The 57,671-nt window shown below is 60.0% G+C and carries 44 protein-coding genes and 1 pseudogene (2 of these 45 only partly in view); 22 read left to right on the top strand and 23 right to left on the bottom strand.

All coding sequences use genetic code 11. The features are described 5' to 3' along the window. Nucleotides 1–582, bottom strand: partial view of a lipid A export permease/ATP-binding protein MsbA gene (gene msbA / locus F2P67_RS06535; protein ID WP_166218705.1) — the 5' end (the start) only. The gene continues 1,245 nt to the left of window position 1, outside the view; only the first 582 of its 1,827 coding nucleotides appear in the window; its start codon is at nt 580–582; the stop codon falls past the left edge of the window. 125 nt (nt 583–707) lie between these two features. Here msbA and F2P67_RS06530 point away from each other — a divergent pair, with 125 nt between their 5' ends. Then, entirely contained in the window at nt 708–1,361 is a 654-nt protein-coding gene (locus F2P67_RS06530; protein WP_166218703.1) for a lipopolysaccharide kinase InaA family protein, read from the top strand. 3 nt (nt 1,362–1,364) lie between these two features. Here F2P67_RS06530 and F2P67_RS06525 read toward each other — a convergent pair whose 3' ends face one another. The 12 genes from F2P67_RS06525 to glnE form a co-directional block, all read right to left on the bottom strand. Next, entirely contained in the window at nt 1,365–2,801 is a 1,437-nt protein-coding gene (locus tag F2P67_RS06525) for a hypothetical protein (protein WP_343045147.1), read from the bottom strand. Between the two features lie 76 nt (nt 2,802–2,877). Beyond that, a complete protein-coding gene (locus tag F2P67_RS06520; RefSeq protein ID WP_166218699.1) occupies nt 2,878–3,786 on the bottom strand; it encodes a glycosyltransferase family 2 protein in 909 nt (302 codons plus the stop codon). Continuing rightward, nucleotides 3,779–5,533, bottom strand: a complete 1,755-nt coding sequence (locus tag F2P67_RS06515) for a carbamoyltransferase C-terminal domain-containing protein (protein WP_166218697.1) — start codon at nt 5,531–5,533, stop codon at nt 3,779–3,781. Before F2P67_RS06515 ends, F2P67_RS06520 begins: the two co-directional genes overlap by 8 nt. 171 nt (nt 5,534–5,704) lie before the next feature. Further along, entirely contained in the window at nt 5,705–6,037 is a 333-nt protein-coding gene (locus F2P67_RS06510) for a YceK/YidQ family lipoprotein (RefSeq protein ID WP_166218695.1), read from the bottom strand. Nucleotides 6,038–6,171: 134 nt separating this feature from the next. Beyond that, nucleotides 6,172–7,626, bottom strand: a complete 1,455-nt coding sequence (locus F2P67_RS06505; protein ID WP_166218693.1) for a lipopolysaccharide kinase InaA family protein — start codon at nt 7,624–7,626, stop codon at nt 6,172–6,174. Beyond that, the gene (locus tag F2P67_RS06500) at nt 7,626–8,378 is read right to left on the bottom strand and encodes a lipopolysaccharide kinase InaA family protein (RefSeq protein WP_166218691.1); all 753 of its coding nucleotides are present in this window, start codon (nt 8,376–8,378) and stop codon (nt 7,626–7,628) included. The genes F2P67_RS06505 and F2P67_RS06500 overlap by 1 nt, the downstream gene beginning before the upstream one ends. Then, a complete protein-coding gene (locus F2P67_RS06495; RefSeq protein WP_166218689.1) occupies nt 8,375–9,109 on the bottom strand; it encodes a lipopolysaccharide kinase InaA family protein in 735 nt (244 codons plus the stop codon). Before F2P67_RS06495 ends, F2P67_RS06500 begins: the two co-directional genes overlap by 4 nt. Next, nucleotides 9,109–9,915 carry a lipopolysaccharide core heptose(I) kinase RfaP gene (gene rfaP / locus F2P67_RS06490; RefSeq protein ID WP_166218687.1) on the bottom strand — a complete coding sequence of 269 codons (807 nt, stop codon included), beginning with the start codon at nt 9,913–9,915 and terminating at the stop codon, nt 9,109–9,111. Before rfaP ends, F2P67_RS06495 begins: the two co-directional genes overlap by 1 nt. Further along, on the bottom strand, nt 9,915–11,036 hold the full coding sequence (locus tag F2P67_RS06485) for a glycosyltransferase family 4 protein (protein ID WP_166218685.1): 1,122 nt from the start codon (nt 11,034–11,036) through the stop codon (nt 9,915–9,917). The genes rfaP and F2P67_RS06485 overlap by 1 nt, the downstream gene beginning before the upstream one ends. Further along, nucleotides 11,036–12,097, bottom strand: a complete 1,062-nt coding sequence (gene waaC, locus F2P67_RS06480; RefSeq protein ID WP_166218683.1) for a lipopolysaccharide heptosyltransferase I — start codon at nt 12,095–12,097, stop codon at nt 11,036–11,038. The genes F2P67_RS06485 and waaC overlap by 1 nt, the downstream gene beginning before the upstream one ends. Before the next feature lies 1 nt (nt 12,098). Next, nucleotides 12,099–13,133, bottom strand: coding sequence for a lipopolysaccharide heptosyltransferase II (gene waaF / locus F2P67_RS06475; RefSeq protein ID WP_166218681.1), 1,035 nt, complete (start codon nt 13,131–13,133; stop codon nt 12,099–12,101). Between the two features lie 51 nt (nt 13,134–13,184). Further along, nucleotides 13,185–16,124: a bifunctional [glutamate--ammonia ligase]-adenylyl-L-tyrosine phosphorylase/[glutamate--ammonia-ligase] adenylyltransferase gene (glnE, locus tag F2P67_RS06470; protein WP_166218679.1), complete on the bottom strand. Its 2,940-nt coding sequence runs from the start codon at nt 16,122–16,124 to the stop codon at nt 13,185–13,187. A 384-nt stretch (nt 16,125–16,508) separates the two neighbouring features. Between glnE and aceE the strand changes: the two genes are divergently transcribed. The 5 genes from aceE (at nt 16,509) to msrA (ending at nt 26,494) form a co-directional block, all read left to right on the top strand. Continuing rightward, nucleotides 16,509–19,154, top strand: coding sequence for a pyruvate dehydrogenase (acetyl-transferring), homodimeric type (aceE, locus tag F2P67_RS06465; protein WP_166218677.1), 2,646 nt, complete (start codon nt 16,509–16,511; stop codon nt 19,152–19,154). A gap of 11 nt (nt 19,155–19,165) precedes the next feature. After that, nucleotides 19,166–21,115, top strand: a complete 1,950-nt coding sequence (gene aceF / locus F2P67_RS06460; RefSeq protein ID WP_166218675.1) for a dihydrolipoyllysine-residue acetyltransferase — start codon at nt 19,166–19,168, stop codon at nt 21,113–21,115. A 264-nt stretch (nt 21,116–21,379) separates the two neighbouring features. Beyond that, nucleotides 21,380–22,777, top strand: coding sequence for an alkaline phosphatase D family protein (locus F2P67_RS06455; RefSeq protein ID WP_166218673.1), 1,398 nt, complete (start codon nt 21,380–21,382; stop codon nt 22,775–22,777). A gap of 241 nt (nt 22,778–23,018) precedes the next feature. Then, the gene (locus F2P67_RS06450) at nt 23,019–25,715 is read left to right on the top strand and encodes a putative bifunctional diguanylate cyclase/phosphodiesterase (protein ID WP_166218671.1); all 2,697 of its coding nucleotides are present in this window, start codon (nt 23,019–23,021) and stop codon (nt 25,713–25,715) included. Between the two features lie 113 nt (nt 25,716–25,828). Then, nucleotides 25,829–26,494 carry a peptide-methionine (S)-S-oxide reductase MsrA gene (msrA, locus tag F2P67_RS06445; protein WP_166218669.1) on the top strand — a complete coding sequence of 222 codons (666 nt, stop codon included), beginning with the start codon at nt 25,829–25,831 and terminating at the stop codon, nt 26,492–26,494. A 110-nt stretch (nt 26,495–26,604) separates the two neighbouring features. Here the strand turns inward: msrA and F2P67_RS06440 are convergent, their stop codons facing one another. From F2P67_RS06440 to putP, 4 genes are all read right to left on the bottom strand, one after another. Beyond that, a complete protein-coding gene (locus F2P67_RS06440) occupies nt 26,605–27,444 on the bottom strand; it encodes a 23S rRNA (adenine(2030)-N(6))-methyltransferase RlmJ (RefSeq protein WP_166218667.1) in 840 nt (279 codons plus the stop codon). 241 nt (nt 27,445–27,685) lie between these two features. Then, complete coding sequence (locus tag F2P67_RS06435; RefSeq protein ID WP_166218795.1) at nt 27,686–28,390, bottom strand: DUF4123 domain-containing protein; 705 nt, start codon at nt 28,388–28,390, stop codon at nt 27,686–27,688. Continuing rightward, nucleotides 28,380–30,395 (bottom strand): type VI secretion system Vgr family protein, encoded by a 2,016-nt coding sequence (locus tag F2P67_RS06430; RefSeq protein WP_166218665.1) that lies wholly within the window; start codon nt 30,393–30,395, stop codon nt 28,380–28,382. Before F2P67_RS06430 ends, F2P67_RS06435 begins: the two co-directional genes overlap by 11 nt. 350 nt (nt 30,396–30,745) lie before the next feature. Continuing rightward, nucleotides 30,746–32,230, bottom strand: a complete 1,485-nt coding sequence (putP, locus tag F2P67_RS06425) for a sodium/proline symporter PutP (RefSeq protein WP_166218663.1) — start codon at nt 32,228–32,230, stop codon at nt 30,746–30,748. Nucleotides 32,231–32,687: 457 nt separating this feature from the next. Here putP and putA point away from each other — a divergent pair, with 457 nt between their 5' ends. Next, a complete protein-coding gene (putA, locus tag F2P67_RS06420) occupies nt 32,688–36,641 on the top strand; it encodes a trifunctional transcriptional regulator/proline dehydrogenase/L-glutamate gamma-semialdehyde dehydrogenase (RefSeq protein WP_166218661.1) in 3,954 nt (1,317 codons plus the stop codon). A gap of 266 nt (nt 36,642–36,907) precedes the next feature. Continuing rightward, nucleotides 36,908–38,710: an acyl-CoA dehydrogenase gene (locus F2P67_RS06415; RefSeq protein WP_166218659.1), complete on the top strand. Its 1,803-nt coding sequence runs from the start codon at nt 36,908–36,910 to the stop codon at nt 38,708–38,710. A gap of 71 nt (nt 38,711–38,781) precedes the next feature. Here F2P67_RS06415 and F2P67_RS06410 read toward each other — a convergent pair whose 3' ends face one another. The 3 genes from F2P67_RS06410 to F2P67_RS06400 all read right to left on the bottom strand — a co-directional run bounded on the left by F2P67_RS06410 (nt 38,782) and on the right by F2P67_RS06400 (nt 41,348). Further along, nucleotides 38,782–40,719: a methyl-accepting chemotaxis protein gene (locus F2P67_RS06410; RefSeq protein WP_166218657.1), complete on the bottom strand. Its 1,938-nt coding sequence runs from the start codon at nt 40,717–40,719 to the stop codon at nt 38,782–38,784. A gap of 99 nt (nt 40,720–40,818) precedes the next feature. Next, nucleotides 40,819–41,121: a cell division protein ZapA gene (locus F2P67_RS06405; protein WP_016987569.1), complete on the bottom strand. Its 303-nt coding sequence runs from the start codon at nt 41,119–41,121 to the stop codon at nt 40,819–40,821. Further along, on the bottom strand, nt 41,118–41,348 hold the full coding sequence (locus F2P67_RS06400; RefSeq protein ID WP_166218655.1) for a hypothetical protein: 231 nt from the start codon (nt 41,346–41,348) through the stop codon (nt 41,118–41,120). Before F2P67_RS06400 ends, F2P67_RS06405 begins: the two co-directional genes overlap by 4 nt. A gap of 251 nt (nt 41,349–41,599) precedes the next feature. Here F2P67_RS06400 and F2P67_RS28030 point away from each other — a divergent pair. The 5 genes and pseudogenes from F2P67_RS28030 to selO all read left to right on the top strand — a co-directional run. Next, a pseudogene (locus F2P67_RS28030) lies at nt 41,600–42,349 on the top strand (MCP four helix bundle domain-containing protein); the annotation flags it as partial. Between the two features lie 30 nt (nt 42,350–42,379). Continuing rightward, nucleotides 42,380–43,252, top strand: a complete 873-nt coding sequence (locus F2P67_RS28025) for a methyl-accepting chemotaxis protein (protein WP_371850982.1) — start codon at nt 42,380–42,382, stop codon at nt 43,250–43,252. 324 nt (nt 43,253–43,576) lie between these two features. Continuing rightward, the gene (locus tag F2P67_RS06390; RefSeq protein WP_166218651.1) at nt 43,577–45,319 is read left to right on the top strand and encodes a potassium/proton antiporter; all 1,743 of its coding nucleotides are present in this window, start codon (nt 43,577–43,579) and stop codon (nt 45,317–45,319) included. A 34-nt stretch (nt 45,320–45,353) separates the two neighbouring features. Further along, complete coding sequence (gene mscK, locus F2P67_RS06385) at nt 45,354–48,707, top strand: mechanosensitive channel MscK (protein WP_166218649.1); 3,354 nt, start codon at nt 45,354–45,356, stop codon at nt 48,705–48,707. A 48-nt stretch (nt 48,708–48,755) separates the two neighbouring features. Then, the gene (gene selO / locus F2P67_RS06380) at nt 48,756–50,219 is read left to right on the top strand and encodes a protein adenylyltransferase SelO (RefSeq protein WP_166218647.1); all 1,464 of its coding nucleotides are present in this window, start codon (nt 48,756–48,758) and stop codon (nt 50,217–50,219) included. Nucleotides 50,220–50,225: 6 nt separating this feature from the next. On the opposite strand, the gene mazF is transcribed toward selO, so the two are convergent. Then, the gene (gene mazF / locus F2P67_RS06375) at nt 50,226–50,588 is read right to left on the bottom strand and encodes a type II toxin-antitoxin system toxin MazF (RefSeq protein ID WP_166218645.1); all 363 of its coding nucleotides are present in this window, start codon (nt 50,586–50,588) and stop codon (nt 50,226–50,228) included. Further along, on the bottom strand, nt 50,588–50,857 hold the full coding sequence (gene mazE, locus F2P67_RS06370; RefSeq protein WP_166218643.1) for a type II toxin-antitoxin system antitoxin MazE: 270 nt from the start codon (nt 50,855–50,857) through the stop codon (nt 50,588–50,590). Before mazE ends, mazF begins: the two co-directional genes overlap by 1 nt. A 236-nt stretch (nt 50,858–51,093) precedes the next feature. On the opposite strand from mazE, the gene trxC reads away from it, so the two are divergent. After that, complete coding sequence (gene trxC / locus F2P67_RS06365; protein WP_166218641.1) at nt 51,094–51,528, top strand: thioredoxin TrxC; 435 nt, start codon at nt 51,094–51,096, stop codon at nt 51,526–51,528. Nucleotides 51,529–51,568: 40 nt separating this feature from the next. Here the strand turns inward: trxC and F2P67_RS06360 are convergent, their stop codons facing one another. After that, nucleotides 51,569–52,339: a ParA family protein gene (locus F2P67_RS06360; protein ID WP_166218639.1), complete on the bottom strand. Its 771-nt coding sequence runs from the start codon at nt 52,337–52,339 to the stop codon at nt 51,569–51,571. Between the two features lie 356 nt (nt 52,340–52,695). Between F2P67_RS06360 and F2P67_RS06355 the strand changes: the two genes are divergently transcribed. The 8 genes in view from F2P67_RS06355 to F2P67_RS06320 are tightly spaced (at most 9 nt apart) and all read left to right on the top strand, a layout consistent with a single transcriptional unit that may run on beyond the window. Beyond that, the gene (locus F2P67_RS06355) at nt 52,696–53,421 is read left to right on the top strand and encodes a beta-ketoacyl synthase chain length factor (protein WP_166218637.1); all 726 of its coding nucleotides are present in this window, start codon (nt 52,696–52,698) and stop codon (nt 53,419–53,421) included. Further along, a complete protein-coding gene (locus tag F2P67_RS06350) occupies nt 53,397–54,206 on the top strand; it encodes a lysophospholipid acyltransferase family protein (RefSeq protein WP_166218635.1) in 810 nt (269 codons plus the stop codon). Before F2P67_RS06355 ends, F2P67_RS06350 begins: the two co-directional genes overlap by 25 nt. Continuing rightward, nucleotides 54,187–54,447, top strand: a complete 261-nt coding sequence (locus F2P67_RS06345) for a phosphopantetheine-binding protein (RefSeq protein WP_166218633.1) — start codon at nt 54,187–54,189, stop codon at nt 54,445–54,447. Before F2P67_RS06350 ends, F2P67_RS06345 begins: the two co-directional genes overlap by 20 nt. A gap of 9 nt (nt 54,448–54,456) precedes the next feature. Further along, a complete protein-coding gene (locus F2P67_RS06340) occupies nt 54,457–54,711 on the top strand; it encodes an acyl carrier protein (protein ID WP_007909503.1) in 255 nt (84 codons plus the stop codon). Then, entirely contained in the window at nt 54,708–55,253 is a 546-nt protein-coding gene (locus F2P67_RS06335) for a COG4648 family protein (RefSeq protein ID WP_166218631.1), read from the top strand. Before F2P67_RS06340 ends, F2P67_RS06335 begins: the two co-directional genes overlap by 4 nt. Further along, the gene (locus F2P67_RS06330; protein ID WP_166218629.1) at nt 55,250–56,929 is read left to right on the top strand and encodes an acyl-CoA synthetase family protein; all 1,680 of its coding nucleotides are present in this window, start codon (nt 55,250–55,252) and stop codon (nt 56,927–56,929) included. Before F2P67_RS06335 ends, F2P67_RS06330 begins: the two co-directional genes overlap by 4 nt. After that, entirely contained in the window at nt 56,922–57,656 is a 735-nt protein-coding gene (locus F2P67_RS06325; RefSeq protein WP_166218627.1) for a glycosyltransferase family 2 protein, read from the top strand. Before F2P67_RS06330 ends, F2P67_RS06325 begins: the two co-directional genes overlap by 8 nt. Further along, nucleotides 57,653–57,671 carry the 5' portion of a lysophospholipid acyltransferase family protein gene (locus F2P67_RS06320; RefSeq protein ID WP_166218625.1) on the top strand. The gene runs 929 nt beyond the window's last position, so 19 of the gene's 948 nt are visible here — the first part of the coding sequence; the start codon lies at nt 57,653–57,655; its stop codon lies off the right edge, out of view. Before F2P67_RS06325 ends, F2P67_RS06320 begins: the two co-directional genes overlap by 4 nt.

The raw sequence follows: 57,671 nt of genomic DNA, 5'->3' as shown, positions 1-57,671 counted from the left end.
CATCAAGCCGATCAACGGCAGAATGGCGACCATCACCAGCGTAAGCTTCCAGTTCATCCACAACAGCGTGCAGAACAGGAAAATCACGGTCATGCCTTCACGGATGACCACTTTGATGGCGTCCGTAGCCGCACCGGTGACCATGGTCACGTTGAAGGTGATGCGGGAAATCAGGTGGCCGGAGTTGTTCTTGTCGAAGAAGCGATTGGGCAACTCCAGCAATTTGTTGAACAACACCACCCGCAGGTCATGCACCAGTCCCAGCGAAACCCTTGCGAGGAAATAATTGCCCAGATAAGAGCCGACGCCCTGCCAGACCGCAATAAGCACGATCAACAGCGGCACGCTTTCCAGCAACTGCAATTTGCCCAGATAAGGGTTGCCCGGGAACAGGCTGGCTTCCGGATTGGCCAGACCGTCAACGAAATACTTGAGGATGTAGGCGAGCATCGGTTGGGTCGATGCAAAGATCAGGAACCCGACGATGCTGAGAATGAACAAGCCGGCGTAAGGCCGCACGTAAGCCAGGAGGCGGAAATAGATCGCCAGCGTTGACTGGGCTTTTGGTTCAGGACTGCTCATGGTAATCCGCGCAAATCAGTGAGGCGGGGATGATATCACAGGCCCTTTTACACCTATCAACATGACTGGACACCCGCTTTTGGCCAAGTCGGTTAAGATAGCCGGCTCACGATGGGGAGTCAGGCATGCAATCGATTGATCACAGCACTTACGAGGCACTGCGCAAGGGTGCACACGTACTGGAAGCCGACGGCTCCGGTGACAAAGTGCTCAGGTTGGCCGACGGTCGCATGCTCAAACTGTTTCGCCGCAAGCGGTTGCTCAGCTCGGCACTGTTCTTCCCTTACGCCCAACGCTTCGCCAACAACACCAGAGCTTTGGAGCAACGCGGAATCCTTTGCCCGAAGGTGATTGCGGTCTACCGCATTCCCAGCATCCAGCGCGACGGCGTGTATTACGCGCCCCTGGCTGGCGAAACCGTGCGTCAGTTGCAGGGCAATCGCGAGCAAACCAAGGCATTGCGAGCTCAGCTGGGTGGTTTCATCGCGCAGTTGCATGAGAAAGGTGTGTATTTCCGGTCGTTGCACTTCGGCAACGTGGTGCAGACTCCGGACAACCATCTGGGACTGATCGACATCGCCGACCTGCGCTGCCAGAAGCGCGCCTTGAGCGACAGCAAACGTCTGCGCAACTTCGCCCACCTGCTGCGCTACAAGGAAGACCGCCAGTGGCTGCTGGGCGATGACGCTGGTGAAACCTTTCTGGAAGGTTATCGCCAGGCCCTGCCGCGCAATCGGCAGGCGCCGTTCATCGAACGCCTGCGCCCGCTGCTGGGCTGAGTTTTACTGGCCGATCACCAGAATGGTGGCGCCTTTACGATTGGCGAAGCGCTCGATAATCCGCAGCTTGTGCGCGGCCAGCCACTCATTCAACCCCGGTTCCTTGCCCGTCCCTTCGATCAGGAAATACCGGTAATCTGCTACGTGCGCCGGGGACATTGCCTGCTCCTGGGTTAAATCAGGTACCACGTACCCACGACCCGCGTAATAGCTGATGCGACCGTCCTCGAAATACGTGGGGGCACCTGGCTCGACGTGCGCGGCAACCCAGCGACCGGCTGCGACGTAATGAGTTTTCCCTGCGCCGGTGGAAATCACGTTGGACAACATCACCAGCAGCGCCAGCACCACCAACACTTTGCCCCATCGAGGACATTGACGGGCAAAAGCTGCCAGGCCCATGGCCAGCACCGGCACGAACAACAGGTTCAGAAAGCTCAGGTAGCGAGTGTTCATGAACTGCTGCTTGATGAAGAACAGCACCAGCACCAGCAGATACAGCACCGCCGCCCAGGCGAATGGGCGGTAGTCTCGCCAGTAAGCCCCCAGCACACCCCAATTGCGGCGCAACACGAACGGCACAGCGAAGGGCCCCATCAGCTTCACGAAGCTGATCGCCATTGCCGCCAGCATGCCAAAGAAGACAATGCGCCCGGCCTCGTCCTGAGAGTATTTGTTGATCAACGAGTTGCCGAATTGCTCGGAAAGCATCTGGAACGAAGCATACACGCTGTGTGGCGCGATCATGTCCAGGTAAATCAGGAAGCGCGCCGATGTGAAGATGCCAGAGGCAGATGCGGCCAGGAGCCCCAGCACCGGCAACAGGGCGAACTGCAGGAATCGCGTACGCCGGGTAGCCGCCCAGAGATTGGGCAACTGCCACAGTCCCAAGGCGGGCAAAAGCAGCAACGCCTCAAGACGAAACAGAGCGGCGCCGACAATCGCCAGATGAATTAAAACAGCCCTGAGCCAACCACCACGGGCATGCCAACGGAACGCCAGCCACAAAGTCAGAGAGCAAAAAAACCAGAAGCCGCATTCACGAATGATGTCATTTCGAAAGGCATTGACCGCCGGCATCGCCAAAACGACCAGACAAGCCCAACCGGCGATTTCAGGCGTGCGCTGACGGACGCAGTCGACAATCAACGCGCAGGTGCCGGCGAAAAACAGACCACACCAAAGGTAGGCGCTCAGTTCCAGCGGCAAGTGCAGGATTTGATGGGTTGATGCGAGGAGAAACGAAAACCACGGCCAGTCGAAGTATTGCCAGGCAACGCTGGGTCCATGCTCCGTGACTTGTTGAGCGATATCAATATAAAGCGCAGCGTCACGCCCGACCGTCGCGGTACCAAGGACGGCGATCAGCGACAGCAGGATACTTGCCCAAAACGCCAAACTCACCGGGTGTTCATTGACCACTCGGGCAGCCTTGGCCACCCATTCACCGTCCGTACCTTTCACCCAGCCCCCTCAACCACACGCGCCACAGGTACGCAAACAAGTCATCGAAACATTATCGGAAAAGCAGCCGCAGGGCTTTACGCATGTACGACCAACGCCCCAGCGTGCGCCAGTCGGCACGCAGCGCCTGAACGTAAAACGTCTTGGCGAGCTTGTATTCGCCATGCGAGTAACAATCGCGGAACAGCGACAGGCAACGCTGCGCCAGAAACGCCTGACGCAAATCGTGAAACTCCAGCGGCATGCGCCGGCTGGAGAAAACCTCGCTGACCACCTGTTCCGTGCCCGCCGCAAGGCTCTGGCGCAGATCATGGCGCATGCTGTCAGCGTGCTTGTAAATGAGTGCCAATGGCTGATCCATCACACTGCAAGGGAAACGCGCCAATACCTGCGCGAATACCGGCAAATCTTCAACGTTGCGCAGATGCTCGGGGTAATTGCCTGGCGCAAATACATCGCGATGCATCGCACAGGCGCCATTGGAGATAGAGACGGTCTTGTCCAGCAAGTAGCCCCTTACGCGCAGGCGCACCGATTCCGGCAACGGCTTGGCATTTTGCAGGCTGCGCTTGCCGCCAGTGAAAACCGACCAGTGCGCACCAATGATCATCTGACTCTTCGGATTGCAGGCAATGTGCTTCGACAGCGCCGCCAATGCACCCGGGGCCATTTCATCATCCGCATCGAGGAAGACCAGATAACGCCCGGCCGTCTCCTCGATCCCGCGATTGCGGACTGAGGACAGTCCGCCATTGCTCTTGCGTATCGCGCGAAAGCGCCCGGCGTGTTCGGCCAGGAGCGCTTTCAACACTTCAGGCGTCGTGTCGGTCGAACCATCATCGATAACCAACAGATCCGCCGTCGCCTCATGCAACTGCGCCAACACCGACTCCACTGCTCGCCGCAGGGATTGAGCGTAGTTGTAGGCCGGGATCACAACGCTGATCTGTGTTTCAGTCAAGACCGTTTCCTTGCACACCCTCTTTGACGACAAGAATATCTTCCATGATCAGATATTGCAGGTCGGAACCGAAAAACATGTTCAACGCGTCTGTCGGCGAGCAGATCATCGGTTCGCCACGACGGTTCAGCGAGGTGTTCAACGAGACCCCGTTACCGGTCAGGTCTTCCAGCGCTTTCATCATGTCGTAGTAGCGCGGGTTGTATTCGCGCTTGAGTACCTGGGCGCGGGACGTACCGTCTTCATGGACGACTTCCGGCACGCGGGTCTTCCACTCTTCAGCCACTTCAAAGGTGAAGGTCATGAACGGCGCCGGGTGATCGATCTTGATCATCTGTGGCGCAACGGTGTCGAGCATCGACGGGCAGAAAGGCCTCCAGCGCTCGCGGAACTTGATTTGATGGTTGATGCGATCGGCAACGCCGGCAACGCTCGGGCAACCAATGATCGAACGACCGCCGAGGGCGCGCGGGCCGAACTCCATGCGCCCCTGGAACCAGGCCACCGGATTGCCTTCAACCATGATTTTGGCGATCTGCTCCGGCATATTGTCGAGCTTGCGCCAGGTCGGCTTGTTCTCGTGACGGGCGCATGCGGCGATCACGTCTTCGTTGCTGTACGACGGGCCGAGGTAGACGTGCTCCATCTTCTCGACCGGCACGCCACGGGCGTGAGAAACATAGGCCGCCGCGCCAACCGCAGTGCCGGCATCGCCGGACGCCGGTTGCACGAACAACTCCTTGATGTCGTCGCGGGCAATGATCTTCTGATTGAGCTTGACGTTCAGCGCGCAACCGCCGGCGAAGGCCAGTTTGCCGGTTTCCTTGAGCACGTCGCCCAGGTAGTAGTCGATCATCTGCAGCGCCAGCTTCTCGAACAGCGCTTGCATGCTCGCGGCGTAGTGGATGTACGGCTCGTCAGCGATATCGCCTTCACGTTTCGGGCCGAGCCATTCGATCAGCTTCGGCGAGAAGTAGAAACCCTTGCCCTTCTCTTTGTAACGACGCAGACCGATCACGTTGGCGTAGTCGGTGTTGATCACCAGTTCGCCGTTCTCGAACGAGGCCAGACGCGAGAAATCGTATTTGCTGGCATCGCCGTACGGCGCCATGCCCATCACCTTGAACTCGCCGTCGAGCATCTCGAAACCGAGGAACTCGGTGATCGCGCCGTACAGGCCGCCGAGGGAGTCCGGATCGAAGAATTCCTTGATCTTGTGGATCTTGCCGTTCTCGCCATAACCGAAGAAAGTCGTGGCGTACTCACCTTTGCCGTCGATACCGAGGATCGCGGTTTTCTCTTTGAACCCGGAGCAGTGGTAGGCGCTGGAGGCGTGAGCCAGGTGGTGCTCGACCGGCTCGATCTTGATCTTTTTCGGATCGAAGCCCAGTTGTTCGAGGCACCAGACAATCTTGTTGCGATAACGCTTGTAGCGACGGTTGCCCATCAGGATCGCATCGAGGGCGCGATCCGGGGCGTACCAGTAACGCTTGGCGTAGTGCCAGCGGGCCTTGCCGAACAGGCTGATCGGGGCGAACGGAATGGCCACGACGTCAACGTCGGACGGTTTGATGCCGGCCTGCTCGAGGCAGAACTTCGCCGATTCGTAAGGCATGCGGTTCTTTGCATGTTTATCGCGTACGAAGCGCTCTTCTTCAGCCGCCGCCACCAGCTTGCCGTCGATGTACAAGGCTGCTGAAGGGTCATGGCTAAGGGCGCCGGACAGGCCAAGAATCGTCAATGCCACAGGGTCTAGCCTCTTTAGTCTGCATTCAGGCGCGAGGCGCCTTGAAAATTGAAGTGCCCTCGCAACGGGCGAGAGACAGCTAAAGGGCGGGATTATAGCGTAAACGTGACGGGAATTACCCTGTACGAATTGCTCCAGGATGATCGGCCTGAAGAAACCTTGTCCCGCTGCTCAATACCGGCCTGTTCGCCAGTAAATCGACAGATTGCCATCGGAAACCTGGCGATAAATCGTGTAAGGCAGCGAAAGCGTGTCTACCGCCCCGGACAGTGGCAAGTCGAGCAAGACGAAAGGCACCAGAACACCGCTGGGATCAGGCGGCGCGTGCAAGACACAAAAGTCATAGGCCAGACCGCTGTAGATGCGCGGAATGGACTGGCAATAGGTTTTGCGCTTGCGCAGTTCGCGCGAGGCGTCGGCATCGTCCTGCAAGACAGTCAGGGCACTGCCGCAGCCCGATAACATCCATGAACAAGCACCCAGCGCCACAGCTTTTTTGAACATCAGATTTTGCCTTTCCGGTTGGTCAGGCAAATTAGCATCGGGGCTGAGCGCGGCACAGTTCATGACTTCTGGAGAAGCTGTAGGACAAGTCAGAAGAGCTTGTCCGTTTTGTTTAGCCAAGTATTGGCAGCGCTTTAAGCGGATTCACTGAACAACTGTTTGGGCAAGCGCTGATCAATCAACTGATACAACGCGCTGCTCTCGGGCCAATTGCGCATGAACCGTGCGCGATCCCGGGCATACGCCGGGGCGAAGCTACCGGCAGAGGTGTGCTGACACATTGAGTCCAGATCGATCAGTGCCCAGCGGTCTTCCTGCCAGAACAGGTTATGCCCCTTGAAATCACCATGACTGATGCGCTCGGCGATCAATCGGGCGAACAACTGATCCAGCGCCTGTAGCTCCGGCTCGGGTGCGTCGCCACTTTCGACGTACGGGGCGAAGCGTTCGATGATGTCCGGGCCCGGCAAGAACTCGGTGACCAGATAAGCGCGACTGCGCAGCCACAAAAAGCGCTTCTCCAGCACCGCCAGCGGTTTGGGCGTGGCGATGCCGAGAAATGCCAGTCGGTTGCCCTCGCGCCAGGAGTGCCACGCACGGCTTGGGCGCCAGAAACGCTTGAGCCAGTGAGCAAAGCCCTTGATGTTGTAACGTTTGATTACCAATGTGCGCCCGGCCGAATCAACTTTGCCAACGCTGGCCGCACCACCGGTCTTGTACAGATGCCCGCGATCAAGCAGCGCATCGGCCTGCTCCAGCACCGGCACCATCGCGGCTTCTTCCTCGCGGCGAATCGCCTGCAGACCGAACGCACCACGGCGCACACTGAACAGCGTGCACTCGCGCCCGACCTTGATCAGGAAATCCCTCAACCGCCAGCTGCGCACCTTGTCGATCTGCTTTTGCAGGGCTTCCAGCGGCAACGCGTGCTCGCTGTTGCTCAACAGGTAATACACCAGCAATTCTTCGGTGAAAGGCTCGAGCGATTTGGGCAACTGGGCGAAAAACACCCCGAGGTTTTCCAGTACCTTTTGACGCGACAGGGGCTGGCCAGCAGTTTCTGCGCGGATGCCGGCACCGTCGATCCAGTACAACTGCCCGTCGTGACGCAGCAGGTTGTCCAGGTGCAGGTCTTCTTGCCACAAGCCTTTGCGGTGCATCTGCCCCATGGCCCCGAGGGCCTCGGCCAGCACCGCCGACTGCGCGTCAGCCAGTACCGGCAACGATTCGACCTGCTGCCACGCATCGCCCAGGCTTTCAGCACCTTGAAGAAAATCAAACAGCAGCCAGCCGCCTTCGCCGTCCTGCAAGCCATCGGCCAGCAGCAAAGGCGTGGTCAACCCTTGAGCTGCAAGCAGGCGCACGCCGTCGAGTTCACGCTGAAAATGCCGCGCCGCTTTACCGCCGACGAGCAATTTGGCCAGCACCGGGCGCCCGCGCCAGACGCCGGCGCCCACGTAACGCTGGCCCGGTAATACACGCAACAAGCTCAACAACTGCAAGTCAGCGCTGCCCGCCGCATCAGCCAGAGTCACCGTCAATGGCAGGCTCGGCGTGCGTCCGCTGTTTTTCAGCTCGGACAACTGCATCAGCGCGTCTCCTTGTGACTGCGCCGTGCGATCAGTCGCGCCACCCAACTGTCGACCAGCGAACTGTCGACCGGTTGATCCAGATACGCGGCCAGTAACTCGCGCAGTTGTGCAGCCCCCCACTGCGGGGCGCGACGCACGAGTGGCTCGAGATCTCGAACGCGATCACGCTGACCGAACAGCAATGGCCGGTTTTTTTCCAGGTCGATCAGTTGCGCGTCGTAGGCATCGCCATGGGCTTGCAGAAAAATATGCTTGGGATAAAAACAGCCGTGCACCTGACGCACGCCGTGCAGCAGCCGCGCAAGTTGCCCGCAGGCCTTGAGAATCGCTGATTGCTGCGGTGCCGTCAGGCTCGACCAGCGCTGCAACAGCGAATCGAGATCGTCCCAGCCGTCCAGTGCACGGGTCAGCAGGATCGCGCGAACTTCGCCATTGACCTTTCGCTCACCGAAAAACGCCGCCTGCATCGCCGGGATACCGAGCTTGCGGTAACGGCTGATGTTGCGAAACTCCCGAGCGAACGTCGGCTCCCCGAAGGGCGCGTGCAACGTCCGCGTCATGTAATTGCTCTGCCGTTTGACGTAAAAACCGCGCCCCTCCAGGTCCAGGCGATACACGCTGCTCCAGCCGCCACCGTCGGTGTTCGGCTCGTCCACGGCATCAAGCTGCTTGGCCCACAGTGCGTCAAATGTGCCGAGGCCATGGCGCTCGAGCAGCGCACGGTCTTCAGCGGCCAGAAAATCGGTCATTCTCGTCCCTCGAAAAATCTCACCACGTGGCGAATCCGTTTCTTGTCGGCTGCATTGAGCCGGTCACGCTGGCGATATTGCATGTAGAAACGCAGACGCTGGGTATTGGACAAGTGATATTTGGCGACCTTGTCGAGACAAGCCAGATCTTTGGTGATTCGATATTTGAGCCAGAAACCGCGCCAGAAATCGCCGTTGGGGCAGTCGATCAGGTACAGCTGCGCCTGATCGTCGATCAACAGGTTGCGCCATTTCAAGTCGTTGTGGGTGAAACGATGTTCATGCATCGTCCGGGTATAACCCGCCAACTGCCGACTGACCGCATCGACCCAGGCACGATCCTTGAGTTTCGCATCCTTGCGCTCAGCCAGCGCTGAAAGGTCTTCGGTGCGCGGCAGTTCGCGGGTAATCATCGCCCCACGATCGTAAGCGGCGCCCCGACGCTCCAGCCCCCAGGCCACCACTTCGGCGGTGGGGATACCCCACTTGGCGAAGCGCTTGAGGTTCTGCCACTCCATCTTCACCCGCGGCTTGCCGAGGTAGCGACGCAAACCCTTGCCGGCACCGACGTAGCGTTTGACGTAATAGTTGACGCCGTTGCGCTGCACACGAATCACTTCGGACAACGGATCGCGTGTCAGCCGTTCACCCTGCAGGGCGAACACCGCTTCGAGGCTGCCGAAGTCTTCGGCGAGATCACTGTACTGTGGCTCAAGAGTCCAACCCGCCATCAGAGCGCATCCCCGTAACGCTGCTTGCGTGCGTAGAGTTTGTTGGCCTTGCCTTCCAGCCAGCTCAGCAGCGGCGCTTCTTCAGCCAGAATCTGGCGCAGCGGTTGCTGGAAATAGCCTTTGAGGAAGCGCAGCTTGTCGCGGCGGGTCAGACCGATGTCCAGCGCGGAAAAGTACAGCGCCGCCAGATCCTTGTTGCGCCAGCGCTGAGTGATCGCCGGGCGGGTCTGAGCCCGATGCAGATCAATTACCGAGAGTTTGAAATCTTCCGGGGTCACCGGTTTGTCGGTGTGCAGCAGGAAGTGGCAGATGTAGCAGTCGCGATGGTTGACCCCCGCGCGGTGCATCATACCGGTCATGCGCGCCACTTCGGCGATCAGCGCACGCTTGAGTTTTGGCTCAGGCGGCTGCCTGACCCAGTCGATGCTGAAGTCTTCAAGGCTGATGGTCGGCGCCAGTTCTTCGGTGACGATGAACGAATGCTGATCCGCCGGATTACTGCCCTTCTCGCCGTAAGCAACGGCGGTCATGGTCGGCACACCGACTTCCTGCAGACGCTGGATGGCTTTCCACTCCTGACCCGCGCCGAGCACCGGCAGCTTGGCGGTCAGAAGGTTCTTGAAGATTTCTCCCCAGCCGACGCCACGGTGAATCTTCACAAAGAAACCGTTGCCATCGACTTCCGTGCGCAGCGTCCGGCGGGCTTCCAGCTCGCGGTAAACCTCGCCCTGCAAGCCCTCGACTTCGGCGAACGGGTCGCGTCCGGCCCAGAGGCTCTTGAACGGTTCAGCCAGCATCAACTTCATTAAGCTTGCTCCGCCAGAATCACATCGGCCGCGTGTTGCGGCATGCTGTAAAGGTCGGCCGTCTCGGCGAAGGCCAGACCGTTGCGGCTCCAGGCCGCGCGTGCAGCGTCGTCGTTCAACATGTCCGTCAGATATTGCGTCAGTTGCGCCTGCTCGAACGGCTCGTCCAGCACTCGCCCGGCATCGGCCTCGGCGATGTAATGGGCGTAACCGCAGACCGCGCTGACCAGCACCGGTAACCCGGCGACCAGCGCTTCGAGCAATACCGTACCGGTGTTTTCGTTGTAAGCCGGGTGGATCAACAGGTCGGCGCCCAGCAGGAATCGCGGAATATCGCTGCGACCCTTGAGGAACGTCACGTTGTCGCCCAAGCCCAAAGTGGCGCTCTGCATCTGGAACAATTTGGGGTCATCCTGGCCGATTACAAACAGCCGGGTGCGCTTCTTCAATTCCGCAGGCAATGCGGCCAGCGCTTTCAGGCTGCGATCAACACCCTTGGTCTTGAACCCGGAACCGATCTGCACCAGCAGCAGGTCATCGTCCTTGAGGTTGAATTCGGCGCGGAAACCGGCGCGAATTTCATCGGCATCCGTCGGGCGCCGACGATCCTGGGCGATGCCCGGCGGCAGCAGGTGGAAACGTTCCAGCGGCGTGTCGTAATGCTTGATGAACAGTGGCTGCTGCACTTCGGAAATCATCAGCACTTCGGTTTTCGCGTCTTTGGCGAACACCGCGCGCTCGTACTCGGCGAAGTGGCGGTAGCGGCCCCAGCGGCGGTACAGCGAATTGCGCAGGTTCTGCGCCTTGTCTTCGAAGCAGCCGTCGGCGGCGTAATAGACGTCCAGCCCGGGCATCTTGTTGAAACCGATCAAGCGATCCACCGGGCGCTTGGCCAGATCCGCTGCCATCCACGCGCTGAGTTTCTCGTTGCGGCGATGATTGAAGAACGCCTTGACCGGCGCCACCAGCACTTCGAAACCGGGCGGAACATCGCCTTCCCAGATCAGCGTGTAAACGCGGATCTGGTGGCCACGCTTCTGGCATTCGAGGGCGATGCGCATGAAATCGCGCTGCAAGCCACCAAACGGGAAATATTTGTACAGGACAAATGCCAATTGCATCAGCGCAGCTCCTCAGCCATTAACAACGTGCTCAGTCGGCTGGCGACACGCTCGGGGTTCAGACGCGTGAAGCACAACGGCTGTTCACGCTTCAGGTCAAACTGACGGGCATCCTGCGCGGTCGGTTGATAAGTACATTTCTTTTGCAGGCACGGCGCACACGGGAAATCGCTGGCCAGATGAATCTGCAGTTTGCCGTAAGCGCCGGTCAGACCCGGGTTGGTCGGGCCGAACAGCGAAATGGTCGGCACATCCAGCGCGGCCGCCAAGTGGCCGAGACCCGTGTCCACCGCCACGCAGGCTTGTGCCCCGGCGAGGACTTTGCCGACGCCGGCCAGATTGAGTTTCGGCAAGACCTCGGCGTGTTTGAAACCGGCGGCAATGCGCTCGGCACGGGCCTTCTCTTGCGGATTACCCCACGGCAGTTTGACGCCGACGCCGAGGTAACCGACGCGTTCGGTCAGCTCGCGCCAGTAGGCTTCCGGCCAGTGCTTGGTGTCCCACGTCGTGCCATGCAGGAACACCACGAACGCGTTCTTGCGCGGCAGTTCGACCAAACGCTCGACGTTGAGGCCATAGTCGCCCAGGCCTTTGGGCAAGTCGTAACCCAGCGCAATGGCGAACAACTGCCGCACGCGCTCGACGGCGTGCTGACCACGGGCCACGGCCAGTTTGCGGTCGTAGAAACGCGCCGCCATCGGCTCCCGCGCCGAGCCTTTATCGAGGCCGGCTACCGGGGCTTTGACGTAACGGGTCAGCCAGGCACTTTTCAGCAAGCCCTGGGCGTCGATCACCAAATCATATTTCTGCGCGCGCACGCTTTGCTTGAAGCGTTTCCACTCGCCGCTCTTGATGGTTTGCCAGAGGTTTTTACGCCAGCGGCGGATCGCCACCGGGATCACTTTGCCAACGGCCGGGTGCCAGGTCGGAATCTCCGCGAAACCTTCCTCCACCACCCAGTCGAACTTGATCCCGGGAATCGCCCGGGCCGCGTCGGTCAGCGCCGGCAACGCGTGAATCACGTCGCCCAGCGATGAAGTCTTGATCAGCAATACCCGCAACTTAATGAACCTCGACCACAGAGCCCTGCAACTTCTGCAAGGCATCGTTGACCGCGTCCGGCATCAGCTGGCGCAGGCAGTTGTAATGGCCGAAACGGCAGGTGCGGTCGAAGCACGGGCTGCAATCGAGCCCCAAACGGACGATTTCTACATGTTCGGCCAACGGTGGGGTGAAGCCCGGCGAAGTCGAGCCGTAAACCGCCACCAACGGGCGGTTCAGCGCTGCAGCAACGTGCATCAGACCGGAATCGTTGGAAACCACTGAATCGGCGCAGGACATCAGGTCAATGGCCTCGGCCAGCGAAGTACCGCCACTGAGGTTCACGGACTCTTCACGCAGGCCCGGAATCAGCCGCGCGCGGATGTCTTCGCCGACGGCATGATCGTTCTTCGAGCCAAACAGCCAGACCTGCCAGCCTTCACGAATGCGCGCTTCAGCGACCTTGGCGTAATGCTCGGACGGCCAGCGCTTGGCTTCGCCGAATTCGGCACCGGGGCACAACACCAGCACCGGACGGTCGAGGGTCAGGCCGAACTTGGTCAGTGCCGCCTCGCGGGTCACCGGGTCGATTTGCAGGCTCGGGCGCGGATAGGGTTTCGGCAGCTCGGCGTTCGGCTCGTAAGCCAGCGCCATGAAGCGCTCGATCATCAGCGGGTAGCGTTCTTTGTCCAGCGTGCGCACGTCATTGAGCAGGCCGTAGCGAAATTCGCCGCGCCAGCCCGTGCGTTTCGCGATGCCGGCGAAGAACGGCACCAGCGCCGACTTCAACGAGTTCGGCAGCAGGATCGCCTGGTCGTACTGGCCGGCCAAGGATTTGCCGATGCGTCGACGCGTTGCCAGTTCCAGTGCGCCGTGGCCGAGCGGGAAGCTCAAGGCTTTGCGCACTTCCGGCATGCGCTCAAGGATCGGCCGGCTCCACTCGGGGGCCAGCACGTCGATTTCGCATTGCGGGTGGCGCTGCCTGAGACACTGAAACAGTGTCTGCGCCATCACCATGTCACCGACCCAACTGGGCCCAACGATCAGAATATTCATGTGGTTTCCAAAAACGAACCGGGGAGGCATTACGCCTCCCCGCCTCGAGAATCAGCTTAGCCCCAGCTCACGCCAGATCCGCAATACTTGCCGCCGTTCTTCGACAAACTGGTCGCCCGGGATCACCCCGGCATCCTTCTGCAAGGCCTGCCGGTGGGCGGCGGAGCGGTAGGCTTTATAGGCCTCGCGCAACAGGCTGGCGTCTTCGGCAGGCATCAGCCCTTCGTGTTCCAGCTCTTCCAGAATGCGGATGTTATCGGTCCAGCGCAGCAATGGCGGGTGGCTTTGCGACCACGCCAGAGCCGCGTATTGCACCATAAATTCAATATCGACGATACCTCCGGCGTCCTGCTTGAGGTCGAACGGCGCCGTGGCGTCAAAGGCATTCGCCGCCGTACCGGCCGCCGTGCTCTTGCTGCCGAGGTTGTCGCGCATCTTGGCGCGCATCTCGCTGACTTCCTGTTGCAGCTTCGCCAGATCACGCGTCTTGCCCAGTACCTGAGCGCGGACCTTCTCGAAGGCCTGACCGACGTCCTGACTGCCCACCAGCACCCGCGCACGCACCAGCGCCTGATGTTCCCACGTCCATGCTTCATTTTCTTGATAGCGGGCAAACGCGCCGAGCGAGCTGACCAGCAGCCCCGATGCGCCGGACGGCCGCAGGCGCATGTCCACCTCATACAACTGACCGGAGTTGGTCTGCGCGGTCAGCAAGTGAATGATCCGCTGGCCCAGCCGGGTGAAGAACTGCGCGCCATCAATCGGCTTCGCCCCGTCGGTCTCCGCTTGCGGGTCACCGTCGTGGATAAACACCAGATCCAGATCCGAACCATGCCCCAACTCGATCCCGCCGACTTTGCCGTAACCGACAATGATGAAGCCGGGATCGCAAAGGGTGCCGTCAGTGCGCAGCGGCGTGCCGTACTTGGCCACGGTCTGGCGCCAGGCCAGGGCCAGCACCTGCTCGAGAATCGCCTCGGCCAGCCAGGTCAGGTAGTCGCTGACTTTCATCAGCGGCAGGCTGCCGGCGATTTCCGACGCGGCGACGCGCAAGCGGTGTGCGAGTTTGAAATGGCGCAGGGCTTCCATCTGTTGTTCGAGGTCGTCTTCCGGGATCCGCGTCAGGCGCTCGCGCAATTCGGCAGCCAGTTCCGGCGCCAGCGGCGGCTTGAACAGTCGGCCCTCGTTGAGCAATTCGTCGAGCAGCAACGGGAAACGGGTGATCTGTTCGGCGATCCACGGACTCGCCGCGCACAGCGTCAGCAGGCGCCGCAGTGCACCGGGGTTTTCGGTCAGCAAGACTAAATAAGCCGAGCGGCGGGCGACCGCTTCAACCAGCGGCAACACCCGCTCAAGGACCAGATCCGGGTTGTCATGCTCAACGGCTTGCGCGAGCAGGCGCGGGATAAACGCATCGAGACGCTCACGACCCAGACGCTGCATCGCCCGCAACTGCGGACTGCTGCGCAATCCGGCCAGTGCCTTCAGAGCCTTGGGGGCATCGGCAAAACCGCCCTCTTCCAGCTGACGACACGCGGCCTCTTCGTCCTGCGCTTCTTCCCACAGCGGCAGCCATTCGCCGCCCACCACCACTTCGCTTTCGGTGCCTTCGTCCTCATCGGGATCGGCGATCACCTGAGCAAAGTGCCAGGCGACGCGGCCACGCCAGAACATCAGTTTTTCGTGAAAGGCTTCCCAGTCGGCGAATCCGAGCATGAAGGCGATCCGCGCTTGATCCTGAGCACCATCCGGAAGCATCTGGGTCTGGCGGTCGGCGATGGCCTGAATCGCGTGCTCGGTGTAACGGAGGAATTCGTAGCCTTCGCGCAACTCGCTGATCACCGCCGGCGGCAGATAACCCTGCCCTTCCAGCGTGCTCAACACCTTTAATAGAGGACGCTGCTGCAGGCTCAAGTCGCGCCCGCCATGGATCAGCTGAAAAGCCTGGGCAATGAACTCGACTTCGCGGATGCCGCCGGAACCGAGCTTGATGTTGTCGGCCATGCCTTTACGGCGGACTTCCTGCTGGATCAACTGCTTCATGGTGCGCAGCGCTTCAATGGCCGAGAAGTCCAGATAACGCCGGTAGACGAACGGACGCAGCATCTCCTGCAATTGCGCGCCAGCCACCTGATCGCCGGCCACCACCCGCGACTTGATCATCGCGTAACGTTCCCAGTCGCGGCCCTGATCCTGGTAATACTGTTCCAGCGCATTGAAGCTCAACACCAAAGCGCCGGAGGAGCCGTACGGGCGCAGGCGCATGTCGACCCGGAACACAAAGCCGTCGACGGTCATCGGATCGAGAGCCTTGATCAGGCGCTGACCGAGACGGATGAAAAACTCCTGATTATCCAGCGCACGCTTCACGCCAACGGTTTCGCCACCCTCTGGATAAGCAAATATCAGGTCGATGTCGGAAGAGAGGTTCAACTCGACCGCGCCGAGCTTGCCCATGCCGAGGATGACCATTTGTTGCGGTTCGCCGCTGCGCCGGCCGGTCGGCGTGCCGAATTGCTGGCAGTGGCGGCGGTACAACCATTGATAAGCCTGATCAATGGTGGCGTCGGCCATGTCCGAGAGATCGCGGCAGGTTTGCACCAGGTCGGCCTGACGGGTCAGGTCGCGCCAGATGATGCGCACCTGATGCCGGGTGCGCTGGCGGCGCAGCACGCGGCCCAGTTCGTCTTCAGTCTCGGCCGCGTTCACCACGGCGGCAATCTGCGCGCAGAGCTCACCCGGAGCAAACGGCCGGTCGAGCTCGCCTGACTGCACCAGCGACAGCAACATCAAAGGGTCACGAACGCTCTGTTCAATGACAAACTCGCTGGCGGCGGTGACGCGGGCGAATTGCGCCCAGCGTTCCGGCGTCCAGGTCGAGAAGCCGTGATCGTCTTCAAGCGAGGCGACAGCCGTACGGAACGACTGCTCGGATCGGCTGACCAACGGCAGGAGAATGGCAGGCAGTTCGGCAAGCACGGGCAGGGTCATGGTCTATCCTTGATCGGCGTGTAAATGGCCGCTTGTAGTGAACGGTGAAAACCCGCTACGTGAAGGACTGTCGAACAAAAGTTAGAAATAGCTGAAATTTCTTCTTCTTTAGCATCCAGCATCAAACTTTCACCTTTTTCGGATGGCAATCGACCAACCTTAACGATTATTCTCACAACGCAGTCGGAGGCCACCAGCCTTTCATCTGTAGTTTTACTACTCGTCTATACATCCGAAAGGCTGAAATGCTCAAAGATTTGTAGTAAAACTACACGCCGCCGGAACAACCTGTCGGCAATCCAAGAATTTTAAATCGTCTGCCCACAAGGCCAGTCGCAAACTCAGGCAACCGATTCTGGAAGCCTTTCCGCCCTGGAGCAAGCCATGCAAGACCTCGATCCCGTCGAAACCCAGGAATGGCTGGACGCCCTGGAATCGGTTCTCGACAAAGAAGGCGAAGACCGTGCTCACTATCTGATGACCCGTATGGGCGAACTCGCGACCCGCAGCGGCTCGCAGCTCCCTTACGCCATCACCACGCCTTACCGCAACACGATCCCCGTTACCCACGAAGCACGCATGCCTGGCGACCTGTTCATGGAACGCCGCATTCGCTCGCTGGTACGCTGGAACGCGATGGCGATGGTAATGCGTACGAACCTGAAAGATTCTGACCTGGGTGGTCACATCTCCAGCTTCGCTTCCAGTGCGACCCTTTATGACATCGGCTTCAACTACTTCTTCCAGGCCCCGACCGACGAACACGGCGGCGACCTGATCTACTTCCAGGGCCATACCTCGCCAGGCGTTTACGCCCGTGCGTTCATGGAAGGCCGCATCACCGAAGACCAGATGAACAACTTCCGCCAGGAAGTCGACGGTCAGGGCTTGTCGTCCTACCCGCACCCTTGGCTGATGCCTGACTTCTGGCAGTTCCCGACCGTTTCCATGGGTCTGGGTCCGATCCAGGCGATCTACCAGGCACGCTTCATGAAGTACCTGGAACACCGCGGATTCATTCAGCCGGGCAAACAGAAAGTCTGGTGCTTCCTGGGTGACGGCGAGTGCGACGAGCCGGAATCCCTGGGCGCGATCTCCCTGGCCGGCCGCGAGAAGCTGGACAACCTGATCTTCGTCATCAACTGCAACCTGCAGCGCCTCGACGGCCCGGTTCGCGGCAACGGCAAGATCATCCAGGAACTCGAAGGCGTGTTCCGCGGTGCTCAGTGGAACGTGACCAAAGTCATCTGGGGCCGTTTCTGGGATCCACTGCTGGCCAAAGACGTCGACGGCATCCTGCAACGTCGCATGGACGAAGTCATCGACGGCGAGTACCAGAACTACAAAGCCAAAGACGGCGCGTTCGTTCGTGAACACTTCTTCAACACGCCTGAGCTGAAGGCGATGGTTGCTGATCTGTCCGACGATGAGATCTGGAAACTCAACCGTGGCGGCCACGACCCGTACAAGGTCTATGCGGCGTACCACGAAGCGGTCAACCACAAAGAACAACCAACCGTCATCCTCGCCAAGACCATCAAGGGTTATGGCACCGGTGCCGGCGAAGCGAAAAACACTGCGCACAACACCAAGAAAGTCGACGTCGACAGCCTGAAGTTGTTCCGCGACCGCTTCGACATTCCGGTGAAGGACGAAGAGCTGGAGAACCTGCCGTTCTTCAAGCCAGAACCAAACAGCGCCGAAGCCCGCTACCTGAGCGAGCGTCGTGCTGCACTGGGCGGTTTCGTACCTCAGCGCCGCGCACAAAGCTTCAGCGTACCGACCCCGGATCTGGATACCCTCAAGGCGATCCTCGACGGTTCCGGCGACCGTGAAATTTCCACCACCATGGCGTTCGTGCGAATCCTCGCGCAACTGGTCAAGGACAAGGAAATCGGCCCGCGCATCGTTCCGATCATCCCGGACGAAGCCCGTACCTTCGGCATGGAAGGCATGTTCCGTCAGCTGGGCATCTACTCGTCCGTTGGCCAACTCTACGAGCCAGTCGATAAAGACCAGGTGATGTTCTACAAGGAAGACCAGAAAGGTCAGATCCTTGAAGAAGGCATCAACGAAGCAGGCGCCATGAGTTCCTTCATCGCGGCTGGTACTTCGTACTCCAGCCACAACCAGCCAATGCTGCCGTTCTACATCTTCTACTCGATGTTCGGCTTCCAGCGTATCGGCGATCTGGCCTGGGCTGCTGGCGATAGCCGCACCCGTGGCTTCCTGATCGGCGGCACCGCCGGCCGTACCACCCTGAACGGTGAAGGCCTGCAGCACGAAGACGGTCACAGCCACCTGCTGGCTGCCACCATCCCGAACTGCCGCACCTACGATCCGACCTACGGCTACGAGCTGGCGGTGATCATTCAGGACGGCATGAAGAAGATGACCGAAGAGCAACAGGACATCTTCTACTACATCACCGTGATGAACGAGTCGTACCAGCAGCCAGCCATGCCGGCCGGTGCCGAAGAAGGCATCAAGAAAGGCATGTACCTGCTCGAAGAAGACACCCGCGAAGCGGCGCACCACGTACAGCTGATGGGTTCCGGCACCATCCTGCGTGAAGTCCGTGAAGCGGCGAAGATCCTGCGTGAAGAGTTCAACGTCGGCGCTGACGTGTGGAGCGTCACCAGCTTCAACGAACTGCGTCGCGACGGCCTGGCCGTAGAGCGCAGCAACCGCCTCAAGCCTGGCCAGAAGCCTAAGCAGAGCTACGTTGAAGAGTGCCTGAGCGGCCGTAAAGGCCCGGTCATCGCGTCTACCGACTACATGAAGCTGTTCGCCGAGCAGATCCGTCAGTGGGTACCGTCCAAGGAGTTCAAAGTCCTGGGCACCGACGGTTTCGGCCGCAGCGACAGCCGCAAGAAACTGCGTCATTTCTTCGAAGTCGACCGTCATTTCGTGGTGTTGGCAGCCCTGGAAGCACTGGCTGACCGTGGCGATATCGAACCTAAAGTCGTGGCCGAGGCCATTACCAAGTTCGGCATCGACCCGGAAAAACGCAACCCACTGGACTGCTGAGGAGAAACTCTGTGAGCGAACTCATTCGCGTACCTGACATCGGCAGCGGTGAAGGTGAAGTAATTGAACTGTTTGTGAAGGTCGGCGACCGTATCGAAGCCGACCAGAGCATCCTGACCCTGGAATCGGACAAGGCCAGCATGGAAGTGCCGGCCCCGAAAGCCGGCGTCATCAAGAGCCTGAAAGTGAAGCTGGGCGACCGTCTGAAAGAAGGCGACGAACTGCTTGAGCTGGAAGTCGAGGGCGCCGCTGAAGCGGCCCCTGCACCGGCTGCTGCTCCGGCCAAGAAAGCCGAAGAGAAACCGGCTGCCGCTCCTGCCGCCGCGCCAGCCGCTGCCCCTGCTGCCGCTTCGGTTCAGCAAGTGCATGTGCCGGACATCGGTTCGTCGGGCAAGGCCCAGATCATCGAGATCCAGGTCAAGGTCGGCGATAAAGTCGAGGCTGATCAATCATTGATCACTCTGGAATCCGACAAGGCGAGCATGGAAATCCCGTCGCCTGCCGCTGGCGTGGTCAAGGCCATCAGCGTCAAGCTCAACGACGAAGTCGGCACTGGCGACCTGATTCTGGATCTGGAAGTGGCGGGTGCTGCGGCCCCTGCTGCCGCCGCTCCGGCCCAGGCTGCTGCACCGGCTGCTGCTGCTGCACCTGCTCCGGCAGCCGCTCCAGCAGCACCGGTTGCCGACAGCGTTCAGGACATCCACGTTCCGGACATCGGTTCGGCCGGCAAGGCCAAGATCATCGAAGTATTGGTCAAGGCTGGCGACAGCGTTGAAGCCGACCAGTCGCTGATCACCCTGGAGTCCGACAAGGCGAGCATGGAAATTCCATCGCCTGCCGCTGGCGTGGTGGAAAGCATTTCCATCAAGCTGGACGACGAGGTCGGCACTGGCGACCTTATCCTCAAGCTGAAAGTCAAAGGCGCCGCTCCGGCTCCAGCTGCCGCTGCTGCTCCGAGCGCTCCGGCGCCAGCCGCTGCTGCTCCGGCCGCCGCTGCACCTGCTGCTGCCGCTCCGGTTGCTGCTCCAGCCAAGCCAGGTGCGAAAGTTCACGCCGGTCCCGCCGTGCGTCAACTGGCTCGCGAGTTCGGCGTCGAGCTGAACGCTGTCGGCGCCAGCGGCCCGCACGGTCGTATCTTGAAAGAAGACGTGCAGACTTATGTCAAAGCGATGATGCAGAAGGCCAAGGAAGCACCGGCGGCTGCAGCGGGCGCAACCGGTGGCGCGGGCATCCCGCCGATCCCGGTCGTCGATTTCAGCCGTTTCGGCGAAATCGAAGAAGTGCCGATGACTCGCCTGATGCAGATCGGCGCGTCGAGCCTGCACCGCAGCTGGCTGAACATTCCACACGTGACTCAGTTCGATTCGGCTGATATCACCGAGCTGGAAGCGTTCCGCGTGGCGCAGAAAGCCGTAGCAGAGAAGGCCGGCGTCAAGCTGACCATCCTGCCGCTGCTGCTCAAGTCGTGCGCGCACATGCTCAAGGAGCTGCCGGACTTCAACAGTTCGCTGGCGCCAAGCGGCAAAGCGATCATCCGCAAGAAGTACGTCAACATCGGCTTCGCCGTCGACACTCCGGATGGCCTGCTGGTACCGGTCATCAAGAACGTCGACCAGAAGAGTCTGTTGCAACTGGCAGCCGAAGCCGCTGCGCTGGCAGCCAAGGCCCGCGACAAGAAGCTCACCGCTGACGACATGCAAGGCGCCTGCTTCACCATTTCCAGCCTCGGTCACATTGGCGGCACCGGCTTCACGCCGATCGTCAACGCGCCGGAAGTGGCGATCCTCGGTGTTTCCAAGGCAACCATCCAGCCAGTCTGGGACGGCAAAGCCTTCCAGCCGAAACTGATGCTGCCGCTGTCGTTGTCCTACGATCACCGTGTGATCAACGGAGCCGCTGCCGCACGCTTCACCCAGCGTCTGGGTAGCCTGCTGGCGGACATCCGCACCATCCTGCTGTAACTCGAACAGGCCCTCCGGCAACGGAGGGCCTGTTGCGACACCCTTTCGAGCGCCACACGCTCGTACCTCAACCCCGTCAATTGACGGGGCTTTTTTTTGCCTGTCAGACTCCCACCAGTTTTTATTCCTACACGCCCCGCTTACTTGAACTACAGAGCCTGTCCCCTTCCTCGCGATATTTTTTATCAGCGGGCAACTAACCTTTGCCTGACAAGTTAAAACACCACACTTTTTTATCCACCAACACTTCGAACGGATTCGAACATGTTAAAACCGACTGTTGGCCCTATCATTGGCCACACCACAACTAACCAGGCGCGAATATTCATTCGTGGCAACCATCAGAACAACAACACGGTATTTGCCGGAGTCCGCTACCGAAAATCCGACACAAAACAATGGTCAAGAGGCACCTTCGCAAAACTTTGCAAGTTATACGACATGTCGGAAGTCCTCACTCTCGACAACTTGAGCGAAGACACCGAATACGAATATCAAACCGGCTGGTTCAGTCCGATGAATCCTGTCCATACAGTAGAAAGCGTGGCTGAGCTGCCACTGCAATGGCCGAGGGAGATTCACCGCTTGCGCACACGCAGCAGCTCTCCCCTGCAGCCGCGCGCCTACATCGTCGGTTCGTGCCGTTATCTGCGCATGACCGCAGGCATGCCTATTCTTCCACTGCTGGGTGACCGGATCTTCACGTCCATCAATCAACTGATCGAAGGTGCGCAACCGCCCATCAGTGCCACGCTGATGACCGGCGATCAAATATACGCTGACGACCTCAACCGGATTTCACCGGACAGGGAACTTGAAGACATATTAAAAAAATACCGCGTCGCTTTTTCCCAACCCGGCATTCAACGCTTAATGTCCAGCGTGCCTACTTACATGATTCTCGACGATCATGAGATCGAAGATAACTGGCCCGCCAATGCCACACATGAAGATCAGGCGTTATATCGCAATGCGACAACGGCTTATGAGATTTATCAGGCCAGCCACAGCCCGGCCCTTGATATCGGTAATGACGGAAAAGTTGATCGTTCATCCATCGAGCATTACTGGTATCAGTTCAGCGACGGCGATATTGAATGGTTTGTCACCGATAGCCGTACACGCCGCAACTTGTCGATTGATGACCGACGCATCCTTGATCAGGCCCAGGAGCAAGCGCTGCTCAACTGGTTGAGCAACACCACGGCGCGAGTCAAATTCGTGGTCACCAGCGTGATGTTCTACCCGGATCGAAAAATCCTCGGCGATGACGCCTGGCAGGCCTTTCCGCAACAACGTCTGCGCCTGCTCGAAGCCATTCGGGTCCAGGGTATCAAGAATGTCGTGTTCATCAGCGGCGACGTCCACGGCTCGCTGACCGCGCGCCTGTTTCACAGCGAAGACCCGCACTTCGAAGTCCACACCGTGGTGTCGTCGCCCCTGTGCAACAGCAAGCTGTTGCCGTATGCCCGGGCGTCCACGTTCATCCTCGACCAGCCACTTGTGTGCTCACCGGCCGGGGACTATGTGCATGAACTGACCAGCGAGGTTATCAGCCAGGACAACTTCGCGCACATGGTGATCGAGGCCGGGCAGATTCGGGTCAATTATCACGACCGCGACGGTAAACACCTGCAGTCGGTTGAAATTGCGCTGCACTGATTTTCTGCAAAAGAGCGCCGTGCAAACGCGCCAACCGCTCTGGCACGGCATTCTTGCGCAGGTCTCAGATTAGTTTTTGCCACACGCTGGAGAAATGCCTGACGCCGCCGACATATTCTTATAGCACTTGGCCTTCATCTCTCTTGTCAGTCGGTGCTGCAATGATGCAACCTTGCCGCAGGCAACAGTTAAGAGGGCGAGAGCCCGGCGCGTTCAGCATATTTCCAAGCGAGTTCCCTTCATGAAGAGCCAACCCGATGCCGCCAGCCGTATGGCGGCCGAGGTAGTGACGCAGTTGCCTGTGCCCTCGCGGCTCGGCATGCTGCGTTTCGAGCGCTTGAACGAAGCCAGCTGGGCGATGCTGTTTCTCGATCCCAATTGCGAACGCCAGTTCGGCCAGCCTGCCGTCGAACTCTGTGCGCTGGTCGGTTCGCCCTACGCCAGCCTGATGGAGCCGGAAGCACGCTATCAACTGCACGACGCGATCCAGCAACAACTCGGTAACAGCCCGCATTATCTGGTGCGCTACACCCTGCACACCGCGGCTGGCGTGCTGAGCATCCTCGAGCTCGGTGAAGCCTACAAACAACACAATCGACATCTGCTGCGCGGCTATCTGCTAGCGGTCGATGACATCTTCGACGAAGTGCCTGCCCTGCCCTCCGTCGACCTCGAAACCCAGAATTCGCGCCTGCAGATCGCCCTCGAACTCAACCAGCGCGCCCAGCAGGAACAACTGCAACACCTCGAACGCGTGCGCGCCCAGCAAGATCTGATTCTGCTGCTCGCCCGCCAGCGCTACAGCTCGCACAACTCGCTGCAAGAAGCGGCCGAACTGATCACCCGTTGTGCCTGCGATATCTATGAAATCGACTGTGCCAGCCTGTGGAACCTCGTAGGCCAGCAACTGGTGCCGATCTCCGCGTATCACCGCGCCACGCAGGAATACATCCTGCCGGACGTGATCGACGTCAGTGGCTTCCCCGACTACATGGAAGCGCTGCACGGCAGCCGCGCCATTGATGCGCACAATGCGATGCGTGACCCGCGTACCCGTGAAATGGCCGAAGCCCTGCGTCCGCGTGACGTCAACGCGATGCTCGACGCCAGCATCCGCGTCGACGGCCAGGTGGTCGGCGTGTTGTGCCTCGAGCAGACCGGCGTCACCCGCGCTTGGCAGTCCGATGAAATCGCCTTTGCCGGCGAGCTGGCCGACCAGTTCGCGCAAGTCATCAACAACCACAACCGCCGCACCGCCACCAGTGCCCTGCACCTGTTCCAGCGTGCGGTCGAGCAAAGTGCCAACGCCTTTTTGCTGGTCAACTGCGACGGCGTGGTTGAGTACGTCAACCCGAGTTTCACCGCGATCACCCAGTACACCACCGAGGAAGTCCACGGCCAGCGCCTGTCGGAACTGCCAGCCTTGGAAAACCTCAGCGAACTGCTGTTCGACGCGCCCTCGGCGCTGGCCAAGAGCAACAGTTGGCAGGGCGAATTCAAGAGCCGCCGCAAAAATCTCGAACCGTACTGGGGCCAGCTGTCGATCTCCAAGGTGTATGGCGACAACCGCGAGCTGACCCACTACATCGGCATCTACGAAGACATCACCCAGACCAAACTGGCGCAGCAGCGCATCGAGCGTCTGGCGTACACCGACAACCTGACCAACCTCGGTAACCGGCCGGCGTTTATCCGCAACCTGGACGAGCGCTTTGCCCGGGATAGCGATACCCCGATCAGCCTGTTGCTGGTGGACATCGACAACTTCAAGCGAATCAACGACAGCCTCGGCCACCAGACCGGCGACAAACTGCTGATCAGCCTCGCCCGCCGTCTGCGCAACAGCCTGAGCCCCAGCGGCAGCCTCGCGCGTTTCGCCAGTAACGAATTCGCCGTGCTGCTCGACGACACCGACCTTGCCACCGGCCAGCAGATCGCCAACCAATTGTTGGCGACGCTCGACAAACCGATGTTCGTCGACAACCAGCTAATCAGCGTCACCGGCTCTGTCGGCCTCGCGTGCGCACCGTTGCACGGTCGCGACCCGCAAACCCTGATGCGCAACGCCGGTCTGGCCCTGCACAAGGCCAAGGCCAACGGCAAACATCAGGTTCAGGTATTCACCGAAGCACTCAACGCCGAGGCCAGCTACAAACTGTTCGTCGAGAACAACCTGCGCCGCGCCCTGACCCAGAACGAACTGGACGTGTTCTACCAGCCCAAGCTGTGCCTGCGCAGCGGTCGCCTGCTGGGCATGGAAGCGTTGCTGCGCTGGAATCACCCGGAGCGCGGGATGATCCGCCCCGACCAGTTCATCAGCGTCGCTGAAGAAACCGGTCTGATCATTCCGATCGGCAAATGGATCGCCCGTCAGGCCTGCCGCATGAGCAAAGCGCTGACCGCGGCCGGCATGGGTAATCTGCAAGTGGCGATCAACCTGTCACCCAAACAGTTCTCCGACCCGGATCTGGTCGCGTCCATCGCCAATATCCTCAAGGAAGAAGCGCTGCCGCCCAATCTGCTCGAACTGGAACTGACCGAAGGCCTGTTGCTCGAAGCCACCGAAGACACGCACCTGCAGCTCGATCAGCTCAAGCGCCTGGGCCTGACCCTGGCCATGGACGATTTCGGCACCGGCTATTCGTCGCTTAGCTACCTGAAGAAATTCCCGATCGACATCATCAAGATCGATCGCAGCTTCATCCACGAGATTCCCGACAATCAGGACGACATGGAAATCACCTCGGCGGTGATCGCCATGGCCCACAACCTGAAACTCAAAGTCGTGGCCGAAGGCATCGAAACCGCCGAGCAACTGGCATTCCTGCGCCGGCACCGCTGCGACGTCGGCCAGGGCTACCTGTTCGACCGGCCAATCCCTGGCAATGAGCTGATCCACACGCTCAAACGCTACCCGCGCGGCCCGCTCTGCCTCTGACCCCTGGCCACAGGTGCAAATCACCGCACATTTTGGGTAGTGATTAACTGGGCATCATTGGGCACACTGGTGGTCTGTCTATTTACATCCCATCCTGACTGAGAGGAACGATCATGGTTCTGCGCTCGGAAATTCTGGTGAACAAAAACGTGCTACCGACCAAAGAACAAGCTCTGCCCGGCCGCGAAACCGCGATGACCCTGCCTGAAAAACACTTCGTATTCGAAGAAACCCCGCTGCTCGGCCCGTTCTTTCAGGACGTCGATTTCGCGATCTTCGGTCTGGGCTGCTTCTGGGGTGCGGAGCGCCGTTTCTGGCAGCGCGAAGGCGTGGTCAGCACCGTCGTCGGCTACGCAGGCGGCTTCACGCCAAACCCGACCTACGAAGAAGTCTGCTCGGGACTGACCGGCCACGCCGAAGTGGTATTGGTGGTGTATGACAAGGAAAACGTCAGCTACGAAGAGCTGCTGGCGATGTTCTGGGAACTGCACAACCCGACGCAGGGCATGCGCCAGGGCAATGACATCGGCACGCAGTACCGCTCGGTGATCTACGCGACCCATCCGGAGCAACTGGATGCGGCGCTGAAGAGCAAGGCTGTTTATCAGGCAGAATTGTCGAAGGCAGGTCTGGGCGAGATCAGCACCGAGATCGAACAGGCACCGACCGTTTACTTCGCCGAGGCGTATCACCAGCAGTATCTGGCGAAAAATCCGGAAGGCTACTGCGGAATTGGCGGCACTGGCGTGTGCATGCCACCGAGTCTGGCAGGTAACTAATCCCGCCGCCGATCGTTCCCACGCTCTGCGTGGGAATGCCTCAATGGACGCTCTGCGTCCGCTGTTGGGACGCGGAGCGTCCCGNNAGCGTGGGAACGATCAGTCAGTGATCAGCTCTCGGCAATCAACCAATCCATCTGCCAGCCACCCTGGGTCTGCCCAAGCTTTTTCGACAACCACGGCAGCAGCTCACGCAATTCTTCCTCCAGCCCCCACGGCGGATTGGCAATCGCCAGCCCGGAGCCGTTCAGGCTGTTCGGCGTGTCCAGCGGATGCACCAGCAATTCCACACGCAGCAGTTTCGGTGCGCCAGTGCCGGCCAGGTCCTGATAGAAACGACGCAGCGCCCGCTGGTCTTTCACCGGATACCAGATCGCCGCGACGGTCTGGCGCATCCGGCCAATGGCCTCTTTCATCGACGCCGCACAGCGCTGCATCTCATCGAGTTGTTCGAACGGCGGATCAATCAGCATCACCGCACGCTTCTCCTGCACCGGCAACATCGCCCGGGCGACATGCCAGCCTTCGCCCAGATGCACCTTCACCCGACGATCACCGGCCATGTTGTCCTTGAGCAGCACGCCGTCTTCCGGGTGCTTCTCATTGAGCATCACCCGATCCTGCGGGCGGGTCAGACGCCGCGCCAGCTCAGGCGAACCCGGGTAATAGCGCAACTGGCCATCCGGGTTCATGTCGTGCAGCACTTTCATGTAATCGGCAGTCAGCGCCGGTAGGTCGGGCTGATCCCACAACCGCGCGATGCCTTCCAGATACTCGCCGGTGCGATTGGCCTGATCGCCCTGCAGGTCATACAGACCGATGCCGGCGTGGCTGTCGAGATAGGCAAACGGCTGTTCCTTGCGCGACATCAGGGCGATGAGGCGGGTCAAGGTCAGGTGTTTGAACACATCGGCGTGATTGCCGGCATGGAAGGCGTGACGATAATTCATGGCTGCTCCTGCGAGGGCCGTGAAGTTTACCTTTTACCGGGCGGCAAGTCAGGGGTTGGGGGCTGAGTGGCCTCTTACATGTAAGAAACTGCGCACCAGTCGCAACGTTTCTGATTGTTCTTACATACTGCCACCACTCTCGCGGTGACAACGAAAAGACTATCCCTGCAACCCGCCGCCCAACCGCTCATGAAAACCACCGCAACTCACAGGAAACGTCCGAAGCCTTTGCCCGGAAAACTCACTCCTCCTCGCCCTGCAAATAACCCAACAACGCCGATTGAGATGATTCTTCCGACGTTGAAAGCTGAAAAAACTGCCTGACCTTGCAGCGCAGATTTGCTTCGGGGAAGGCCTCATACAGCGCGGGATGCTCCTCGCTCAACCATTGCACGGCGTTGCCGACCTGGACTTCATTACCCGCCGAGGCCAACACCGATTCAGGTACCGTCCACCAGGGAAATACCCGTCCTGAAACCTTGGCCCTGCCGCCGATTTCAACGGCGTGCCCATTGATCAAACCGCGCGCGACTATTGGCAGCAACTGCGCTGCATTCACCTCTGCGGACTGCAGGATGGGCAACAGAAACCGCCCGTCCCAGAAACGAAAAAACACCGTTTTGCCATCCGGCATCGACACCTGTGTCAGGCTGCGCAAATGCTCGACCACCACCTCCAGACTCGCTGCAGACACCGCCAGCCAGCCCCAGTCGCGGGACTCGGTGGTTGCTACCCAGTCGAGAAACTCACTGTTCGCCGCGACAATTCCCACGTAAGGCATCACTGCGTCCCACTCGGCGTAAATCGTCTCCGCCCAGACCGGACTTGCGGCCAACGGTGGCAACTCGGCAGCGCTGGCATGACTGAATATGGCAAACAACTGCTCTGAAGGTTTCAGCGGTTCACGCGCCAGCCATAGCGAAGGCTTGAGAAAATCAGGCTGCACAGACACCTTCCCTGCAACGCTCACACTCTTCGCAGAACGGCGCAGCACTTTTAAGACTCATGATTTGTGCAGCGGTGAGCATGGCGGCAGATGCTGCAGCCAGTTTTTCGGGCAACCCCGGGACGACCGGTGCTGCACTCATCGCCGCCATCGGCGCACCACCCACCACAATCGGCACGCTGCTGAAAATCCCGCCGGGGCCAATGTTTATCCAATGCCCGCCCGCCTGAATCGTCGCGCTCGCACCGCCGTCGATGACCACTTGCTGGCCGGCGCTGACGTGGATCTGCTGACTGGCAGTGGTCACCTGACTGCCCACTTTGATGTGCCGGTCTCCGCTCACGGTCAGGTGATCGTCCTGTTTCACCTCGGCCTGACGCTGACCGTGGGTGATGCGTTGCTCATCCGCTTTCAATTCGTGCTTGGCGAGACCGCGGACGACGACGCTGCGCTGGTTGTCGACCTGCACCTGTTGGTCGTGCAGCACATGCTGGGTCCAATTGCGTTGAGCACGCAGGTAGATTTCCTCGGCGCCTTTTTTGTCCTCGATGCGCAGCTCGTTGTAGCCGCCACCACCGGGACTGCTCTGGCTGCGGAAGATGCTGCGGGTCTTGTCGGCCGGCAAGTCCAGCGGTACCGGAGTCGCTGCATTCGGCAGACAACCCATGATCAGTGGTTTGTCGGCGTCGGCATCGATGAAGCCGACCAACACCTCCATGCCAACTCGAGGTATCAGCACGCTGCCGTAACGGTCATGCGCCCAACCGGTGGCAACACGCAGCCAGCAACTGGAGTGATCGTTCAGCTCACCGTCACGATCCCACGCCAGTTGCACCTTGACCCGACCGTACTCGTCGCAGTGGATTTCACTGTCCTGCGGACCGGTGACGACAGCGGCCTGATAACCAGACATCCGTGGTTTTTCCGTCGCCAATGCCGGACGAAAGAACACGTCCCACGGCGTGGCAAGAAACGTATTACGGTAACCCTGGAACTCTCCTCCATCGCTGGTCGCCGATTCCTCCAGCACTTGCGGCTGACGGCCGTGATGCTCAATGGCAGTGAGCAGCCACAGATCATTCCAGTCCTGACGGGGATGCTCGGTCAGTTGCAGGAAATGTCCGCAAACCAGTGCGGATTCATCGCTGATACCCGAAGCCTGACGGTAATCGGCGACATGTCGCTCAAGCGCACGTTGAGTAAGGTGTTTACCGGTTTCTCGATTATTGAATTGGCCGGGGAACCGATAGTCCTCCAGCGCTGGGCGCTGTTCACCGTCGACGCGACATTCCAGTTGCAGGCGCGGCTTCTCGAAGTTGTAATCGCGACGCGTCACCACGCTGGTGCGGGTTTCTACGCGAACGTTGAAACGTTTGATCGCCGGAGCACCGCCGACCATACCGCTGCCGGGCAGATACAGCGTCGGTGTAGCCAGTCGCGCAAACACCGTCTGATCATCACCGAACACCAAAAAATGGCCTTCGGGACTGTGTTGAAAGTGGTAGTGAATGCCGACTTCTGCACACAGCCGCTGAATGAAGGCCAGGTCGCTCTCGGCGTACTGCACGCAATATTCCCGCACCGGGTATTCGCTGCCGAGGCGAAATTCGAAGGCATCGCGCAGGATCGCGTGATCCTTGAGGATCCTTTCAACAATTTGCGGAACGCTTAGGTGCTGAAAAATCCGTTGATTGATCCGATGCCCGAGGTAAGTCAGACGCGGGACAAGGCTTACGCGATAACGCGTCAGCCGATGCCCGGAATCGCCCTGCCCGACCTGATAAATCTGACCGTGCACGCCGCAACCCTCTGCATCAAAGCTCAGAAATGCCTGACAGTGCAGCAGGCTTTCGAGATCCAGATCCGGTCGTTCACTGACCAGCTCCAGCTCGAACCGAAAGGGTTGGCTGATGGCTTCCTTGCCCGTGAATTCAAGCACCTTGAGGTCATGCTGGACGCCTTCGAGGGTCAACGTGAAACGCGGTTGGTTGGCAGGCGCGAACATCCGATGTTTCTCTGCAGATTGAGGGCGGGCGATTCTGCATGAGGGACAAGGGATATTGAGTGGGTAACGTGGAAATCAGATTTGCCCTACTTCAACTGTCGAATTTCCCTTCAAGAATTGTCATCTTCAACTACAGACACATCTCACAAAGCCACCACTAACCCTCGTGTGCGGGCTTGCTCGCGAAAGCGATGTGTCAGCCACATCAATATCAACTGACACGCCCCCTTCGCGAGCAACCCCGCTTCCACAGGTAATCTGCGGTGAATCAGACAGATATCACAGGCAAAAAAAACGGCCCGTTTCTTGTAGGAAACAGGCCGTTTTCGTGTAAGCCGTAGCTCAGAGCATTACTTGTTCAAACGGAAGTCTTTTTCCGCTGCTTCAAAGCGCTGAAGCATGCCTTTGGTCGGCTCGCCCAGCTTGCTGACGATGTAGATCGCCAGACTGGCGAAGATGAAGCCCGGGATGATTTCGTACAGGCCCATCACCTCGAAATGCTTCCAGACCACCACGGTGACTGCACCGACCACGATACCGGCCAGTGCGCCGTTGCGGGTCATGTCTTTCCAGATCACCGAGATCAGCACAACCGGCCCGAACGCCGCACCGAAACCGGCCCAGGCGTAGGATACCAGGCCCAGTACGCGGTTTTCCGGGTTGGCCGCCAGAGCGATAGCGATCAGCGCAACCAGCAGAACCATGGCACGACCGACCCAGACCAGCTCAACCTGAGAAGCGGATTTGCGCAGGAAGGTTTTGTAGAAGTCTTCAGTCAGGGCGCTCGAGCACACCAGCAACTGGCAGCTCAGGGTACTCATCACCGCCGCCAGAATGGCCGACAGCAAGACACCGGCGATCCATGGGTTGAAGAGGATCTTGGCCAGCTCGATGAACACGCGCTCGTGGTTCTCGGTCACAGGACCCGCAACTTCCGGGTGCGCCGAGAAGTAAGCGATACCGAAGAAACCGACCGCAACGGTGCCACCCAGGCACAGGATCATCCAGGTCATGGAGATGCGACGTGCCTTGGCGATCGACTTCACCGAATCCGCCGCCATGAAGCGCGCCAGGATATGCGGTTGACCGAAGTAGCCCAGACCCCAGCCCATCAGCGAGATGATGCCGATGAAGGTGGTGCCTTTGAGCATGTCGAAGTTGCTTGGATCGTTGGCTTCAATGGCCAGGAACGTGGTGTCGACGCCGCCGGTAGCCAACAGGACAATGATCGGCGTCAGGATCAGAGCAAAGATCATCAGGGTGGCTTGAACGGTGTCAGTCCAGCTCACCGCAAGGAAACCACCGATAAAGGTGTAGGCAATGGTCGCCGCAGCACCGGCCCACAGCGCCGTCTCGTAGGACATGCCGAAGGTGCTTTCGAACAGACGGGCGCCGGCCACAATTCCGGACGCGCAGTAGATGGTGAAGAACACCAGAATCACGATGGCCGAGATGATCCGCAGCAGGCCGCTTTTGTCTTCAAAACGGCTGGCGAAGTAGTCCGGCAGCGTCAGGGCATCGCCGTTGTGCTCGGTCTGCACACGCAGACGGCCGGCAACGAACAGCCAGTTCAGGTAGGCGCCGATGATCAGGCCGATGGCGATCCAGCTTTCGGACAGACCGGACATATAGATGGCGCCCGGCAGGCCCATCAACAACCAGCCGCTCATGTCGGAAGCACCGGCGGACAATGCCGTCACGACGCTGCCCAGGCTGCGACCGCCGAGAATATAGTCAGAAAGGTTGTTGGTGGAGCGATAGGCCATCAAGCCGATCAGCACCATTGCTGCGATGTAGATCACGAACGTGATCAGGGTTGGATTGCTTACGCTCATTGAGTTACGCCCTGGCTTTGTTTTTATGTAGCGGCGGTGGTGAACCGCTCGCAAACGACGACGTTTGGCAGACGATCCGGGATCCCGCGCATTTAGGACTGATGTTTCCCCAGGAAAGCCATCAGCCGGTGCACCGGGTTATCCCGGTTGCACCTTGGGCGCGAATGCTATGCAACAAATCAAATAAGGTGCAACCAGTTTCGTGAGAATTAGTTGCACCCAGTCGGTTTTATCGACAAACACCCCGTTTTTGCTCCCTTTTATGGCAGTCATGGCCCTTTGCTAGAAGCAAAAGCACCAAGCAGGAGCAGCACTTTCGTACCAGAAAATAATTCCTGACGATCTGCTTATTATTCCGACAAAAAAAGGGTTGCACCCGGTTGCACCTCTTTCAGCGCACGGCTAATCTTGCGGCCAGCTGATGCCACGCAACTGTGGCAACCATGAGGATAAAAATATGGCTACCACCACCCTTGGGGTCAAACTCGATGACCCGACCCGCGAGCGCCTGAAGGCTGCCGCGACCTCGATTGATCGCACACCGCACTGGCTGATCAAGCAGGCAATTTTCAATTACCTGGAAAAACTCGAGGGTGGTGCAACCCTGACCGAGCTGAACGGTTTGACCGCCAAGGACGCCGACGACGCGGGCGAAGTCCATACCGATCACGCTCACCAGTGCTTCCTCGAATTCGCTGAAAGCATCCTGCCGCAATCGGTACTGCGTGCTTCGATCACCGCCGCTTACCGTCGCCCTGAGCCAGAAGTCGTGCCGATGCTGATCGAGCAGGCGCGCCTGCCGGCCCCGATGGCCGAAGCCACCAACAAGCTCGCTGCCTCCATTGCGGAAAAACTACGTAACCAGAAAAGTGCCGGCGGTCGTGCAGGCATTGTTCAGGGTCTGCTGCAGGAATTTTCCCTGTCGTCCCAAGAAGGTGTGGCGCTGATGTGCCTGGCCGAAGCGCTGCTGCGCATCCCGGACAAGGGCACCCGCGATGCACTGATTCGCGACAAGATCAGCACCGGCAACTGGCATCCGCACTTAGGCAACAGCCCTTCGCTGTTCGTCAACGCCGCCACTTGGGGCCTGCTGCTGACCGGCAAACTGGTCTCGACGCACAACGAAGCCGGCCTGACTTCGTCGCTGAGCCGCATCATCGGCAAGAGCGGCGAGCCGATGATCCGCAAGGGCGTCGACATGGCCATGCGCCTGATGGGCGAGCAGTTCGTGACCGGCGAAACCATCGCCGAAGCGCTGGCCAACGCGAGCAAGTTCGAAGCCAAGGGTTTCCGCTATTCCTATGACATGCTCGGTGAAGCAGCGCTGACCGAACACGATGCGCAGAAGTACCTGGCCTCGTACGAACAAGCCATTCACTCGATCGGCAAAGCGTCCCACGGTCGTGGGATTTACGAAGGCCCGGGCATTTCCATCAAGCTGTCGGCCCTGCACCCGCGTTACAGCCGCGCCCAGTACGAGCGCGTGATGGACGAGTTGTACCCGCGCCTGCTGTCGCTGACCCTGCTGGCCAAGCAATACGACATCGGCCTGAACATCGACGCCGAAGAAGCCGACCGCCTCGAGCTGTCGCTGGATCTGCTTGAACGCCTGTGCTTCGAGCCGCAGCTGACTGGCTGGAACGGCATCGGTTTCGTGATCCAGGCCTACCAGAAGCGTTGCCCGTACGTGATTGACTACGTGATCGATCTGGCCCGCCGCAGCCGTCATCGCCTGATGATTCGTCTGGTGAAAGGCGCGTACTGGGACAGCGAAATCAAGCGCGCCCAGGTCGAAGGTCTGGAAGGCTATCCGGTTTACACCCGCAAGGTGTACACCGACGTTTCCTACATCGCCTGCGCACGCAAACTGCTGTCGGTGCCGGAAGTCATCTACCCGCAGTTCGCCACGCACAACGCCCACACCTTGTCGGCGATTTACCATATCGCCGGTCAGAACTATTACCCGGGCCAGTACGAATTCCAGTGCCTGCACGGCATGGGCGAACCGTTGTACGAGCAGGTTGTAGGCAAAGTTTCCGAAGGCAAGCTGAACCGTCCGTGCCGCGTGTACGCTCCGGTCGGCACCCACGAAACCCTGCTGGCGTACCTCGTACGTCGCTTGCTGGAAAACGGCGCCAACACTTCGTTCGTCAATCGCATCGCCGACCAGTCGATTTCGATTCAGGAACTGGTTGCCGATCCGGTTGCGCAGATCGAGCAGATGGCGACCGTGGAAGGTGGTTTCGGCCTGCCGCATCCGCGTATTCCACTGCCGCGTGACCTGTACGGTGCCGAGCGCGCCAACTCCGCGGGCATCGACATGGCCAACGAACATCGTCTGGCTTCGTTGTCCTGCGCATTGCTCGCCACCGCGCACAACGACTGGAAAGCCGCGCCGATGCTCGGTTGCGCTTCCAGCACTGAAACACCTGCGCCAGTGCTGAACCCGGCAGACCACCGTGATGTGGTTGGCCACGTTCAGGAAGCCACTGTCGAAGATGTCGACAACGCCATCCAATGCGCCCTCAATGCTGCGCCGATCTGGCAGGCCACCCCACCGGCCGAACGTGCTGCGATTCTGGAACGCGCCGCTGACTTGATGGAAGGCGAAATCCAGCCGCTGATGGGCCTGCTGGCTCGCGAAGCCGGCAAGACCTTCGCCAACGCCATCGCCGAAGTCCGCGAAGCAGTCGACTTCCTGCGTTATTACGCAGTGCAGGCACGCAACGATTTCAGCAACGACGCCCACCGCCCATTGGGCCCGGTGGTCTGCATCAGCCCGTGGAACTTCCCGCTGGCAATCTTCAGCGGCCAAGTCGCTGCGGCACTGGCTGCCGGTAACCCGGTACTGGCCAAACCAGCTGAACAGACGCCGCTGGTTGCCGCACAAGCCGTGCGCTTGCTGCTCGAAGCCGGGATTCCGGAAGGCGTGCTGCAACTGCTGCCGGGTCGTGGCGAAACCGTCGGCGCCGGTCTGGTCGGTGACGAACGCGTCAAAGGCGTAATGTTCACCGGTTCCACCGAAGTCGCGCGCCTGCTGCAACGCAACATTGCTGGCCGTCTCGACAGCCAGGGCCGTCCGATTCCGCTGATCGCCGAAACCGGTGGCCAGAACGCGATGATCGTCGACTCGTCGGCACTGACCGAACAAGTTGTGATCGACGTGGTGTCCTCGGCATTCGACAGCGCCGGTCAGCGTTGCTCGGCTCTGCGCGTCCTGTGCCTGCAGGAAGATTCCGCAGATCGCGTCATCGAAATGCTCAAAGGTGCCATGGCTGAAAGCCGTCTCGGCAACCCTGAGCGTCTGTCCGTGGACATCGGCCCGGTGATCGATGCCGAAGCCAAGGCTGGCATCGACAAACACATCCAGGGCATGCGCGACAAAGGTCGCAACGTGTACCAGGTGGCGATTGCCGACACCGAAGAAGTCAAACGCGGCACCTTCGTCATGCCGACCCTGATCGAACTGGAAAGCTTCGATGAACTGCAGCGCGAGATCTTCGGTCCGGTGCTGCACGTGGTGCGCTACAAGCGCAAAGAGATCGATCAACTGATTGGTCAGATCAATGCCTCCGGTTACGGCCTGACCCTCGGCGTGCACACCCGTATCGACGAGACCATCGCCAAGGTGATCGACAACGTCAACGCCGGTAACGTCTACGTCAACCGCAACATCGTCGGTGCCGTGGTCGGCGTGCAGCCATTCGGCGGCGAAGGCTTGTCGGGCACTGGCCCGAAAGCCGGCGGCCCGCTGTACCTGTACCGTTTGTTGTCGACGCGTCCTACGGATGCCATCGAACAATCCTTCGCTCGCGGTGATGCTGCCGTGGCACCGGACGTTCGCCTGCGCGACGCCATGAGCAAGCCGCTGAATGCTCTGAAGGCTTGGGCTGAAAGCAACAAATACGCAGACCTGAGCACTTTGTGCGTGCAGTACGCTGCGCAGTCGCAAAGCGGCATCACCCGCGTACTGGCCGGCCCGACCGGTGAGAAGAACAGCTACGCAATCCTGCCGCGCGAACACGTACTGTGCCTGGCGGAAGTGGAAGGCGATCTGTTGACCCAACTGGCTGCAGTGCTGGCGGTCGGCGGTTCGGCGGTCTGGCCGGAGTCCGACATCAGCAAGGCACTGTTCGCACGCCTGCCGAAGGAAGTTCAGGCGCGGATCAAGCTGATTGCCGACTGGAACAAGGACGACGTGGTGTTCGATGCCGTCCTGCATCACGGCCACTCCGACCAGTTGCGCGGCGTTTGCCAGCAGATCGCCAAGCGTGCCGGCGCCATCGTTGGGGTTCAGGGCTTGTCCCAGGGCGAGACCAACATTGCGCTGGAGCGTCTGGTGATCGAGCGGGCGTTGAGCGTCAACACCGCTGCGGCGGGCGGTAACGCCAGCCTGATGACCATCGGCTAAACCCCGCGCGATCGTTCCCACGCTCCGCNNCGGGACGCTCCGCGTCCCATCGGTGCCAGACTTGAAGTTGGCAGCGCGGCTGGAACGCGGAGCGTCCCTTGAGGCATTCCCACGCAGAGCGTGGGAACGATCAGCACAGGAACATAAAAATGGGCGCCCTCACCGGCGCCCATTTTTTTGGCTTCTCCATCACCGTTATCAATCTTCCTGTTCAGCCTTTATTCGCACGCCTAGACTCGGCCCAATCCAAAAAAAGGTAGGCCGCCATGTCCGAGACGCTGCTCAGTTCCCGCAATCTGGCTTTCGAGCTGTATGAAGTCCTTGATGCCGAGGGCCTGACCCGGCGTGAGCGCTTTGCCGAGCACAACCGCGAAACCTTCGACGCCGCCATCGGCACCGCGCGTAGCATCGCTGAAAAATACTTCGCGCCGCACAACCGCAAGGGCGACGAAAACGAACCGCGTTACGAAGACGGGAAGGCAATTCTGATTCCTGAAGTGAAACCAGCAGTGGACGCCTTCCTCGAAGCCGGATTCCTCAATGCTGCGCGAAGTTTCGACGCCGGCGGCATGCAATTGCCTACGCTGCTTTCTCAAGCCTGCTTCGCGCACTTCCAGTCGGCCAACGCGGCGTCGACTTCCTATCCGTTCCTGACCATGGGCGCCGCCAACCTGATCGAAAGCTTCGGCACCGAGGAACAGAAACAGCGCTTCCTGCAACCGATGATCGACGGCCGTTTCTTCGGCACCATGGCCCTGACCGAACCGCATGCCGGTTCATCGCTGTCGGATATTCGTACACGCGCCGAGCCAGCGTCCGACGGCACTTATCGCCTCAAGGGCAACAAGATCTTCATTTCCGGCGGCGATCACCCACTGTCGGAAAACATCGTGCACATGGTGCTGGCCAAGTTGCCGGACGCGCCGCCGGGGGTGAAGGGTATTTCGCTGTTCATCGTGCCGAAGTTTCTGGTCAACGATGACGGCAGCCTCGGCAAGCGCAATGATGTGCTGCTGGCCGGACTGTTCCACAAGATGGGCTGGCGCGGCACCACGTCCACCGCGCTGAATTTCGGCGATAACGGTGAGTGTGTCGGCTATCTGGTGGGCAAGCCGCATCACGGCCTGAGCTACATGTTCCAGATGATGAACGAGGCGCGGATCGGCGTCGGCATGGGTGCGGTGATGCTCGGTTATGCCGGTTATCTGTATTCGCTGGAATACGCCCGCGAACGGCCACAAGGCCGGGTGCCCGACAGCAAGGATCCGACCACTGCGCCGGTAGCGATCATCCAGCACGCGGACGTCAGACGCATGCTTTTGACGCAAAAGTCCTACGTCGAAGGGGCATTTGACCTCGGGTTATATGCGGCGCGACTGTTTGACGACACCACCACGCTGGAATCCGAAGCCGAGCGCAAACAGGCCCATGAGTTACTGGATCTGCTGACGCCCATCGTCAAATCCTGGCCGTCGGAGTTTTGCCTGAAGGCCAACGAACTGGCGATCCAGATTCTCGGCGGCCACGGTTACACCCGCGAATACCCGGTTGAACAGTATTACCGCGACAACCGACTGAACCCGATCCACGAAGGCACCCACGGCATTCAGTCGCTGGACCTGCTCGGACGCAAACTCGCGCAAAACGGTGGCGCGGGGCTGAAGCAACTGATCCGCTTGATTGCCGACACCGCTGAGCGTGCAACGGCGTACGACTCGCTGAGCGCATTGCGTGAACCGCTGGAGAAACTGGTCGCACGCCTGCAGACGGTAACCATCGGTTTGCTCACCGATCTGGCCCAAGGCAAGGTCAACAGCAGTCTGGCGAACTCGGCGCTGTACCTGAAAGTGTTCGGGCACACGGTGATTGGCTGGCGCTGGCTGGAACAGGCGATTCGCGCAGAAGAAGGGCTGGCCAAAGGCAATGCGGCAGATGCCGATTTCTATAAGGGCAAGTTGCAGGCGGCGCGGTATTTCCTGACGTGGGAAGTGCCGGGTTGCCACCATGAACTGGCGTTGCTGGAGGCGCGGGATGATACGTGCCTGGTGATGCAGGATGCGTGGTTCTGAGCTGGATCAGGTATAGCGGCTGATATCGCCTTCGCGGGCTTGCCCGCGAAGGCGCCGGAACTGACGATACATCAGCTCAACTTGAACCCACCCATCTGCCGCGCCAGGTCATCCGCCAGTTTCTGCAACATCTGACAATCCTCACGGCACGCCCGAACCTCCCCCGCCGTCGCCCGGGCCAGATCGGAAATGCCCTGCACGTTGCGATTGATCTCTTCGGTTACCGCCGACTGCTCTTCCGTCGCTGTCGCCACCTGATGGTTCATGTCGCTGATGCGCTCGACCTGTCCGGTAATTGCAGTCAGTGAGGCGCCGGTACGCTGGCTCGACTCGACCCCGGTGCCGGTCGCGGCTTGCCCGGTGCGCATTGAAGACACCGCGTTTTCCGCACCCTGCTTGAGGCTGCCGATCATCTGCTGGATCTCGTCGGTGGAGGCCTGCGTCCTGCGCGCCAGGGTGCGCACTTCATCGGCGACAACGGCAAATCCTCGGCCCATGTCACCCGCCCGCGCCGCTTCAATGGCGGCGTTGAGCGCCAGCAGGTTGGTCTGCTCGGAGACGCCGCGAATCACCGCCAGCACCGAATCAATCGACGCCACTTGATGCGCCAGCTCACCTACAGCGCCCGCCGCCACGCCGATTTCTTCGGACATGCTTTCAATATGGCGAATCGAACCACCGACCACTTCCCGCGCCTGCATCGCCTCATCGCGAGCGGTTTGCGAGGCGAGCGCCGCGTTGCCGGCGTTCTGCGCGATTTCCTGCACGGTCAGGCCCATTTCATGAACGGCAGTGGCGACCATGTCGGTCATTTCCTGCTGACGGCCGGAGCGTTCAGCGGTGTTCTCCACCACTTTCGCAACTTGCCCCACTGCGGTGCGCAAGCGTTCGCTGGTGGTCAGCACTTCGCCGATCATCCCGCGCTGACTGTCGAGGAAACGATTGAATCCACGCGCGAGGTCGCCGAGTTCATCGGCGCGGCTGGAATCTAACCGATGGGTCAAATCTCCACCGCCGCTACCGATCGCTACCAGCGCGGCTGTTACCTGACGAATCGGCCGCACCAACCCTTGGGCCAGCCACACCACCAACGCAAGGCACACCAGGGCGACGGCCAGACCAATGCCGCCGCTCATCCACATCGCCTTGCGGGCCTCAGCGTAGATCTGCGATTGCGGCACTTCGGCCACCAGCGTCCAGCCCAAATCACGCAAAGGAAGACTGAAGGCGAGGAAATCTTCGCCGTCTCTTTGAAAGCTGCTGCTCACGGCATTTTTTTGACCCATGAGTGCCTGCGCGGCGGAGGCACCAATCTGCTCCGTCAGCGTGCGTTTACCACTGAATTGCGCTTCGGGATGCACCTGAATCAAACCGTCGGAACGCACGAGATAGACCTTGCCGCGCTCGCCAAAGCTGAAGTTGTGGATCAGCTCGGACAGCTCTTTCATGCTCAGTCCCAACCCCGCGACCCCCACTACCTTGCCGGCCTGTTCGACCTTCAAATCGATGAACAGCGCCAATTCTCCGGTGGCACCGTCGTTGTCGATGTTGAGGGTGCGCGGTTGATTGCTGTCGAGGAAAGAATAGAACCAGGCATCGGCCGGTTTGCCGCGGCTAAGGGTGCGGTCGAGGCCTTTTTCGGTGATGTAATGATTGGAGTCGGTGCCGATGATCAAAGCGGTAAATGCCTTGTGTTCGGCGCGGATGCCTTCCAGATACTGCGCGAAGGCCGCCGTTTTGCTGCTGTCTTCACCAGACGCCAGCCAGTCACGAACCATCGTGTTGCTGGCGATATCCTTGGCCGCAGTCAGCGGCTGGACGAGGATGCGCTCGATGTCATTGCGCGTCGCTTCAATGCTCGACGGCAGTGCTTGCTCAACCAGATAGCTCTGGGCGAGGCGGTTGACCACCAGGGTATAAATGCCAACCACGATCAGAATGCTGACCAGCAGGGCGGTGCCCATGCTGAGGATCAACTGCCACTGAATACTGCGACGCCACAATTGCATGGAGCACCCCCAAAGAATAAGTGGCCGAAACAATGCAACAGCCGTGCCGATTGTATACAACTCAATCGACAATCTATTCTTTGGTTGTGCGCAACCCCATCAGCCCTGATTGATGGTCTTGGCGATGGTGTCGACCGTGGCGCTGACTTGCTCTTGGTAACGGTCGAGTTCTTCCTGATGCTGCTTCTTCATTTCGATCTGCTGCGAACACAGATTCATCGCCGCCAGCACCAGCAAGCGGTCGCCGATCAGCGTCGGGTATTTACGTTTGGTGTCATCCAGCGCGGCTTTGAGCATCATTGCCGCGTCCAGCAGGGTCTGTTCTTCCCCGGCCGGTGCCTTGATCGAATAGTCCTCCCCGAGAATGGAGACGACTTTTACCCCTGCTGTGTGGTGGTTCATGCGCTGACAGGACCTGCGTTGACGCGATCAACCAGGGCTTGAATGCGTGCGGCGGTAGCGCCGTGCTTTTCTTCCTGCTCCATCAGGCTCAGTTGCAGGCTTTCGTTTTCATCCTTGGCCTGGGCCAGTTCCGTGGACAGGGTCTGGTTGGTGTGCGAAAGGGTCTGGTTCTGCTGCACCAGGTCGCTGACGAGCTGTTCCAATTGGCTGAGGGATGCTTCCAACATTTTGATCTTCCAAGCGTTTTTCAAAGGGCGCGTACGATAAAGAAAAGTCACCACGGATGCCAGGGTTAAACCGGCGCAAGGCCTTGATTTTCCTGGTGGGCGACCGTTCTTGCGAGTTTTAAAGACTGTGATCCGCCGATCTGGTTCCTGCACTTCGTCGCTCAACCACGGATGCGACAAATACGCACATGGACTAAAGAGTTCATTTGTCTGACCGATAAGTCACCCAACAGCAGTCTCAGCCCGCATGGATGCGGCCCTCCTTCGGTATCCGCGCCATGTCCCTTCGCAATATGAATATCGCCCCACGGGCGTTCACCGGTTTCGCCCTGATCGGCGGCCTGATGTTGATTCTCGGTGTGTTCGCCTTGAATCAGATGAGCAAAATCCGTGCGGCGGGCGAAGACATCGCCACGGCTAGCGTGCCATCGATCAAGGCCCTCGACGAATTCACCCAACTGACCCTGCGCCTGCGCGTGCTGTCGTATCGGTTGCTGATCAACCGTGAGGCCGACGTCCAGCAAAAAACCATCGAGCTGTTTGATCTGCGCAACCGGCAGATTGCCGACGCGCAACGCGCCTACGAACCCCTGATCGACGGCCCGCAGGAACGTGCGGCTTACGATCAGTACGTGCAGTTGCTGACGCAGTACCGTCAACTCGAAGACCGGATGAAAACCCTGTCGCGCAACAATCAGATCGACGAGTTGCGGCAGATGCTCAACACCGATCTGCTGGCCAACTCCGAAGCGGTGAATACCGCGCTAGCGCGTCTGCTGGAGATCAACACTCAGCAAATCGCCGAGACCGACCAAGGCGCCGCGAGCCAGTACTCGATGTCGTTCAACCTGGTGGTGACCTTGCTGGTGATCGCCACCGGCCTGACCTTGTTGTTCGCCTGGCTGCTGACCCTCAGCATCACCAAACCCATTTCCAAAGCACTGGACGCCGCGGAAACCATCGCCGAAGGCAACCTGACCCAGCCGATTCATGTAGACGGCAGCGACGAGGCCGGTCGCTTGCTGGCCGCCATGGCGAAGATGCAATCGAAGCTGCGCGACACCTTGCAGCGGATTTCCGGTTCGGCAACCCAACTCGCTTCGGCGGCGGAAGAACTGAACAGCGTCACCGACGAGAGTGCGCGCGGCCTGACCCAGCAGAACAACGAAATCGAACAGGCGGCTACCGCCGTTAACGAAATGACCAGCGCCGTGGAAGAGGTCGCACGCAACGCGGTCAGCACTTCGGAAGCCTCGAAAAACGCCACCACCTCGGCCGGCGACGGTCGCGATCTGGTGCAGGAAACCGTGAGCGCCATTGAACGCATGAGCGCAGACGTGCAGAGCACCGCGACGCTGATCGGTGATCTGGCCAACGAATCACGCGACATCGGCAAAGTGCTGGACGTGATCCGTGGCCTGGCTGACCAGACCAACCTGCTGGCGCTCAACGCTGCGATTGAAGCGGCCCGTGCCGGTGAAGCCGGTCGTGGATTTGCCGTGGTCGCCGACGAAGTCCGTGCCCTGGCCCATCGCACCCAGCAGTCGACCAGCGAAATCGAACGCATGATTGGCAGCATTCAGAGCGGCACCGAACACGCTGTGGATTCGATGCGCAACAGCACCGAACGCGCCGAGTCGACCCTGAACATCGCTCGCGGCGCCGGCCTGTCGCTGGACACCATCAACACCGCCATCGTCGAAATCAACGAGCGCAACCTGGTCATTGCCAGCGCCGCTGAAGAACAGGCGCAAGTGGCGCGAGAAGTGGATCGCAATCTGGTGAACATCCGCGATCTGTCGGTGCAATCGGCGACCGGGGCGAATCAGACGAGTGCGGCGAGCAATGAGCTATCGCGCCTGGCGCTGGACCTGAACAACATGGTTGGGCGGTTCAGCCTTTGATTCAGTAGATCAAGGTCAAAAGCACCCTCACCCCAGCCCTCTCCCAGAGGGAGAGGGGGAAAGGGAGTCGATCTTCATGCTCTTCAAGACCTGAGTTCGGCTCGATATTTCCGGTCGATGTACCTCTGAAGAACTGCTCGGTCAGTCCCCTCTCCCCCCGGGAGAGGGTTAGGGTGAGGGCAGCAATCCCCAGCCAAACCCAAACCTCAATTCCCCCGGCGTAAAAAGCTTTTTGACAGCATCACATTTCAACAGGTTAGAATCGCTGGCACGCAGACTGCATGGTCAGTTTGTGCCCGTCTTTACGCTTCTGGAGTACTGCCTTTGAATGCGACGACCATCAACAGCCTGTTCTTGATCGGCGCGTTGCTGGTAGGTGCAAGCATTCTTGTCAGTTCCCTTTCCTCGCGTCTCGGCATCCCGATTCTGGTGATCATCCTCGCGGTCGGCATGGCGGCCGGGGTCGATGGTGGGGGGATCATCTTCGATAACTACCCGACGGCCTATCTGGTCGGCAACCTCGCACTCGCGGTGATCCTCCTCGACGGCGGTTTGCGCACCCGGGTATCAAGTTTCCGCGTGGCGTTATGGCCAGCCTTGTCGCTGGCCACGGTAGGCGTGTTGATCACCACCGGCCTCACCGGCATGGCCGCTGCCTGGCTGTTCGACCTCAATCTGATTCAAGGCCTGCTGATCGGCGCCATCGTCGGCTCCACTGACGCGGCGGCGGTGTTCTCGCTGCTCGGCGGCAAAGGCCTGAACGAGCGGGTCACCGCCAGCCTGGAAATCGAGTCCGGCAGCAACGATCCGATGGCGGTGTTCCTCACCGTAACCCTGATCGACATGCTCGCCAGCGGCCAGACCGGTTTGCACTGGAGCCTGCTCACCCACCTGATCCGCGAGTTCGGTATCGGTGGCGTGATCGGTCTCGGCGGGGGCTGGCTGATGCTGCAATTGGTCAACCGCATCAACCTGGCCGCCGGTCTGTATCCGATTCTGGTGATCGCCGGCGGTTTGCTGGTGTTTGCCCTGACCAACGCCCTGCACGGCAGCGGCTTCCTCGCGGTATACCTGTGTGGTCTGGTGATCGGCAACCGTCCTGTGCGCAGCCGCCACGGCATTCTGCACATGCTCGACGGCATGGCGTGGCTGGCGCAGATCGGCATGTTCCTGGTGCTGGGGTTGCTGGTGACACCACATGACTTGCTGCCGATTGCCCTGCCCGCTCTCGGTCTGGCGCTGTGGATGATTCTGTTCGCGCGGCCGCTGTCGGTGGTTGTTGGCCTGCTGCCGTTCAAGGCGTTTCATGGCCGCGAGAAAGCCTTTATTTCCTGGGTCGGCCTGCGCGGCGCGGTACCGATCATTCTGGCGGTGTTCCCGTTGATGGCCGGACTGCCGAATGCGCAGCTGTATTTCAACCTCGCCTTCTTCATCGTCTTGGTGTCGCTGCTGGTGCAAGGCACGAGCCTGCCGTGGGTGGCCAAACTGCTCAAGGTGACCGTGCCGCCGGAGCCTGCGCCGATTTCCCGATCGGCACTGGAAGTGCACATCACCAGCGAGTGGGAGTTGTTCGTTTATAAGCTCGGCGCGGAGAAATGGTGCATCGGATCGCCCCTGCGCGAGCTGAAAATGCCCGAAGGCACGCGTATTGCGGCACTGTTTCGCGGCCAGCAACTGCTCCATCCGTCGGGTAGTACGGTGCTGGAAGTCGATGATTTGCTGTGTGTTATCGGCCATGAACACAATTTGCCGGCCCTCGGTAAACTGTTCAGCCAGGCACCGCAACGTGGCCTCGATCTGCGCTTCTTCGGTGACTTCGTACTCGAAGGAGACGCCCAGCTTAAAGCGGTTGCAGCGCTGTACGGATTGCCGGCCGAGGGTATTGATCCGGACATGACCCTGGGTGCCTTTATTGCCCAGAAAGTCGGCGGTGCGCCGATTGTCGGTGACCAGGTGGAGTGGAACAACACCCACTGGACGGTCGCCGTCATGGACGGGAACAAGATCGGCAAAGTGGGCGTCAGATTCCCCGAAGGAAGTCGCCCAGGTCCCGGCCTCTTCCTCTAAACTGCGTCCACTATCACTTGCTTGACCGGTCTCTATGCCTACCCTGCGCTCCTTCTTTTTCGCGGCCCTGCTGGGCCTGAGTCTTTCCGTCGGCCCGCTGCACGCCGCCGAACCGCCGTCCAGCGAAGCCGTGCAGGCCAGCCTGGACAAACTTGCCGACAGCAAACTGCCGGATGCCGATAAAAAGACCCTGCAAACCCTGCTGCAGAACACGCTCAATCAGCTGAACAATCAGCGCGATTACGAACAGAAGCTGATCGACCTCAAGCAACAACTGGCCTCCGCACCCAAACAGACCATCGAAAACACTCGCGAGCTGACGCGCCTCAAGGCCAGCAGCGTGGTGCCGGTGGCGCAGCGTTTCCCCAAGGAATCGATCCAGCAACTGGAACAGATCCTCACCGACCGCTCGACCCAACAAAGTGACCTGCAAAAAGCCCTGGCCGACGCCAACAGCCTGATCATCACGGCGCAGACCCGTCCGGAGCGCGCCCAGGCTGAAATTTCCGCCAGCCAGACGCGCATCCAGCAGATCAACAACATCCTCAAGTCCGGCAAGGACAGCGGCAAGACGGTCAGCGCCGAACAGCGCGACCAGTTGAACGCCGAGCTGGCAGCGCTGAACGCACTGATCCCGTTGCGCCGCCAGGAACTGGCCGGCAACAGTCAACTGCAGGATCTGGGCAACTCCCAGCATGACCTGCTCTCGGAAAAATCCGACCGCCTCGACCACGAGATTCAGGAGCTGCAGACGCTGATCAACCAGAAGCGTCTGGCGCAATCGCAGGAAACCGTTACCCAACAATCGATCGAAGCGCAGAAGGCCGGCGGCAGCAGCCTGCTCGCCAGCGAAAGCACGGCCAACCTCAAGCTTTCGGATTACCTGCTCAAAAGCACCGACCGCCTCAACGAAGTCACTCAGCAGAACCTGCAGACCAAACAGCAACTCGACAGCCTGACCCAGAGCGATTCGGCCCTCGACGAGCAGATCAACGTGCTCAAGGGCAGCCTGCTGCTGTCGAAGATTCTCTACAAGCAGAAGCAGGCCTTGCCGCGCCTGAAGGTTGACCGTGATCTGGCGGATCAGATCGCCGACATCCGCCTGTATCAGTTCGAAGTCAGCCAGCAGCGTGAATTGCTGAGCAACCCGGCCACCTACGTCGACAATCTGCTGTCGACTCAGCCGCCGGAGCAAGTCACCCCGCAACTGCGCAAAAGCCTGCTGGATCTGGCCAACACCCGCGCCGATCTGCTGGAACGTCTGAACCGCGAACTGAGTGCGGTGCTCAACGAATCGATCACCCTGCAACTCAATCAGAAGCAACTGCTGAGCACCGCGCAAAGCCTGCGCGCGACCCTCGACGAGCAAATGTTCTGGATCCCGAGCAACAAGCCGCTGGACGTGGAGTGGATGCGCGGCGTGCCAGAGCGCCTCAAACGGCAGATCGATACCCTGCCGCTGGCGTCGAGCCTGAGCGAGCTGACCGATGGCCTGACCCAGCGGCCGTTGCTGTTCCTGCCGCTGGCGCTGTTGATCGGCGCCTTGCTGTGGCGGCGCAAGGCGCTGTACGCACGGTTGAACAAGGTTCACCAGGACATCGGCCACTTCAAACGCGACAGCCAGTGGCACACGCCGCAAGCGATTCTGATCAATATTCTGCTGGCCATGCCGGTGGCGCTGGGTCTGGCCTTGTGCGGTCTGGCCCTGCAAATCGACGCTCGCGGGCAAAACGCCAACATGGGCGCGGCGCTGCTGCAAATGGGTCAGGCGTGGCTGGTGTTCTACACCGCCTACCGGATTCTTGCGCCGGGCGGTGTGGCGGAGTTGCACTTCCGTTGGGAAAAACCGCAAGTCGAATTCCTCCAGGGCTGGATCCGCCGACTCGGGCTGGTGGTCATGGCGCTGGTCACCGTCGTAGCCGTTGCCGAGTTGCAACCGGCGGCGCTGGCCGATGACGTGCTGGGTATGCCGGTGGTGCTGACGTGTTACGCGCTGATGGCGTGGCTGCTCAGCCGCCTGCTGATCAGCAGCCCGGCCCACGAAAACACTTCACTGTTCCGCAAAGCCGTCGGCGTGATGTTCACCCTGCTGCCAATCGCCCTGTTCGTCGCGGTGTGCTTCGGCTACTACTACACCGCGCTGAAACTCAGCGACCGCTTGATCAACACCCTGTACCTGTTGATGTTCTGGCTGGTGATCGAAGCCACCTTCGTCCGTGGCCTGAGCGTTGCCGCGCGGCGTCTGGCCTACCAGCGCGCACTGGCCAAACGTCAGGCTGCGAAAGAGGCCGGCGACGGCGAAGCAGTGATCGAAGAGCCGACGCTGGACATCGAAAAGGTCAACGAGCAATCCCTGCGCCTGATCCGTCTGGCCCTGCTCGGCGGCTTCATCGCCGCGCTGTACTGGGTCTGGTCGGACCTGATTTCGGTGTTCTCGTACCTCGACAATATCACCCTTTACGAATACACCAGCGGCACCGGCGCCAATATGAGCATGGTGCCGATCAGCATCGGCGACATGCTCGGCGCGCTGATCATCATCGGCATCACCTTCGCCCTCGCGCGCAACCTGCCGGGCCTGCTCGAAGTGTTCGTGCTGTCGAAACTCAATCTGGCTCAGGGCAGTGCGTACGCGACGACCACCCTGCTGTCGTACGTCATCGCTGGCGTCGGTTTTGTCTCGACCTTGTCCACACTCGGCGTGAGCTGGGACAAGTTGCAATGGCTGGTAGCGGCACTGTCAGTGGGCCTCGGCTTCGGGATGCAGGAGATCTTCGCCAACTTCATCTCCGGCATCATGATCCTCTTCGAACGCCCGGTGCGGATCGGCGACACCATCACCATCGGCAACCTCTCGGGCACGGTGAGCAAGATCCGCATCCGCGCCACGACCATCACCGACTTCGACCGCAAAGACATCATCGTCCCCAACAAGACGTTCATCACCGGGCAACTGATCAACTGGTCGCTGACCGACACCATTACCCGCGTGACGCTGAAACTCGGCGTGGACTACGGTTCCGATCTGGATCTGGTCAAGGAACTGCTGCTCAAGGCCGCCCGTGAGAACCCGCGCGTGCTCAAGGAACCCGAGCCGCACGTGTACTTCCTCAATTTCGGCGAAAGCACCCTCGATCACGAACTGCGCATGCACGTACGCGATCTGGGTGACCGCAACCCGGTGCTCGACGAGGTCAACCGCTTCATCAACCGCGAGTTCAAGAAGCAGCACATCAACATCTCGTTCCGCCAGATGGAGGTTTATCTGAAGAACCTGCACGGCCAGGAATACAAGCTGGTGCCCGTCGAGGACGACAGCAAAACCATCGTGCCGATCAGTGGCGAGCAAAAACCGCTGCAGGAACCGCCGCCGGCCAAACTCGACTAACCGGTCTATACCCAGCAGAATGCTCGGACATTCTGCTGGAGCCGGCCCTTGAAAGCCCTCGACGAACTGACCTTCGACAACCGCTTCGCCCGCCTCGGTGACGCGTTCTCCGCCCACGTGCTGCCCGAGCCGATCGAAAACCCGCGTCTGGTCGTCGCCAGCCCTGCGGCCATGGCCTTGCTCGATCTCGACCCGGCCACCGCAGAAACCCAGGAATTTGCCGAACTGTTTGGCGGCCACAAGCTGTGGGCCGATGCCGAACCACGGGCGATGGTCTATTCCGGACATCAGTTCGGCGGCTACACGCCGCAACTGGGCGATGGTCGCGGCTTGCTGCTGGGCGAGGTCTACAACAACGCCGGCGAACACTGGGACTTGCACCTCAAGGGCGCCGGGCAGACGCCGTTTTCGCGCATGGGCGACGGGCGCGCGGTGTTGCGTTCGTCGATCCGTGAGTTTCTCGCTTCAGAAGCGCTGTACGCGCTGAACATCCCGTCTTCGCGTGCCGCCTGCGTGATCGGCTCCGACACCCCGGTCTGGCGCGAAAAACAGGAACGCGCCGCCATGGTGCTGCGCCTGGCACCGAGCCATGTCCGCTTCGGCCACTTCGAATATTTCTACTACACCAAACGTCCCGAACAGCAGAAACTGCTCGGCGAGCACGTGTTGGCGATGCACTACCCCGAGTGCCTGGAACAGCCGGAGCCGTACCTGGCGATGTTCCGCGAGATCGTCGAGCGCAATGCCGAACTGATCGCCAAATGGCAGGCCTACGGCTTCTGCCATGGCGTGATGAACACCGACAACATGTCGATCCTGGGCATCACCTTCGACTTCGGCCCATTTGCCTTCCTCGATGATTTCGACGCCAACTTCATCTGCAACCACTCCGATGATCAGGGCCGCTACTCGTTCAGCAATCAGGTGCCGGTCGGCCAGTGGAACCTCAGCGCCCTCGCCCAGGCATTGACGCCATTCATCAGCGTCGACGCCCTGCGCGAAACCCTCGGCCTCTACCTGCCACTGTTTCAGGCCCATTACCTTGACCTGATGCGCCGCCGCTTCGGCTTCACCACCGCTGAAGATGACGACCAAAAGCTGCTGGAGGATCTGCTGCAACTGATGCAGAACAGTGGCGTCGACTACACCCTGTTTTTCCGCCGGCTGGGAGAGGCATCAGCAGAGCAAGCGGTCGCCCGCCTGCGCGACGACTTTGTCGACATCAAGGGCTTTGATGCCTGGGGCGAGCGCTATGTCGCCCGGGTTGCTCGCGATGGCGACGACAATCAGCAACTGCGCCGAGCGCGAATGCATGCGGTGAATCCGCTGTACATCCTGCGCAACTATCTGGCGCAGAAGGCGATTGATGCTGCCGAGCAGGGTGACTATTCAGAAGTGCGCCGGCTGCAAGCGGTGTTGAGCAAACCGTTCGAGGCGCAGCCGGGGATGGAGAGCTATGCGGAGCGGCCGCCGGAGTGGGGCAAGCATTTGGAGATCAGTTGTTCATCGTGAGAATGCTCAATCCAAGGGGTCGATTGCGCTGACTACCCGAGCGACGATGTCCGCCATCGTCACGTCGTCCAGTCGCTCAATAAACTTCGCGCTTCCCTCTCGTACGCGCTGCTCGATATCAAAGCTACGAACCTGATTACACACCGCGACACCATTTGTTTCGTGACCAGAAATGGTAACCGCCAATCCCGAGGTTCGACTAAAATTGCCGCCGCTGGTGATCGGTACGGTCATGCTGACGCCCAGGGCATTTATCTCCCGAGGCGTGATGACTACAAAACGATGCCTGTTCATCATCTCCCGTCCGGCCACGGGATTGGGATCAATCCAGTAAACATCTCCCCGCTGCGGGGGCTGTCGACGCACCATCAACCCAACTCCCGACCAACAGGCTCACCTTCGCGAGATTCGGCAGTCTGAGCATTCAGTTCTTGTAACTGTTCGGCACCCTCAAGCAGTTCAGCCAAGCTGTAACGCTTGCGAGCAACTGGCGACACGGGGCGAGCAATCAACTCCCCCTCAACTACATTCAGCTCCAGTTGAGCTCCCACATCCAAATGCAACAGCTTCAACAGCGTTGGCGGAATCGTTATGACCGCAGCGCCTCCCTGACGGCGAATTCTGGACGTTACGGACATGAAGTCACTCCGATCCGGTAAATGGAAGTCATCGATTTCTCGATTTGTGCAACAAAAGTAGCACGCAGATTCAGTCAATGCGATCTCCTCACGACGAGCGTTAAAAACATAAATTTGATTTCAGGCTAGACATCAATCGAGGGGTGCACGAGGCAGAACTGTGACGATTCAAGACATTGATAAATGAGTCCATCGACACCAAATCATCAATATAAACTGCTCAATCGAGATTTATCATGACTGACCCGCTCCTCATCCCCTGCCCTTCCTGCAACGGCCTCAATCGCATTCCCGCCGAGCGCCTCGCTGACCAGCCCAAATGCGGCCGCTGCAAATCCGCAGTGCTGCTAACCAAACCGTTCGAACTCAAGCAAGGCGACTACGCCAGCCAGATCAAGGGCGATCTGCCGCTACTGGTGGATGTGTGGGCGGACTGGTGTGGGCCGTGCAAGTCGTTTGCGCCGGTGTTCGAGCAGGCGGCTGCGCAGTTGGCGGGCAAGTGTCGGCTGGCCAAGCTCGACAGCGAAGCCAATCAGCAGTTGTCGGCGCAGTTGGGGATTCGCTCGATTCCGAGTTTGATCCTGTTCAAAAACGGTCGAGAGGTTGCGCGGCAGAGCGGGGCATTCCCGCTGCCGCAATTGATGGCGTGGCTGCGTAGCCAGGGTATCTGACACAACCCGCTCCCACAGGGGGATCTGCGCAACTCAGGAATCAGTGGTCTTCGAGCAGATTGTGCAGCTCGACAAACTGCTGGGTCAGTTTATGCCGTGGATCAAGGTGGATCAGCGGCATGCTGGCCTGGTGCGATTCGCGCATTCGCACCGAGCTGGTCAGATAAACCGGCAGCACTGGCAAGCCCTCGGCGATCAGCTCATCGAGAATCTGCTGCGGCAGGCTGGCCCGCGCCTGGAACTGGTTGACCACAATGCCTTCAACTTCAAGACCTTCGTTGTGGTCTTCCTTCAATTCCTCGATTTCCGCGATCAATCCATACAGGGCTTGTCGGGAAAAGCTGTCGCAATCGAAGGGAATCAGCACCCGATCAGCGGCAATCAATGCCGAAACCGCATAGAAGTTCAGCGCTGGCGGCGTGTCGAGGTAGATGCGGTCGTAGTCTTCGGACAGCTCATCGAGCAATTTGCGCAGTTTGTTGATCTTGTGCTTGGCCTCAAGCTTGGGCTGCAAATCGGCCAGCTCGGAAGTGGCGGTAATGATGTGCAGGTTATCGAACGGCGTTTCGTAGATATCGGCCTGATTCTTTTTCGAAAACGGCCCGGACGACAGGGTTTGCTTGAAGAAGTCGGCAATGCCCATCGGAATGTCGTTGCCAGTGAGTCCCGTCAGATATTGAGTCGAGTTGGCCTGGGCATCGAGATCCACCAACAGCGTGCGATAACCCTCGCTGGCGCTGACCGCCGCCAGATTGCAGGCAATGCTGGATTTGCCGACCCCACCTTTCTGATTGAACACCACGCGCCGCATGACAAAACCTCCGTGTATCAAAGAATGACCGAGTGTAGTTGCGCGCGGCCCCGCTTCGCTACCTTCACGGAGACGGACTACAAAGTCAGGGGCAAATATCCGAGGACGAACAGCGCAATAACCGCCATCCATTGCCGAGATGGCCGACAGACAAGCCGCTGACAACCTGGATAATGGCCAAGTGACAGTTTTGCCACGAACCACTCGGTACATTTCGGTGCGCAAAATGTAACCAGCATTTGCTACACACCCGTTGCACCGCGATAATGCGCGCCACCCGGCGCCAAGCGCCACGTCAGGCCTGTCGCGGCTTTGGCGACTCAACGCGTCAACCAATGCCCGCAGGGGCGGGATAAATGTCCGTGATCAACTTCAACATCGCCCAATGGCGCGCGTGGGCCCCGGGGCTCGACAGCGTGGACGCCTGGCAGGCCTGGAGCCGACAACCGGTCATCATCCCGGCGAGCGATGCCGCGCCCGATGTGTCGTTTTTGCCGGCCATGCAGCGGCGACGGCTCAGTCGACTGGCGCGCATGGCGTTCAGCGTTGGCTGGCCATTGGCCGACGGACGGGAAAACCTGCCCCTGGTCTTCGTCTCACGCCACGGCGAGACCCCGCGCACCTACGACATCCTCAGTGATCTGGCCAGGGATGAGCCGCTGTCGCCAACCCAGTTCAGCCTGTCGGTGCACAACGCGATCATCGGTCTGTGGTCGATCATGCGCGGCGAAACCAGCGAAATGACGGCGCTGGCCGCTGCCGGCGATGGCCTCGAGCACGGCATGCTCGAAGCCGCCGCGCTGCTCAACGAAGGCGCGTCAGCGGTGCTGCTGGTGATTACCGAAGAACAACCGCCCGAAGCCTATTCGGCATGGATCGATGATGTGCCGTTTCCGTATGCGCTGGGCCTGTTGCTCACCCCCGGTACCGACTGGCGGCTGACCCTGAACAGCACCAACGAAGCACTGTCCAAAGCGCAATGGCCCCACGCGCTCAATCTGCTGCGAACCCTGCTCGGCCAGCAAACCCTCTGCCAACATGCCTGGAAAAATCGTGTATGGACCTGGCAACGCAATCCGTGATCGAGAAGAACCGCGACGCCTATTACTGGCGCCTGCTGGCTACCGCGGCAAGCTTCGCTCTGTTCGGGCTGGGCGGGCTGTGCCTGCGTCTGGTGGTATTTCCGATTCTCGGCTACCTGCCGGGCGATGCGCTGAAACATCGTCAGCGTGCGCGACAGACGGTCAGTCGGCTGTTCTGGTTTTTCGTGCGTTTCATGGCCCGCACCGGCGTGCTGACCTACGACATTCAGGGCGCCGAACGTCTGGGCCGTCCTGGGCAAATGATCATCGCCAACCACCCGTCGCTGATCGACGTGGTGTTTCTGATCGGTCTGGTGCGCCAGGCCAATTGCGTGGTGAAGAAAAGCCTGTGGGAAAACCCCTTCACCCGCGGCCCGCTGCGCAGCACCGAATACATCAGCAACGACGGCAGCATGGACATGCTCGATGCCGCCGCCGAGTCGCTGCAAAACGGTCAGACGCTGATCATTTTTCCTGAAGGAACGCGTACTCAGCCGGGGCAGGCACCGGCCTTTCATCGGGGCGCTGCAGCCATTGCCCTGCGCGGTGCGAAAATCCTCACCCCGGTGATCATCAAGGTCAGCCCGACCACATTGACCAAAGCCGAACCCTGGTATCGGATCCCCTGCCGCCGCGTGCACTTCAGTTTCCGTGTCGGCGCCGATATAGATCCACAGACTTTCGCCGCGCAAGGCCCCGCACCGCAGGCCTCGCGCAAGCTCAACGATTATTTGCATTCCTACTTCATCAAGGAGCTCGCCGAAGATGAGCGATCTGCACCGTGAGATAAAACTGTTGATCATCGACGCCCTCGGCCTCGAAGACATCAGCGCCGACGACATTGGCGACGATCAGACACTGTTCGGCGAAGGCTTGGGCCTGGATTCCGTCGACGCGCTGGAACTGGGTCTGGCGATCCAGAAAAAGTATGGCATCAAGATCGACGCCGACGCCAAAGACACCCGCAACCATTTCACCAACGTGGCCAGCCTTGCGGCATTCGTCACGGCAAAACAGGCAGCTTGAGACCGGACCATGCAAACTCGTGACGACATTTTCAACACCCTGCGCGATGCCTTGGTCGAGCTGTTCGAACTGGATCCGGCCCGCGTGAGCCTCGAATCCAACCTTTATCAGGATCTGGAAATCGACAGCATCGACGCCGTCGATCTGATCGACCACATCAAGCGCCAGACCGGCAAGAAAATCGCCGCCGAAGAATTCAAATCGGTGCGCACCGTGGGTGACGTGGTCGAGGCGGTGTACCGTCTGGTTCAACCAGCCGCATGAGCCGACTGATCGGCCTCGGCCTGCTGCTGGCCGGTCTGTTGTACCCGTTTGCGGTGTATTTTGGCATGGAGCACTTTGCGCCGTGGCAGTTCGGCCTGCTGTTGGGCGGCCTGTGGCTGGCCCGCGCGCTGACCGGCGAGCGCAAGCCCGGCAGCCTGTGGATGGCCTGCGTGGCGATCGCTTTCTGCGTGCTGCTGGCGCTGTTCGACAGCCCGCTGTTGCTGCGCTGGTACCCGGTGCTGATCAGCGGCTTCATGCTGGTGCTGTTCAGCCTGAGCCTGATGTATGGGCCACCGATGGTCGAGCGACTGGCGCGCCTGCGTGAACCGGAGCTACCGGACATCGCCATTCGCTACACGCGCAAGGTCACCGTGGCCTGGAGCGTGTTTTTCTTTTGCAACGGTTTGTGCGCCGCCCTCCTCACGCTGTGGGCTCCGCTGAACTGGTGGATGTTGTACACCGGCCTGATCTCCTACGGATTGATCGGCCTGATGTTTGCCATTGAATGGCTGATACGACAACGGGTAAGAGGCCGTACATGAATTGGATAAAACTTGAGCAGCTATTGCTCAAGGCCTTGCCGGCGCGGGCGATCAGCCACGCACCGGCACTCGATCACGCACAACTGTGCGAACAGGCGCTGTCGGTTGCCGCCGGCCTGCGAAGCCGTGGCGTGCGCCGACTGGCCGTGCATCTGGAAGACGCCGCCGATCTGGCCATTGCCCTGCTCGGTGCCTGGCGCGCAGGCGTCAGCGTATTACTGCCTGCGGATCTACAGGCACAAACCCGCCGGCGCTGGTCTGGCGAAGTCGATTTGTGGCTGACCGATCAAGAAGATGACTGTCATCTGGCTGACCTGCATCAGCCAGCGCTGGCCAACGCGCAACTGAATCTCGACGAGTGCCGCTTGAGCCTGTGCACTTCGGGTTCCAGCGGCGAACCCAAGCGTATCGACAAGACGCTGCGCCAACTGGCCAATGAGGTCGAAGCACTGGAGCAATTGTGGGGCGCGGATCTCGCTGAGGCCTGCATCATCGGCAGCGTCGCCACCCAGCACATCTACGGTTTGCTGTTCCGCGTGTTGTGGCCGCTGTGCGCCGGACGAACATTCACGCGCAAGCAACTGGCATTTCCCGAGGACATGCAGCGCGCCAGTCGCGAGCATTCAGCCTTCGCATGGATCGCCAGTCCGGCGCTGCTCAAGCGCATGGGCGACAACCTCGACTGGCCGGCCCTCAACGCCGTACGGCGGGTGTTCTCCTCGGGCGGCGCGCTGCCGGCCGACGCAGCGCGAAGTCTGCAGCAACGCCTGCAGCAGTGGCCGACGGAAATTCTCGGCAGCTCGGAAACCGGCGGTATCGCCTGGCGACAGGGCGAATCCCTGTGGCAGCCGTTCGCTGGGGTCGCACTGAGTCAGGACAGCGACGGTGCGCTGATGATCGCTTCGCCGTATCTGCCCGCCGGCCATGTCGAATACACCGCCGACGCTGCGCGGATGGCTGCCGATGGTCGGTTTGAACTGCTCGGGCGGCTGGATCGTATCGTCAAACTCGAAGAAAAACGTATTTCCCTGCCGATGCTTGAGCAAGCGCTGGTCACCCATGAATGGGTCGCCGAAGCTCGACTGGGCGTAGTCCAGGAAAACCGTGCCTCCCTCGGCGCATTGTTGGTGCTCAGCGAATCGGGTTTGTTTGCCTTGCGTGAACACGGCCGCCGCAGTCTGACCGAAACCCTGCGTCGGCATCTAAGTCAACACTGCGAAACCCTCGCCCTGCCGCGTCGCTGGCGCCTACTGCGTCAATTACCGATGAATGCGCAAGGCAAACTGCCGCAGGCCGAAGTCGATGCCCTGCTGCTCGCGCCACGCCCGAAGGCGCCAGAAGTGCTGGAACAAACCCGAACCGACGGCGAATGGAGTCTGCAACTGAGCGTGCCGCCGGATCTGGCGTACTTCAGCGGCCACTTTCCCAAGGCCCCGGTCTTGCCGGGCGTCGTGCAAGTGGAGTGGGCGTTGAATCTCGGCCGCCAATTGCTGAACCTGGACGGCGCGTTTGCCGGCATGGAAGTGCTGAAGTTCCAGCAACTGGTGCGCCCCGGCGACGAAATCCAGTTGCATCTGCGCTTCGACCCGGAGCGCAGAAAGTTGTACTTCGCCTATCGCAACGACACCGCGACCTGCTCCAGTGGCCGGATCATTCTGGGGGCTGGCAATGCATAACCCCTGCGCAGTAATCCCGGTCTATAACCATGAAACGGCCATCGGCACCGTCGTCGACGCCCTGCTCGCACAACAGCTGCCGTGCATTTTGGTGGACGACGCCAGCACGCCATCCTGCGCGAAAGTGCTCGATGCGCTGGCCGGGCGTGACAACGTGCATCTGGTGCGCCTCACCGCCAACCAGGGCAAGGGCGGCGCGGTGATGACCGGCCTGCGCGAAGCTTCGCGTCTGGGCTTCACCCACGCCTTGCAGGTGGATGCAGACGGCCAGCACGACTTGCACGACGTTGCCCGTTTCGTCGAAGAATCCCACGCACACCCTGAAGCGATGATCTGCGGTTATCCGCTGTTCGATGAAAGCGTGCCCAAGGGCCGTTTGTACGCGCGTTACCTGACTCACGTCATGGTCTGGATCAACACGCTGTCGTTGCAGATCCGCGATTCGATGTGCGGCTTTCGTGTCTATCCGCTGGCGCCGACGCTGGCCGTGATCGACTCGGCCAAGGTCGGCAAACGCATGGATTTCGACTCGGACATTCTCGTGCGTCTGGCGTGGCGCAATCAGCCGATGCGCTGGTTACAAACCAGCGTGCATTACCCGCTGGATGGCGTCTCGCACTTCCGGCTGTTCCACGACAACGCGCTGATTTCCAGCATGCACACCCGGCTGTTCTTCGGCATGTTGCTGCGCCTGCCGGTGATCCTCTGGCGGCGGTGGCGCCCATGACCGTCGAGGCCGACA

It is taken from the genome of Pseudomonas atagonensis (genome assembly GCF_011369485.1).
Lineage (GTDB): Bacteria > Pseudomonadota > Gammaproteobacteria > Pseudomonadales > Pseudomonadaceae > Aquipseudomonas > Aquipseudomonas atagonensis.
The sequence above is the reverse complement of the archived record's forward strand: the minus strand, read 5'-3'. Positions and strand labels throughout refer to the sequence as shown.

Excerpts from the sequence above, each read along its gene's own strand:
- F2P67_RS06400 (WP_166218655.1), bottom strand. The coding sequence starts at position 41,348 with ATGTTGGAAGCATCCCTCAGCCAATTGGAACAGCTCGTCAGCGACCTG.
- F2P67_RS28025 (WP_371850982.1), top strand. The coding sequence starts at position 42,380 with ATGGCGAAGATGCAATCGAAGCTGCGCGACACCTTGCAGCGGATTTCC.
- F2P67_RS06430 (WP_166218665.1), bottom strand. The coding sequence starts at position 30,395 with ATGTTCGCGCCTGCCAACCAACCGCGTTTCACGTTGACCCTCGAAGGC.
- aceE (WP_166218677.1), top strand. The coding sequence starts at position 16,509 with ATGCAAGACCTCGATCCCGTCGAAACCCAGGAATGGCTGGACGCCCTG.
- F2P67_RS06530 (WP_166218703.1), top strand. The coding sequence starts at position 708 with ATGCAATCGATTGATCACAGCACTTACGAGGCACTGCGCAAGGGTGCA.
- F2P67_RS06355 (WP_166218637.1), top strand. The coding sequence starts at position 52,696 with ATGTCCGTGATCAACTTCAACATCGCCCAATGGCGCGCGTGGGCCCCG.
- F2P67_RS06360 (WP_166218639.1), bottom strand. The coding sequence starts at position 52,339 with ATGCGGCGCGTGGTGTTCAATCAGAAAGGTGGGGTCGGCAAATCCAGC.
- F2P67_RS06510 (WP_166218695.1), bottom strand. The coding sequence starts at position 6,037 with ATGTTCAAAAAAGCTGTGGCGCTGGGTGCTTGTTCATGGATGTTATCG.
- mazF (WP_166218645.1), bottom strand. The coding sequence starts at position 50,588 with ATGGTGCGTCGACAGCCCCCGCAGCGGGGAGATGTTTACTGGATTGAT.
- F2P67_RS06330 (WP_166218629.1), top strand. The coding sequence starts at position 55,250 with ATGAATTGGATAAAACTTGAGCAGCTATTGCTCAAGGCCTTGCCGGCG.
- F2P67_RS06350 (WP_166218635.1), top strand. The coding sequence starts at position 53,397 with ATGGACCTGGCAACGCAATCCGTGATCGAGAAGAACCGCGACGCCTAT.
- F2P67_RS06405 (WP_016987569.1), bottom strand. The coding sequence starts at position 41,121 with ATGAACCACCACACAGCAGGGGTAAAAGTCGTCTCCATTCTCGGGGAG.
- F2P67_RS06505 (WP_166218693.1), bottom strand. The coding sequence starts at position 7,626 with ATGCAGTTGTCCGAGCTGAAAAACAGCGGACGCACGCCGAGCCTGCCA.
- putP (WP_166218663.1), bottom strand. The coding sequence starts at position 32,230 with ATGAGCGTAAGCAATCCAACCCTGATCACGTTCGTGATCTACATCGCA.
- F2P67_RS06455 (WP_166218673.1), top strand. The coding sequence starts at position 21,380 with ATGTTAAAACCGACTGTTGGCCCTATCATTGGCCACACCACAACTAAC.
- F2P67_RS06325 (WP_166218627.1), top strand. The coding sequence starts at position 56,922 with ATGCATAACCCCTGCGCAGTAATCCCGGTCTATAACCATGAAACGGCC.
- putA (WP_166218661.1), top strand. The coding sequence starts at position 32,688 with ATGGCTACCACCACCCTTGGGGTCAAACTCGATGACCCGACCCGCGAG.
- F2P67_RS06485 (WP_166218685.1), bottom strand. The coding sequence starts at position 11,036 with ATGCAATTGGCATTTGTCCTGTACAAATATTTCCCGTTTGGTGGCTTG.
- F2P67_RS06415 (WP_166218659.1), top strand. The coding sequence starts at position 36,908 with ATGTCCGAGACGCTGCTCAGTTCCCGCAATCTGGCTTTCGAGCTGTAT.
- F2P67_RS06340 (WP_007909503.1), top strand. The coding sequence starts at position 54,457 with ATGCAAACTCGTGACGACATTTTCAACACCCTGCGCGATGCCTTGGTC.
- waaF (WP_166218681.1), bottom strand. The coding sequence starts at position 13,133 with ATGAATATTCTGATCGTTGGGCCCAGTTGGGTCGGTGACATGGTGATG.
- trxC (WP_166218641.1), top strand. The coding sequence starts at position 51,094 with ATGACTGACCCGCTCCTCATCCCCTGCCCTTCCTGCAACGGCCTCAAT.
- glnE (WP_166218679.1), bottom strand. The coding sequence starts at position 16,124 with ATGACCCTGCCCGTGCTTGCCGAACTGCCTGCCATTCTCCTGCCGTTG.
- mazE (WP_166218643.1), bottom strand. The coding sequence starts at position 50,857 with ATGTCCGTAACGTCCAGAATTCGCCGTCAGGGAGGCGCTGCGGTCATA.
- F2P67_RS06440 (WP_166218667.1), bottom strand. The coding sequence starts at position 27,444 with ATGAATTATCGTCACGCCTTCCATGCCGGCAATCACGCCGATGTGTTC.
- msrA (WP_166218669.1), top strand. The coding sequence starts at position 25,829 with ATGGTTCTGCGCTCGGAAATTCTGGTGAACAAAAACGTGCTACCGACC.
- rfaP (WP_166218687.1), bottom strand. The coding sequence starts at position 9,915 with ATGAAGTTGATGCTGGCTGAACCGTTCAAGAGCCTCTGGGCCGGACGC.
- mscK (WP_166218649.1), top strand. The coding sequence starts at position 45,354 with ATGCCTACCCTGCGCTCCTTCTTTTTCGCGGCCCTGCTGGGCCTGAGT.
- F2P67_RS06495 (WP_166218689.1), bottom strand. The coding sequence starts at position 9,109 with ATGGCGGGTTGGACTCTTGAGCCACAGTACAGTGATCTCGCCGAAGAC.
- F2P67_RS06410 (WP_166218657.1), bottom strand. The coding sequence starts at position 40,719 with ATGCAATTGTGGCGTCGCAGTATTCAGTGGCAGTTGATCCTCAGCATG.
- F2P67_RS06335 (WP_166218631.1), top strand. The coding sequence starts at position 54,708 with ATGAGCCGACTGATCGGCCTCGGCCTGCTGCTGGCCGGTCTGTTGTAC.
- F2P67_RS06500 (WP_166218691.1), bottom strand. The coding sequence starts at position 8,378 with ATGACCGATTTTCTGGCCGCTGAAGACCGTGCGCTGCTCGAGCGCCAT.
- F2P67_RS06345 (WP_166218633.1), top strand. The coding sequence starts at position 54,187 with ATGAGCGATCTGCACCGTGAGATAAAACTGTTGATCATCGACGCCCTC.
- F2P67_RS06450 (WP_166218671.1), top strand. The coding sequence starts at position 23,019 with ATGAAGAGCCAACCCGATGCCGCCAGCCGTATGGCGGCCGAGGTAGTG.